The organism is Mycobacterium appelbergii, from assembly GCF_032883035.1.
Lineage (GTDB): Bacteria > Actinomycetota > Actinomycetes > Mycobacteriales > Mycobacteriaceae > Mycobacterium > Mycobacterium appelbergii.
In genome coordinates, this window is the sequence record NZ_JAMQTH010000002.1 from 113,795 (window position 1) to 169,321 (window position 55,527).

Genomic DNA, 55,527 nt, shown 5'->3' on the forward strand with positions numbered 1-55,527 from the left:
TCCGGCGCGCCGTCCAGCCGGTGCACGCACACTACGCACAAGAGTTCGGTCAAGAGCTCTACGACCACCTGGTGGCCGCCAATGACTCCTAAGGATGTATTCCACCGGGTGGCCGACGGTTTGGACGTCGTAGCGCGAGTGATCGCCGGCGCCGGACTCATCGGCATCGTCGTGGTCATCACGCTGCAGGTGCTATTCCGCTACGTCCTCGACGAGTCGCTGGCGTGGACGGAGGAGATCTCGCGATTCCTGTTCATCCTCACCAGTTTCGTCGCGATCACGGTGGCTCATCGACGTCAGCTGCATGCCGGCTATTCCAGCCTGGTCACCAAGCTGCCGGTGGCGGTCCGGCGCACCGTGATCATCGGCGTGGATGTCATCAGCATCGCCTTCTTCGTCGTGGTGGGCCTGTCGAGCCGCAAGCTCATCGAGGTCGGCCTGGACTCGCAGGCCCCGGCCACCGGGGTGCCGATGGCCTGGATCTACCTGGTATTCCCCCTGTTTGCATTGCTGGGCATCGTGTTCAGCCTGGAGCACATCCTTGTGCACCTGCGTGGGGACGCCGACGTCCTGCTGTCGGCGGATGAGGACCGCGCGGTGGCAGAGGAAGCCGCGGGCGCCATCGGAGTCCGATCCGACGGACGGAGCACAACATGATCGGCTGGCTGTTCGGCGGTTTCGCGGTGTTGGTCGCCTGCAATGTGGCAGTCGGCATCGCGCTGTTGATGGCGGTGGTGGTGGCGATGATGGCGACCGGCACCGACCTGCCGCTCGCGGTGATCTCCCAGCGGATGTTCACCGGGATGGATTCATTTGCCCTCATTGCCATCCCGGCGTTTCTGCTCGCCGGCGAGATCATGGCCCGCGGGGCCATGGCCCGGCGAATGATCGAGTTCGCGGCCGCGATGGTCGGTCACTTCCGGGGTGGCCTTGCAGTGGTCGGCATTCTGTCGACCATGTTGTTCTCGGGGGTGTCGGGATCGTCGGTGGCCAACACGGCCGCGGTCGGCAGCGTGCTCGTGCCACAGATGCGTCAACGTGGTTATGACCCCGCATTCGCCGGCGCGGTCGTCGCCAATGCCGGTGTGCTCGGCTCGGTGTTCCCGCCGTCGATTCCCATGGTGCTGTACGGCATTGCCGCCGGTGTCTCCATCACCTCGCTGTTCGTCGCCGGCATCGTGCCAGGAATCCTGATGGTGGTGCTGCTGATCGCCGTGGGTTACTGGCAGTCGATCCGGGCGGGCTACCCGGCGGGCGAACGCGCGTCGGTGCGGGAATTCTTCGTCAGCCTCAGAGGAGCCTTCCTCGCACTGATGACCCCCGTGCTCATGGTCGGCGGAATCGTCTCCGGAATCCTCACCGTCACCGAGGCCGCGGTCGCCACGGTGATCTACGCGCTGATTGTCGAACTCTTCGTCTACCGCGAACTCAGATTCCGCGATATGTCCGCGGTGATGACCAGGGCGGTGGTGTCCACCGGCATCGTGATGCTCATCATCGCGGCTTCGACACTGTTCGGCTGGATCATGACCATCGAGCAGATCCCCCAGACGATCGCCGAGTTCCTGCTCTCACTGACCTCGTCGGTCTGGGTTCAGCTGCTGTTGATCAACGTTCTGCTCCTGATCATCGGAACCTTCCTCGACGTGGCGCCCGGCATCATCATCGCGGTCCCGATCCTGGCCCCGCTCGTGGATGCGCTCGGGATGGACCCGGTTCACTTCGGTGTCATCGTGGTGATCAATCTTCTTGTCGGACTGGTGACTCCACCGGTCGCACCGACGCTGGTGGTGGGTGCCTCGATCGCCGGGGTGAGTTTGGACAAGATCACCACGGCCTCGTGGCGGTTCTTCCTGTCGCTGCTCCTGACGCTCGTCCTCATCACCTACATCCCGGCGCTGTCCACCTGGTTGCCCAGCCTGTTGAGCTGAGCCACCACAACATTCTTGAGAGGCTGAAACGTTGACCGACGCCATCGAGGTCACCTACCGGATCCTGAGTTACCTGCCGCTGGAGCAGGCTGCCGAAGCGATCGCCGGTGAACAGACCACCGGAACCTTTACCAAGGTCGCCGGGGAGACGCCGGAGCTGCACCGACGGCACCGCGCTCAGGTCCTTGGCATCACGCCGTTGGCCGAGGACCTGAGCGCTGCCCTGCCGGGTGCGCGGGGCCGCGAAACCGGGACGCTGCGTGGGGGACTGGTGCGGATCGGTTACCCACTGGTCAACAGTGGTCCATCGCTGACCCGGATGCTGGCGTTCATCTCCGGCAATCTCTACGAGCTGAGCGAGCTGGCCGGAATCAAGCTGCTCGACATCGATTTCCCCGACGAATTCGGCGTTGCGTACCCGCCGGCCCCGCATGGTGTCACCGGGACACGCACGCTGGTGGGCCGCCCATCCGGTGTCCTGCTGGGAACCATCGTCAAACCGAACATCGGCCTGGCCGCTCCCGATTACCACCGGGTGGTCCGTGAATTGGGCCTGGCGGGTTTGGATTTCATCAAGGACGACGAAGTCAACGCCGACTGCCCGCCCACGCCGCTCCGAGACCGGGTCCCGCAGATCATCCGTGCCCTGGACGATGTCGAGAGCGAGACGGGCCGGCGCCCGCTGTATGCGTTCAACATCAGCGATGAAGTGGACCACATGCTCGAATCGGCCGCCTACGTCGAAGAGGCCGGCGGCAAATGCGTCATGGTGAACACGGCACTCGTCGGTATCCCGGCTCTGTGCGCCGTACGTCGACACACCGATCTGGTGATCCACGGCCACCTCGCGGGATTCGCCGCGGCATCACGGCATCCCAACCTGGGGATGGGTTTCGGCGCATTCCAGAAGCTGACCCGATTCGCCGGCGTGGACCATCTGCACGTGGGCGGGTTCCGGTCGAAGTTCTTCGTCGAGGACAAGGAGACCGCCGCGAACATCAACGCGGTGCGCACCCCGCTGCTCGGCGGTCGCGAATGCCTCCCGGTCATCTCGTCGGCCCAATCTGCGGGCACCGCGCCGACGACGTGGCAGCACACCGGCACCGACGATCTGCTCGTGCTCGCAGGCGGCGGGATCCTGGGTCACCCGGGCGGGCCTGCTGCGGGGGCACGCAGCATGCGCCAGGCGTGGGAGGCGGTCGCTGCCGGGGTGCCGCTGCAGGAAGCGGCCGGGCAACATAGCGAGCTCGCTGCCGCGCTGGCACACTTCGGCTGATGGTGCGGGCAGCGTTCGTCGCCGACGATTTCACGGGAGCCACCGATGCGCTGTGGCAGTTTCAGCGCTATGGCCTGCGGTCGCGGCTGTTCACCACGATGCCCGAAACCCTCGATGACGAGTACGACGTCATCGGGATCGCCACCACCGCGCGATCGGTCACCGATTCTTCTCGAATTGCCCTGCCCGCGTTGCGGATACTGGCCGGGCTGGAACCGGAACTGCTTCAGTACAAGGTCTGCTCCACGTTCGACTCGTCCCCCGAGCGGGGCAGCATCGGGGCCGTCATCGACGGTGTGCAACGCGAACTCGGCCTGGACCTGCCTGTTCCCGTGCTGCCCGCGCAGCCGGAATTCGGGCGCTGGACGGCGTTCGCGAACCACTTCGCCGCCTACGCGGGCCAGAACTACCGGCTGGACCGTCACGATCCCATGCGCACACATCCCGCCACACCCGTCGACGAGCCGGATCTGCGGCTGCACCTCGGCCGGCAGTTGCCGAGCGGTTCGACAGTGGGCGTGCTGCACGTTCCCCTGCTGCGCGACGATGCCGCCCTGGCGGCCGGCCTGACCGATTGCCTACACGGCTCCGACCGCGCTTTCGTCGTCGACGCCATGACCGATGCCGACCTGGTCCGGTTCGGTGCGTCGCTGCGCCACCATCGATGCGGGTTCGATCGCCCGGTGTTCGCGGTCGGGTCGGGCGGCCTGTCCTACGGGTACGGCGCGGCGCTGGCGGGCAGCGGCGTACCGCCGGCCCCCGCACACGGGGATGTGCGACCCGCACAGGGGCCGGTGCTGGTGGTGTCGGGCAGCTGCTCGCCGGTCACCGACCGGCAGATCCGGGCTGCGGAGCAGGCTGGCTGGTTCAGCATGCACATCGACAGTGCCGATGTCACCGGGCAGGTCCGCGCGGCGCTGGGCGACGGCAGGCACACGGTCGTCTACACCGCGCGCGGGCAGAGCACCGCTACCGCGCCCACAGACCTGAGCCGACGCCTCGGCACGCTGGCGCTCGGCGCGGTCGAGGACGGCTTGACCCGTCGCCTGGTGGTGGCCGGCGGCGACACGTCCGGCGAGATCATCGGCATGGCCGGGGTCACCGCCATCGAGATCCTCAGCTCGATCGACGTGGCGGGGCTGCTGTGCCGGATGTTCGGCGCCGGGTCGGTGCTCGACGGGGCGGAGGCCGTGCTCAAGGGTGGTCAGGTCGGCGGCGACGACTTCTTCCTGCGGGTGGCCGGACAGTGACCACGCACGTCGATGAGCTCGCCGCCGGATAACCAGATCCGGCGGGCTGGGATACTGACTGTCATGACCACCCAGCCCACCCCGGCCCCCAGGCCGGCGAAGTCACGGCTGCTGCAGGACGGCCGTGACATGTTCTGGTCGATGGCACCGCTGGTGCTGGCCTGCATCGTGCTCGCCGGACTGCTGGGCATGTGCTCGTTCCAGGCCAGCGGGCCGGGAGCGGGACCTGCGCCTGAGTACGACGTCGCGGCCGGTCTGCAAGCTGACGCCGATGCGTTGAAGATCCCGATCCGCCTGCCGCAACTGCCGGAGGGCTGGCAGCCCAACTCCGGCAGCCGCGGCAGCATCGACGGTGGCGCCACCCTGCCTGACGGGCAGCGCGGCCGGGCGGTGACCTCTCGGACCGGATACCTCGCCCCCGACGGCATGTACCTGAGCCTGACCCAGAGCAATGCCGATGAGGCGCGGCTGGTCGCATCGATCAAACCGGATTCCTACCCGGCAGGCACGCAGGACGTCGACGGAGTGACCTGGGTGGTGTACGAGAGTTCTGACCCGGAGCCGGTGTGGACGACCCGGCTGAGCGGTCCGGCCCAGGTCGCGATCACCGGTGCCGGTGGTACGGATGAGTACCGTACGCTGGCCAGTGCGACGCAGAAGCAGTCGCCGTTGCAACCTACTCAGGGCCCAACGTGAAGTCGATCGCGAGATTCTCGGGATAGTTCGCGATCTTCTTCACTCTGGACGCCAAAGGGGATGAATGATGACCGCACCAGAAGCTGATCTCACCGGATGGACCGCCGCGCCGTTCTCGGCGGCAGGCCAGACGTACGACGTGTACCGCCGGGGTGAAGGCCCCGGTGTGGTGCTGATTCCGGAAATGCCGGGCCTGCACCCCGGCGTGCTGGCGCTGGGTAATCATCTCGTGGACAACGGCTTCACCGTCGCCGCCCCGTCACTGTTCGGCACCCCCGGCGCCAAGGCGCTGCGACCCGGTGCTGTGCCGGTGTTGATGAAGGGCTGTGTGACGAAGGAATTCTCGGCGTTTGCGACCAATGCCGACCGGCCGATCGCCCACTATCTGCGGGCGCTGGCCCGTGACCTCAATGCCATCACCCCCGGCAAGGGGGTCGGTGTGATCGGACAGTGCTTCTCGGGTGGCTTCGCTCTGGCGGCCGCGGTGGACGACAGCGTGCTGGCTCCGGTGCTCAGCCAACCGTCGCTGCCACTGCCGTTGACCGCCAAGCAGAAACGCGATCCGGGCATCTCGGAAGGTGAGCTCAAGATCGTCGAGCAGCGCGCCGCCAACGACGGTCTGTGTGCGCTGGGGCTGCGGTTCAGCCAGGACTGGATGTCGCCCGGTGAGCGGTTCTCGACTCTCAAGGCACGGCTGGGGGATGCGTTCGAGGTCATCGAGATCGATTCGAAAAAGGGCAATGAGCACGGCATCGCGCCGGCCGCTCATTCGGTGCTCACCGATCAGGTCCGTGAAGTCGACGGTCACCCCGCCTACGAAGCGCGCAAGCGGGTGATCGAGTTTCTCACCGAGCGACTGAGCGCGGACAAGTAGCCGGCGGAGAACCAATCGTTCATTGTCTCCATCCCAGCTCCTTGGAGATTGTGGTGACAGCGCGTCCGAGATCGGGCAGTAACCGGGTGAGGCTTTCGAGGTCCGCGCGGGCCTTCAGCGCCGTGACGGAGACGGCCGCGAGAACCTCGCCGGTGGCATCCCTGATCGGCATGGCGATGCAGTTGACGTAGTCCTCGAACTCCCCGTCGTCGACCGCGAACCCGTTGTCGCGGGTGGTGCGGAGTTGCGCAACGAATTCCTCGAGGTCGGTGATCGTGGTGTCGGTGTGCCGCTCGAACTCGTGACCGGCCAGCATGCTTCGCACCCGATTCTCGGGTTGGTAGGCCAGGATCGCCTTGCTCACGCCTGCGGTGTGGAAGCACACGGGTTGGCCGATCTGCGAGTACAGACGGATGGATCGTGGCGGCTCGACCTTGTCGGCATAGACAATGCGATCGCGCTCAAGGACGGCCAAATGGACCGTGTGTGTGGAGATTTCGCACAGCTCCTGGAGATGCGGCCGGGTGATCTTGGCCAGGTCGAACTGTTCCAATGCGAGCGCAGCGAGTCCGGCCAGTCGATAACCGACGCCATACCTGCCGTTGTCCCATCGCCGGACCAGCCCGCTGGTCGTCAACGTTTCGAGCAGACGCAGGGCAGTGGACCGGTGAACGCCGAGGTGCTTCGCCACCTCCGTCTGGGTTCGAGGCGTGGTGCTCACGTATTCGAGAATCTCGATTGCCCGCGCGACGGTTTGGGACATGACCTCAGCCTGCCACGCCGACCGCGGGGCTCTTGGCGCCGATCCGGCGATCCGGGGTGTGTCTCCGCCGGACCTCCTGAAATATAAGCACCACAGTCCATTTCGCGTAGTCAACGGCCTCCATCGCCGGTCACCTCCGATCCGTTGTTCGGCCACAACGCCTTGACGCAGCTTTTGTGATCCACCACACTAAACAAGATACGCAATGCTGTTGCACAGTATGCAACAAATCCCGGAGGTGTGATGCCCAATCCCACGCAAGACACCGGCGCATTGGATTTGGAAAGCTCCACCATGCGCCGCGTGGCACGGCGGTTGATGCCCCTGATCATCGTTTGTTACCTGGTCGCCTACATCGACCGCTCGAACGTGTCCATCGCGGCGCTCACCATGAACGAGGACATCGGTCTGACGGCCGCCGCATATGGGCTGGGCGCGGGATTGTTCTTCGTCACCTACATCATTTTCGAGATCCCGAGCAACCTTGCGCTGCACCGCTTCGGCGCTCGTCGGTGGATCGCACGGATCATGATCACCTGGGGCATCGTCGCGGCGTGCATGGCGTTGGTGGTCGGTGAGAAGTCCTTCTATACGGTCAGGCTGTTGCTTGGCGCCGCAGAGGCCGGCTTCACCCCGGGCATCATCTTCTATCTGTCCCAGTGGTTTCCGAAGCGGCACCGCGCCCGCGCAATGGGGCGGTTCTATGTCGGCGCTGCGCTGGCCACGGTGATCGGGGCGCCCTTATCGGGGCTATTGCTGAACCTCGACGGTCTGCTGGGCCTCGCCGGCTGGAAGTGGTTGTTCGTGGTCTCCGGAATCCCCGCTGTCGTGCTCGGATTCATCGTGTTGAGGTTCTTCACCGACTATCCCGCCCAGGCGCATTGGCTCCCGGAACGGAACCGGGAGTGGCTCGTGAGCACGATGACCCGTGAACGCGATGAAGCGGAGGCGGTCCGGAAGTTCTCGATCCGCGGCGCCCTCTTCCACCCTGGCACGTTGCTCCTGGCGTTGTTCTTCTTCCTGTACTCGTTCAACAGCATTGGGCTGACGCTGTGGATGCCGCAGGTGATCAAAGGCACTTTCGGCACACCGAGCAATCTGGTGACCACGCTGCTCACCGCAATCCCGTATGCGTTCGCGGTGATTTTCATGCTCATCGTCGGCAGGCAGGTCGATCGCGGCGGGCGGCGCCACATCTATATGGCAGTACCGATGGCGTTGGCCGGCGTATTGCTGGTCGGCAGCGTCGCAGCGGGACAGTCGCTGCTGGGCTTTCTCCTTCTTGCCGTGTCGACCGGATTCGCATGGTCTGCGGTACCGGCCTTGTGGTCCACCGCTACGGCGTTCACCAGCGGAGTCGCGGCAGCCGCCGCGGTGGCACTGATCAACTCGACCGCCAACATCGCCGGGGTTGCCGTGCCGCCGCTGATCGGCCGGGTCCGTGAGGCGACGGGCTCTTTCGCCGTACCGCTGCTCCTGATCGCCGGCGCGATGCTCGCCGCAGCGGCAGTCGCGCTCGTCTCCAACCGGTACACGCACGAGGGGAGCCTGGCCGCCTCGGTCACAGACAACGAATCCGCACCGAACGAATCCGTCCGGTGACGACGGCCCAACGCCAAGGGATAGACATTCACATGACTGACGTCCAGCGGATGCTCACGGGGGTCTGCCCGGTGTTGGAGGTGCCGTTCGACTCCGAGGGCGCCCTCGACCTCGACGGCTTCAACTCGGTGGTGGAGCACACCCTGGACGCGGGCGCCACAGCAGTGATGTTTCCGGGGTTCGCGAGCGAATTCCTCAAACTGGCCACGGCCGAACGCCACGCTCTGTGCGACGCGTTGCTGCCTCACACCGTCGGGAACGACCGGGTAGCGGCGGTGATCTCGGTGCCCGACCATGCCACCCGATTGGCGGTCAGCGAGGCGACGCGCGCTGCGGAAGCCGGCGCCGATGCCATCAACGTCCTTCCGCCGTTTCAACTCGGCCCATCGCGGGAGGCGGTGCTCGCGCATGTCGAGGCGGTGATCTCAGCCGTCGATCCGGTGCCGGTCGTCGTCCAGTATGCGCCCGCACAGACCGGAACCGCGCTCGATGCAACGACTTTGCGGACTCTCGCTGACCGGCACCCGAACCTGCAGGCGGTCAAGGTCGAATCGGTACCGCCCGGCCGGATGATCAGCGCATTGTCGGCACCGTCGCCCGGGCGGGCGTTGCCATCTCTTGTCGGGTACGCAGGTTTGCACATGATCGACGCGCTGCGGCGCGGAGCGATCGGTGTTCAGCCCGGTTGTTCGTTTACCGAACTCTACGTTGAGATTTGGAACAGCTGGACCGGTGGCGACCATGACGCCGCCGTCGGGCTCCATACCCGGATGCTTCCGTATTTGTCGTCCTGGATGCAGGGTGTCGAGCTCATCGTGGCGGTCGAGAAGGAAATATCGGTGCGCCGTGGTTGGTTCGGGTCCGCGCACTGCCGCGCCCCGGGGCATCGACTCGACGACGAGGAACTCCGCACCATAGACCGGTTCTGTGCCGATTTCGCTCCGCAACTGTTCGGCGGCGCGGATCACTGATCGGCCGGCGCGGCTTCTTCCTTCTGCCCGAACAACACTCGATGCAACAGCTGTTGCCGTCGCTGTTTGCGGGGGCCTTCGGGTTCCTCGGTCTCGAGTTCGACGCCCTTGTACACGGCCAGGTAGACGCTCACCGTGGTCACAATGATGATCATCAGCACCGGGCCGATCACGAGGCCGAAGAAGCCGAACATCGCGATACCGGCGAACACCGCCAACAACATCAACGCGGAGTCCAGCCGGGCGGCCCGGGGCACCAGGATCGGCCGCAGCACGTTGTCGATATTGGTCACGATCAGGAGGTGGAACAGCACTACGAAGATGCCGCCGCCGACGTTGCCGAAGAACATCATTCCGATGCCGAACGGGATGGTGACTATGCCGCCGCCGAGCGGGATCACCGACAGAGCGGTCAGCACGATCGCAAAGATGAAGAACCCGTTGTGAAAACCCGCGATGTAGATCGAGATCGCTCCGGCGACACCCTGGCACAGCGCGATCACGAACTGGCCCTTGACGGTGCCCTTGACCATGGCACCGGTCTTGGCCAGGTACAGGTCGGTGATCTCCTCGCCCAGCGGGTTGAGTCTGCGGATGAGCGTCGCCATCTCATCCTTGTTGATCAGCAGTGAGATGAACACGTACAGGAAGATGATCGACGAGGTGATCGCGCCGACGGCACCGCCCACCGCACCCTGCAGGACTCCCAGCAGCCACTCACCGCCGCGCTGGGACACATTGGCCACGGCATCGCGCAATGACTCCGCGGTCAGATGAACATCCAGGAACGGCAACCGGTCCAACAGTGAATTGACCAGCTGAAGGCCCCGGTCACCGAGCGTGCTGATATCGGTGTCGGCAAGCCAGCCTCTGACCGCATTGACCATCTGCGAGATCTGCACGATGGCCAGGAAAACCACCATTGCCACCGGCGCGATGACCATGAGCAGCGCGACCAACAGGGTCACGGTGGCTGACAAGCCACTCCCGATCCTGGGCAGACACCGTTGGTAGAGCGGCGAAAACAGATATGCACCAACGGCGGCCATCACGATGAGGACGAAGAAGGTGCGCAGGAAATAGGCCCCGAGTAGCAGGGCGATGACGGTGAAGACGGCCAGCGCGCGTTTCTGGGTGAGGGTGAACTGGTTCTCCATCAGACCCCTTCCCTTGCTGCGCTGAACCCTAGCGTTTCTCCTGCACGACGCGGGGATTTGCCGCGCGTGCCTGGCCGGCCCGCTGTGAGGCCACGAAGCGCATCGACAGGCGTTGCATCAGCCCGGGCGCCAGCCGGGCAAACACCCACGAGGCATGCGCGCGCCGGGGTTTGACGAGGATCGCCTTGTTGCGGGTGATCGCCCGCAACGTGTCCGATGCCAGCCGGTCGGCGTCGTAGGCGGCCTTGACTCCTTGGCCTTGCAAAAAGTAGTCGCGACCGACGAATCCGCCGACCGCGCCCTTGTCGAGGATGGGTGTCTCGACCGCCGCCGGGCACACCGCCAGAACACCCACCCCGTGCGCGGCAGCCTCCGAGCGCAACGCGAGTGACATCCCCACCACGGCGTGTTTGGTCATCACATAACTGGTGAGCTGGCCCGCGGCCGCCAGCCCCGCCATCGAGGCGGTGTTGACGATGTGGCCGTGGCCCTGCCGGATCATCAGCGGGTAGGCCGCCGCGACGCCGTGCACGACACCGCGCACGTTGACGTCGATGATGGCGTTCCACTGGTCCAGTGTCAGCAGTTCGGTGTCACCACCCCACACGATGCCCGCGTTGTTGAACATCAGATCCAGCCGCCCGGCCCGCTCGACGACGCTGTCGACCGCTGCTTGGACAGCAGCCGCGTCGGTGACATCCAGGCGGGCCGACCGGGCGCCCAGCGCGTCGGCGGTGCGGGCCGCGGCGTTTCCGTCGATGTCGGTGCAGAGCACCTCGGCGCCCGCGGCCACCAGGGCGCGGCACAGCGCGGCGCCGATGCCGGAGCCCGCACCGGTGACCAAAGCCTGCTTGTCCTGAAAGCTCACGCCTGGGCCAGCTTCATCACATGGCCGAGCACGTCGGGGTAGCGCTTGAGGTGGGCGCCGCCGTTGAGGTCGACGACTTCGCCGGTCATCCACGACGCCTGCGGCGAGCACACGAACACCACCGCGGCGGCGATATCCTCCGGTGTGCCTGCGCGGCCCAGTGCGGTGTTCTCGACGTACTCCTCGACGACGCCCGGGATCATCGCCGCAGGCTCGGTGAGCGGCGTGTGCACGAATCCGGGAGCGATGGCGTTGACCCGGATGCCGCGAGGTCCCAGTTCCAGCGCCGCCACCTGGGTGAGCATCGACAAGCCGGCCTTGGCTGCGCAGTACGCGCTCATGCCGGCGGCCGGTTGCCGCCCGTTGAGCGACGAGATCGACACCAGCACTCCGCCTTCGGTCAACCGTCGGCCTGCGTGCTTGGCGACGATGAAACCGCCGTTGAGACAGACGTCGATGACGTCACGGAACTGGTCGACGGGCATGTCGGTGATGAGGCCGACGTTGCTGAACCCCGCGCAGTTGACCACGACATCGATCGGCCCGGCGACGTCGGAGAACAGGCGCTGCACCGAGTCCTCGTCGGTGACGTCGACGTAACCGCTGGTGTGCGGTGCGCCCAGTTCGGCGGCACGGGCGGCGGCGCCATCGGTGTTGCGGTCGGCCAACACGATGCGGCAGCCATCGGCAGCCAGTGCCCGTGCACTGGCCCAACCGATTCCGGACGCCGCGCCGATCACGATCGCGACGCGTTGCGGGGTCATGCCTCGCTCCGATCCGGGCTGGGGTCGCCCCACTTCCTGGTTATCGCGGGCCACACATCGGCGTAATGCCCGGGATAGTCCTTGTATGCGGATTTCGACCGGAGGAAGCGGCGGATCAGCGGCGCGGCCAGGCCGAAGGGATATCGCTTCCATCCGGCGTTCGCCCTCGTGTCGGCCAGCACCTGAGGCCAGGAGTGACGTTGGAAGTCGAGTAGTTCCTGGGAACGTGTGGTGTCCATCCAGTCGGTGGCGAACCAGGCGGTGTCATCCACGGGATTGCCGGGCCGGCCGATCGGCAGACCGCCCTTGATACCCATCGCGGCAGCGGCTGCCGAGCCGATCGCCGACTGGGTGTGTCGATGGGTCGCGGAGTCCCCGCCGATCAACAGCACCTCACCGGTGGCCGCAACGGTGGTGGCGACAACGAACGCGGCCGCGACATCGCGCACGTCGACGGTCTGCAGGCGCCCGTCGGCGGGCAGCACGCTTTCGAATGAGATCAGGTCGACGTCGATGTCGATGCTGAACTCGGAGCTCATCACGCCGCCCAGGCGCAGGATCAGCCAGTCCAGTTTCGAGGCCTTGACCAGCGCCTCGGCCTCCACCTTGTGGGCACCGTAGATATCGGACGGATTGACCGGGGTGGTTGGGGTCAGCACCTCGCTGATGTGGTGGGGGTTGCGGGCTCCGTAGACGGCGATGCTGGAGGCCTGGACAAATCGCGGCGGCTCCGGTTGATCCTCGGCGGCCCGCAGCAGCGATGCGGTGGCATCGACGTTGACTTTGCGGGCCAGCCCGCGGCGCATGTAGCAGAACGGCGGGATGATGGCCGCCAGGTGGATGATGGCGGCGGGGGAGACAGCGGTGACCAGGGTGTCGACCGCGGCCGGATCGGTCAGATCAGCCCAGCGCACCTCGACCCGCGGCGGTAACTTCGCGGCGGCCTTGTGATTGGCGGGCATGTCGAGATCGGTCGCCACGACGTTTCGGCCCCCGGCGGCCAGTGCCTTCACCACCGCCGACCCGACCAACCCGAATGCTCCCGTGACCAGTACGGCGTCCGACATAGGCCTCCTCGCTAGAACGTGTTGCAACACTAGCGAACGCAGATGTGGCGTGTGTCACCGTCACGGGCGTCTTGGCGCGCGGCCCCCAGGTCGGGTATTCGCCCCGGCATGGTCAGCAATCACCTGGCATCCGGAGTGCAGGGGCTGTGGGGCCGATGGCGAAGCACGCACGGATTGCCTGAGAAGCATTGGCCAATGGCATCGCCGTTTTGGGGCAGTGTGATGAAGATCGCGTTGGCATAGGTTCTGTGATGGTTTGCCGAAGACCATTCATTTGAGCGATTTGTAAGTTTGCCTCGCACCGCTGCATTCTGGGTGTCGGGAACGAATGAAAACGAGCCGATCGTCGGCGTTTGTGATGTACTCGGTTGCAGGCGTCAGCAATTGGGGAGGTGCGTAATGTCAGAAGATTCTGTGTCGGATGTTAACGACAGCGATGTCGATGCAATTGCCGATGAGATTGCTGTAGACACCCGGGTGGTGGTTTATCCGGGCGGCGATCATGAACTTCATGGCGTCGTCGTCGAGGATTTCGCGGATCTCGCCGGCACCGCTGTCGAGATCGCGGGCGAGCGAATCGTCGAAGCCGCCCGCCGCTGGGCAGTGAACATCGACGACGGTGGTCTGGTGTTCGTCGATGACGACAGCATCGCTGTCGAGCCGCTGCCGGCCTGACAATCCGCGTTTCAACTCAGGGTCAGCGGTAGCCGGCTGAGCCTGCGTACCAACATGCTCGGTAGCCAGTGCGGGCTCCCGGCCGGTTTCAGCGTGCGACGCTCGTCCAGTAGTCGCGTGATCACGACGCGGGCTTCGAGACGTGCTAGCGCGGCGCCGAGGCAGAAGTGCGCACCCTTCCCGAAGGCCAAGTGACTCTTGGTATTAACGCGGTCCAGTCGGAACTCGTGTGGACTGTCGAATGCGGCCGGGTCACGGTTGGCCGCACCCCAGAGCAACAGCAGGCGAGTGTCACCATCGAGCGGGACGCCCGCCAGCGTCGTTGCACTCCGCACGTGACGGTAGTGTCCGCGGAACGGTGACTCGTACCGGAGCGTCTCTTCAAGAAACGTCGGGACCAACTCAGGGTTCTGCCGGAGCCGACGCATGAGCTCGGGTCGCTGAGTCAGCAACCACACTGCGCTGCCGAGTAACGACGCGGTGGATTCGGCGCCGGCGCTCACCAGTTGGATCAACATGAACACCGCGGCATCGCGCGACAATCGTTCGGCTGCGCAGTACGCCGCGAAGTCTCCGAGCAGGTTGTCGCCGCAGTTTGCCAAAGCTTCACCGAATCGGTCGGTGAGGTAACCGCCGAGCCTGACGGCCGCGATCCCCGCTGCGGTGAGTTGGTCGGCGTCGACCAATCCGTCAAGCATCTGGGTGCCGGCGTATGCCCAGGAGACGAGTTCGTCGACATCGCCGGGGGGTAATCCCAGCAGCTGCGCGACCACCAGCATCGGCAGACGATCGGCCAGCACCGACATCCAGTCGAACTTTTCGCCTGCGCTCGCCAGCAGCTTGACCGTGGTGGCGGCGATGAAGGGCTCCAGCTCGGCTATCCGCTTGGCCGCCATCCGGGGCAGCACCAATTTGCGATGGGCGGCGTGCGCCGGATCGTCAGCGGTGGCCAGCACGTGGATGGCGCTTCCCAGCTCGCCCATGCTGAACGCCGTGACGGTGCCGTCGGGCTGGGACCACATGGTCGCGGTGAGATTGGACGAGAAGTCCTGCTGGCGCGCGGCGGCTTCGACGACGGCGTCGAATGACGTCACCAGGAAGAACGGCGAGTCAGCGACCCGCGACACCGGTGCAATGGCTCGCAACCGGTCGTAGAGCGGATAAGGGTCCTGCAAGCTGCGCTGCTCGAACATTTCGTGTGCCAGAAGCATTTGCCCAGGTTGACTGGCGGTTTGGGGACCGTCAACGACGTGGGAACAGGTTGATACACCGCTCGCACACATCCGTTCCGGTGGTCGTCTCAGTGAGGGTGGCTGACCAGGAGAGACCTTGAGAATAATTCTGCATTGCGTCTCAACGTGCGATAAATTACCGCTGTGTCTTCGGGACGGGTGGATTGGCTGGTGGGCGGTGACCGACGTGCCCACGCGGCCGAGCGGATCTACGCCGCCGCCGCCGAGATGGTGGCCAGTGATGGGCTCGACGCCCTCGACATCGATGCACTGGCAGCGCGGGTGCACTGTTCGCGGGCGACGGTGTACCGGCACGCCGGCGGCAAGACCGAGATCCGTGATGCGGTGCTGGCGCGGTTGGCCGCGTCCATCGTGGAGGAGGTGCGCCGCCGCGTCGACGGATTGACCGGGGAGCAACGGGTCGTGACTGCGGTTACCGTGGCGTTGCGGCGCATCCGCGCCGACCCGTTGTTCGATCTGCTGCTCGGCTCGCTACGCAATGGGGAGGGTATGGCTGGGCTCGCGCGGTCGCCGGTGCCGACGGCGTTCGCCATCGAACTCAATGGGCTGGCGCCCGACGATCCGCTTGCCGCCGGATGGATTGTGCGGCTGGTGCTGTCGCTGCTGGTCTGGCCCGGCGCCGACGAGGCCGCCGAGCAGGAGATGTTGCGGCGCTTCGTCGTTCCGGCGTTCAGCTAGCCCGGATACACCGAAAGCCGATGTGGCTCATCCCGGTGTCGATCATCTGAGGCCGTCGCGCCGCAGGCCGGTACCGCATGCAGTAACTGTCCGCGCACAGGAATGACCCACCTTTGATGACCTTGCGGGGAATCTTGAACTGCGGCTGATTCGGGTCGAAACTATCTGCGGCGCAGCAAGGCTCGATACGCCGCGTATCGGTGTACCAGTCGCTGGTCCACTCCCACACGTTGCCTGCCATGTCAAACAGACCGTAGCCGTTGGGGGCGAAGCTGCCCACCGGTTTCGTGGTGCCGTAGCCCGTCTCGGGAAGGTACGGGAACTCGCCATGCCAATAGTTGGCCAGCCGCCCGCCGGGTGGCTCCGGCTCGTCACCCCAGGTGTAGGCCGCATGCTCCAGGCCGCCCCGGGCGGCGGTCTCCCATTGCGTCTCGGTCGGCAGCGACAACCCCGCCCAGTCCGCGTAGGCCTGGGCGTCCTCGAAGGCGACGTGCACCACCGGATGGGTTTCGCGGCCCTTGAGAGTGGAGCGTGGTCCGCGCGGATGGTTCCAGCAGGCGCCCGGCGTCCAGGCCCACCAGAGATTGATATGCCGCAGGTCGACCGGCCCCGGGGTACGCCGGAACACCATCGAACCCGGTACCAGGTTCTCCGGCGGCGCACCCGGGTAGTCGTCGCGGCTCACCGGTCGTTCGGCGACGGTGACATAACCGGTGGCCTCGATGAATTCGGCGAACTCCGTGTTGGTCACCTGCGTCGGTTGTATCCAGAATCCGTCGACGCTGACCTCGCGGACGGGCGCCTCTTCGGGGTAGTGGTCGTCGGAGCCCAGTGTGGTTCGTTGCGCGGGAATCCAGCTCAGGTCGTCAGTCGGCAAAGACCGTGCTCCAGTCGTCGCGCATGCTGGTTACCGTCCACCCGTTCGTGGCGGCCAACTCCAGTGCCTTTTCTGCGCCTGCGGTGTAATCGAATTCGCGCTCGGCATCGTCGTGTCGGACCAGCATGCGCAGACCGTCGGTGTACTCCAGCATCTGGATATCTCCGTTGGAGTTGCCTGCGGCGAAGATCGGTCGACGCCCGACCCGGCCCCAGATGCGGACCGGTTTGACGGGGCCGTCGTCGAGGAACTCGGGTCTGTTCGTCGTCCGGAGGTGGCCGTCGGCGAAGTCCAGGCCCACCGAACTGCCGATCACCCGTTCCGGCGGAATGCCGTACATCGCCGTGGTCACCGGCCGCATGAAGTCGCGGCCACCGCCCGAGGCGATGTAGTTGGTGAACCCGTTGGACTCCAGATAGCGCAGAAGTTCCACCATCGGCAGGTATCCGCATGCGGTGTACAAGCGGTCCAGCGTCGGATGTCTGGCATCGGCGAAGAACGCTTTGACGTGCGAGGCGTGTTCGTCGACGGTGAGGCCCTGATATGCCGAAAGGATGCCGCCGGCAAGAACTTTCATCGCCGAGTCGTCACCGTTGTAATGCTTGGTGACGGCATCGCCGAACCACTTCAGGTTCCCGGCTGCCGCCGCCGCGTACGGCTGGGTGGCCGCCAACTCGGGGTCGCCCGCCGCCTGCTCGGCCAGGCGACGCACCAGGAAGTCCAGCTGGATGTACGCCGGTTTCTCACACCACAGGGTGCCGTCGTTGTCGAACACCGCGACGCGATCTTCGGGGGCCACTTCGGCCGTCGCGTGGGCCACGAAGTCGACGATCGCCGACTTCGTGGGGCCCTCGCTCCAGGACGCCAGCTCCGCCATCCTCAACCGCCCCGGCTGGCGAGGAACTTCTCGAGCTCTTCGACCGCGTGGTTGATGGTGAACGACGCCGGTTCCTGACGTGGCGGGAACTCCCGGAACGTCTCCAGGAACTGATTGACGATGGCCGAGCCGTAAAACATGATGTAGAGGCGGTCGATCACCCAGTCCCAGTAGGTGTTCGACGTGACATCTGCGTGTTCGAACGGATCGGTGCGCAGGTTGAACAACTTCGGTGCGCGCAGTTTGGTGAACGGTTCGAACCAGAGTTGGAGCGTGCCTTGGCAGCGCTGTTCCATGAACACGATCTTCCAATTGTCGGCCCGGATGCCGAGTACATCGCCGTCGTCGGAGAAGTAGATCATGCCGCGCCGGGGGCTCTTGTCGACCTCGCCGGTGAGATAGGGCAACAGGTTGTAGCCGTCGATATGCACTTTGAACTGCGTATCCCCGGCCTTGTGGCCTGCCTTCAGCTTCTCGACGATGTCCGGGTCACCTGCAGCGGCCAGGAACGTCGGTAGCCAATCATGGTGTTGGACGATCTCGTTGGAGACTGCGCCGGTTTTGATCTTTCCGGGCCAGCGGATCAGTTCGGGAATGCGGAAGGCGCCTTCCCAGTTGGTGGCCTTCTCGCTGCGGAACGGTGTAGTCGCACCATCCGGCCAGCTGTTGGCGTGCGGGCCGTTGTCGGTGGAGTAGATGACGATGGTGTCCTCGGTGATGCCGAGTTCGTCGACCAGGTCGAGCAACGTGCCCACATTGCGATCGTGGTCGACCATGGTGTCGTGGTAGGGCGACTGCCAGCGCCCGGCCTGTCCCTTGCTCTCGGGTTTGGTGTGCGTGCGGAAGTGCATGTGGGTCATGTTCATCCAGACGAAGAACGGGGTGTCCGACTCATGCTGTCGCCGGATGAAATCCGCGCACGCCGTGGTGGTTTCGTCGTCGATGGTCTCCATCCGCTTTTTCGTCAGCGGTCCGGTGTCCTCGATGCGCTGTTTACCCACCGGTCCGTACCGGTCGTCGACCTCGCCGGAATCCTCCTCGGTGGCCCAGGAGTGGATGACACCGCGGGGCAGCAGTGCCTTCCGTAGCAGCGGTGCTTCCTCCGCTGTGGGGTAGTCCTCGTGCTCGGGCTCCTCCTCGGCGTTGAGGTGGTAGAGGTTGCCGAAGAACTCGTCGAATCCGTGGGCGGTGGGGAGGTACTTGTTCAGATCGCCGAGGTGGTTCTTGCCGAACTGGCCGGTGGCGTAACCCAGCGGCTTCAGTAGCTCGGCGATCGTCGGATCTTCCTTCTGCAGGCCGACATCGACGCCGGGCATGCCCACCTTGCTCATTCCGGTGCGGTAGACGCTCTGGCCGGTGATGAACGATGCCCGCCCGGCCGTGCAACTCTGCTCGCCGTAGGAGTCGGTGAAAAGCATTCCCTCATGGGCGATGCGGTCGATGTTCGGGGTGGAGTAGCCCATCATTCCGCGGCTGTAACAACTCAGGTTCCAGATGCCGATGTCGTCGCCCCAGATGACCAGAATGTTCGGTTGTGAGTTCGGCATTGTTCAGTCCTTCGCTAGGAATTCGTGGAGCTTCTCGACGGCCTGGTCAACACTGAAGCTGGCCGGTGCGTGTCTCGGCCGGAACTCTTCGAAGGTCTCCAGGAACTTCGTCGCCATCGCGGTCGCGTAGAACACGAAGTAATCGTGGCGCAGCAGCCATTCGTAGTACGTGTTCGAGGTGATGTCGGCATATTCGTACGGGTCGGTGCGCAGATTGAACAGCTTGGGAACGCGTAGGGGCGTGAACGGCTCCGCCCAGATGCGCAGGGTGCCCTGGCAGCGCTGTTCGGCGAATACGATCTTCCAGTTCTCGAATCGCATGGCGACCAGGTCGCCGTCGTCGGAGAAGTAGAAGAAGCCGCGGCGTGGGCTTTCGTCGACCTCGCCGGTCAGGTAGGGCAGCAGGTTGTAGCCGTCGATGTGCACCTTGTACTCGGTGTCGCCGATCTTGTGTCCCTTCTTCAGCTTGTCGCTGATGTCGGGATCGCCTGCCGCTGCCAGCAGGGTGGGTAGCCAATCGTGGTGCTGGATGATCTCGTTGGAAACGGTGCCCGCCTTGATCTTTCCGGGCCAGCGGACCAGCTCGGGTACCCGGAATGCACCTTCCCAATTTGTGTCCTTCTCGCTGCGGAACGGGGTGGTGCCTGCGTCGGGCCAGGTGTTGCGGTGCGGCCCGTTGTCGGTGGAGTAGATGACGATGGTGTCCTCGGCGATGCCGAGTTCGTCGAGCACATCGAGCACCGTGCCCACATTGCGGTCGTGGTCGATCATCGCGTCGTGGTACTCGGACTGCCACAGCCCGGCCTGCCCGCGGCTTTCCGGTTTGACATGGGTGTACAGATGCATGTGGGTGAAGTTGCACCACACGAAGAACGGGTTGCCCTCGCCGTGTTGGCGCTTGATGTAGTCGACGGTGGCATCGGCGATGTCATCGTCGATGGTCTCCATCCGCTTGGTGTTGAGTGGCCCGGTGTCCTCGATGGTCTGCTTGCCGACGGGCCCGTACTTCGGGTCATCGGGTTCGCCGGACACGTCGTCGGTCGCCTTGCACTTCATCACGCCGCGCGGCTTGGCGAGGTTGTACAGCCGCGGGTAGCGGTCCTCGTGCGGGTAGTCGTAACTTTCCGGCTCCTCCTCGGCGTTGAGGTGATAGAGGTTGCCGAAGAACTCGTCGAATCCGTGCACGGTGGGGAGGTATTTGTTGAGGTCGCCGAAATGGTTCTTGCCGAACTGGCCGGTGGCATAGCCCAGCGGTTTGAGCAGTTCGGCGATCGTCGGGTCCTCGGCGGCCCACCCGATATCCGCGCCGGGTATGCCGACCTTGCTCATACCGGTCCGGTACACGCTTTGGCCACTGATGAAGGCTGCGCGCCCCGCGGTGCAACTCTGTTCACCGTATGAGTCGGTGAACCGCATGCCTTCATCGGCGATGCGGTCGATGTTCGGCGTGCGGTAGCCCATCAGGCCGTCGCTGTAACAGCTGAGATTGCTGATCCCGATGTCGTCGCCCCAGATCACCAGGATGTTGGGCTTCGCGTTCGCCACAATGGCTCCTTCGGTTATTGACGGATCAGATCAATGCTAGGAGTAGGCCGACGCCAGGAGGCGGAAATGGCGGAGTTTTCGCCAGGGTGTATTTCGTTGCGCATCAAAGAAATACGTTGCTGTAATGTCCGAGCGATGCTGTTCGGCCTGGCTGACGGCGGCTCCGGCGGCTACTTGGGCTATCCTGGCGGAATCGTAGGTTCCTCGAGTTCCCGACCGTCCGGCTACCGTCTGCGATTGCTCTGATAGTTGAACGGCGCATCGCCGATGGTGGAAGTCGCTTCCCAATGTCCGGCCACGGCTCGGCTCGCGTTGTGCGGGCCCTCGGATCGTCGCGGTTATGTCGATGGCGCCTGGTGGCCACCCAACAATGCGCTGGGCACCGGCCTTGCTGACCTGGTGTCGGTCCTCGGATTGTCGATAGGCCCGGTCCGTCGGGTGCTCTACGACCCGAGCGCGTGGGAGTCGGCTCCGTCGCGAATCATTCGCGGCACCACGGTGATTTCCGTCGATCCGTATACGCTCGTCGCGCGCGATACGGTCTACCTGCTGGGTACCCACTCACGGAACTGCCTGCTGTATGTGGTGCCGCCGACGAGCGCCGATGCCGATGTTCGTCAACTGCTTCGTGCGGTGTCCGAAGCGGCGGACCCGATGAGCGTGTCGACGCTGCGGGAGCTGGTTCGGCAATTCCCCGTGGTGCGCCGGGCGCGCTGACACTGCCTCGGTTCAGGTTCGGTCGGGCAGCGTCGCATAGGTGAACTCGAACAGATAATCGCTCAGGGCGATCGATGCAGCGTGGGCGCGATCAGCCTCGGCGTCCGCGATCGCGGCCAGGATGTTGTGGTGCAACTCCGCCGCCTGGCCCAGATCGGCGGTGACGTCGCCGAGGTGGCCGAACCAGAACCGCCGCGACAGTCCCTGCAGCGGTGCCATCGCCACTTCGACGAACTCGTTGTGGGTCGCCTCGACCACGAGCGCGTGTGCGCTGCGCAGGAAGATCGAGAAGTCGCCGATTGACATGTGGCGGCCGATGACGTCGTCGGCGAGGGCGCGTGCGGTGCGACGTTGGGCGTCGGTGGCCCGCGACGCCGCCAGCCGCACGGCGAACGGCTCCAGCGTGCGGCGCAACTCCAGCAGCTTGAGCTGTGCCTCGATCGATGTCGCAGGCACCAGCACACCCCGATTGGGGTGGATCTCGACGAGCCGTTCACGGGCCAGCCGCTGCAACGCTTCTCGAACCGGTGTCCGGCCCAACCCGGTCAGCTCCATCAGCTGCTTCTCCGATATCAGGCTGCCCGGCGCGAGGTCCTGCAGCACGATCATGCGTTCGATTTCGATGAAGGCCTGATCGCTCTTGTTCGCCGGTTCGTTGCCCATGTCCCCCCTCTCAGTGGGCTAGACAGTATCGCGACATCAGATGTACGGTCCACATATGACCAATATATCGGTTGCATGGCGGTTGTGGGCGGGTATCGATCAGCAACGGCTTCCGGTGGTGGCCGACGTGGACGTCGCCGTGGTCGGTGCGGGTGCGGCAGGCGTGGCCGCGGCCACCGTCGCCGCCGAGGCCGGCGCGTCGGTCGTCGTGGTGGAGAAGTACGGGTTCGCCGGTGGCGCCGCGGTCGCAGGCATGTCCGGGACCATTTGCGGCATGTACCTCGCCTCCGATGACCGCAAGCGGCCCGAGCGGATCGTCCACGGGTTCACCGAGCGATTCGCCGGGGAGCTGAACGCCCGCGGTGGCCTGACCGAGCCGCAGCCGTACGGCAAGACCTTCACCGCGGCTCACGATCCGCTGGTCTGGCGGGAGGTGGCCGACCAGCTGCTGACCGCGGCCGGGGTGCGGGTCCTCTTCCACACCCAGGTCATCGAGGTGATCGTCGAAGACGACGCCTATCGCGGTTTGGTGGTCGCGTCCAATGCGGGCGTCGGGCTCATCCGGGCGGCGCGGGTGATCGACGCCTCCGGTGACGGTGCCGTCGTGGCCCGCGGCGGCGGCACCTACCGGTTCGGCGACGACGGACGTATCCAGAACCCGACGATGTTCTTCCGGATCGGCAACGTCGACCGGGACGCCTTCTGGACCGCGTGGGGCGCCGACACCATTTGCCCGCCATGGGTTTCCGAGGCCATCGGCGAGGCGCGTGCCAACGGGCTCGAGCTGCCCAGGAACAAGATCTGGATTTTCGACACCACCCGACCCGACGAGCTGCTCGTCAACGCGACGCGACTGACCGCGCCCGACGGCAGGATGCTCAACGTGATCGACCCGGACGATTTCACGATCGCCGAGATCGAAGGCCGCAGGCAGGTCCGGGCGTACGCGCGATTTCTCGCCGAAACGGTGCCCGGCTGCGCGCAGACCTATGTGGTGGACACCGGTGTCGAGGCCGGGATCCGCCAGACCCGCACCCTCGACTGTATTGCCACACTGCGCGACAGCGACGTCGTGGGCGGGGTGAAGCGTGGCGACAGCATCTGCCGTTCGCCGTGGCCGATCGAACTGCACGACGGTGAAAGGCCCAAGCTGCACTGGCTTCTCGACGACTACTACGACGTGCCTTACGGCACGCTGGTGCCCCAGCGCGGCGAGAACGTCATCGTCGCCGGCCGTTGCCTGAGTGCCGAGCATCAAGCGCTGGCCTCGGCCCGCGTCACCGCCCAGTGTTTCGAGTACGGCCACGCCGCCGCAGTGGCCACGGTGCTCTCACTGGAGCACGGCACCAGCTACCGCGATCTTGCGCCCCACGATATCCAAGCCCGGATGATCGCGAATGGAAGCGCGCTGCAGTGCCAGGAAAGGCAGGAAGCCCAATGACCGACAACTTCGAACGCGCCGCTGTACCAGGAGAACTGCGCAGCAACTTCACGCCGGGCAGCACCCGGTGGGCAGTGCGGCGAGCGCAGTGGAGCGCCATGGGAATCGACTGGAACGACCAGCAGAAACCCAAGATCGCGATCGTCAACACGTCATCGCAGCTGTCGGTGTGTTTCGCCCACCTCGACGACGTGGCCACTCGCGTGGCCGACGCGGTGCGCGAATCCGGCGGCCTACCCTTCGAGATACGCACCACCGCGCCAAGCGATTTCGTAACCAGCGCGGGCCGAAAGGCCCGTTACCTGATGCCCACCCGTGACCTGATCGTCAACGACGTCGAAGCCGCGGTCGAAGGAGCGGTGCTGGACGGCATTGTGTTCCTGTCCTCGTGCGACAAGACCACCCCGGCCCATCTCATGGCCGCCGCGCGGCTGGACCTGCCCGCGATCGTGGTGATCGGCGGCTACCAGCGCGGCGGGACGTGGAGTGGCTGTTCGGTCGACATCGACACGGTCTACGAATCGGTGGGCGCGCTGGGCGCGGGCACCATGACCGTCGACGAACTGGGTGAGTTGGCGGACCGCGCGATCCAGGGCCCGGGCGTGTGCGCGGGCCTGGCCACCGCCAACACCATGCACTGCCTCGCCGAGGCTCTCGGCATGACAGTGGCGGGTTCGGCACCGACGCGGGCGAATTCGGAGCGGATGCTGGCCAACGCGACCGCGGCCGGGCAGCGCATCGTGCGGATGGTCGAGCAGAACCTGACCGCGCGCCAGATCATCACGGAGAAGTCGATCGAGAATGCGGTCGAGGTCGCACTGGCGCTCGGCGGTTCGGTCAACTGCATCCGGCACCTGGCGGCGATCAGTGCGGAGGCCGACCTCGACCTCGACATCGTCGCGCTGTTCGAGAAACATGGCGGCGACGCGGTGCAACTCGCCGCGATCCGGCCCAACGGCACGCACCAGGTGTGGGACCTCGACGGGATCGGCGGAGTTCAGACCGTCATGCGCACGTTGCTGCCCCGGCTGCACGGCGACGCCCTCACCGTCGACGGCAACACTGTGGCCCAACGCGCCGACAGCGCGCGGCAGGCCGACGGTCAGATCCTGCACACCCTCGAGGATCCGATCAACGATGAACCCGGTCTGATCATCCTGCGCGGGTCCCTGGCTCCGGACGGCTCGATCGTCAAGGTGGCCGGCGTCGGCAAGACGACACGACGCCAGTTCAGCGGGCCTGCAAAGGTGTTCGTCGGCGAAGACGACGCGATCCTGGCGCTGGGCGACGGCCGGATCGCGCGTGGCGATGTCATCGTGCTGCGCGGAATGGGACCACGTGGCGGCCCGGGCACGGTGTTCGCCGCCAGCTTCGTCGCCGCGCTGAACGGGGCCGGACTCGGCGGGTATGTCGCGGTGGTCACCGACGGTGAGCTGTCCGGCCTCAACCACGGGCTGGTGGTGGGGCAGGTCATGCCCGAGGCGGCTGACGGCGGCCCGCTGGCGGGACTGCAGGACGGCGACACCGTGGCGATCGACCTGGACGCCCGGCGCATCGACGCCAGCCCCGTGCGCGACGGTGATCCGGTGCGCGCCGCCGGTGAACACCCCGAGCACGGTTGGCTCGGCCAGTACGCCGCGCTGGTCGGCCCCATCCAGCGCGGTGCGGTACTGCGCAGGCAGCACAACTGAATTCCCGGCAAAGGAGCCTCATGTCCATAACCTCCAATCGGCCGCCAAACCAGGCCCGTAAAGCGGGCATCGCCGCGCTGGTGGGAACCACGCTCGAGTGGTACGACTTCCTCATCTACGGCACCGCGGCCGCGCTGGTGCTCAACTCGCAGTTCTTCCCCAGCGTGGATCCGACAATCGGCACGCTGGCGGCATTCGCCTCGTACGCGGTCGGGTTCCTGGCGCGGCCGCTCGGTGGGATCGTGTTGGGCAACATGGGCGATCGAGTCGGTCGCAAAAGGATGCTCATCTTCACGATCGTGCTGATGGGTACGGCGACGACCCTGATCGGTGTGCTACCGAACTACGACACGATCGGCGTGCTGGCACCCGTGCTGTTGATCGTGCTGCGGCTGTTGCAGGGCTTCGGTGCCGGCGGCGAATATGCCGGCGCGGTGGTGCTGTCGGTCGAACACGGTGACCAACAACGACGCGGGTTGGCCGGTGCTTGGGCGCCAACGGGATTCGCGATCGCCACGCTGCTGTCCACCGGTGTGTTCCAGCTTGCCACGATGCTTCCCGACGACGCGTTCCACAGCTGGGGCTGGCGGGTGCCCTTCCTGCTCGGTGCGGTCCTGCTGATTGTCGGGTACTTCATCCGCCGCAACATCGACGAGACCCAGGCTTACGAGAAGGCGGTGCAGGCCGAGGCACAGGGAGCTGTCGAGGAAACCAAGATTCCAGTCCTGGAAGCCATTCGGCGTAACCCACGCAATTTCCTCGTCGTGGTGGGTTCACGGCTCGCGGAGAACGGGTTCGCCTATCTCTTCCCCGTCTTCGCCGTCGGGTTCGCGGTGAACAACGTCGGTGTGCCGAGCAGCACCACCCTGCTCGCGGTGGTGATCGCGTCGGCCGTGCAGATCGGTGCCATCCCCGTGTGGGCCCATGTCAGCGACAGGATCGGACGGCGCCCCGTCTACGCCGCGGGTGCGCTGGTATCGGTGCTGTGGCTGGTGCCGTTCTTCCTCATGCTCGAATCCCTCAGTCCGCCGCTGCTCATCGTGGGCTTCGTCGTCGGCCTCGGCATCCTCTATCCGGCCATGCTTGCGCCCCAGGCGGCCTACTACGCCGAGCTGTTCGATACCCGGACGCGCTTGTCGGGATTCGCCTTCGCCCGGGAGATCGGGTCGGTGCTGGCCGGCGGTTTCCTTCCGCTGATCGCGACCGCCTTGATCGCGGCGTTCGGGCACTGGTGGATCATCGTCGTCTACCTCGCCGTGCTCACCGCGATCACCTTGGTGGCGCTGGCTTACGGCCCGGAAACCAACCGCAAGAACATCGAGGACATCACGACGGACGGCGACGCCGAGCCCGCCCGCAGCGACGCCGCGACCAACTGAGCCTGCGCCTACTCGAAGATGTCGGTGGGAATCATGGCCGATACCAGAACGTTTGGTGCGTCCACGATCTGGCTGATCCGCAGGTCCACGGCGACGCTGCACAACGCATACGCCTGCTGGCGGGTGAAGCCGCGGTCCGCGGTGAGGTGATCGACCATCAACCGGAGTGCGTTGCGGGTGGCCAGGTTGAGACTCTCGGGGTGGATGCGGCCGTCAGAGTCGGTCGAGATGCCGGTCACCGCGAAGTGCGGTCGACTCGCCACTTCTACCGGCCCGGGGGTGAGCCGTTCGAAGCGCAGGTGCTGCCGATCCTGTGCGGTGGCAGCGCCCTTGCGCAGATCGAAACGTACGACCACCCGGGTTGTGGTTTCCACTGCCGCGCCGCATGACTCACCGTCGCCTTGCGCGAAGTGGCCGTCGCCCACCGAGAACAACGCACCGTCCACCCACACCGGTAGGTAGACGCGGCTGCCTGCGGTGAGGTGTTTGATGTCGACGTTGCCGCCGGCCTGGGTGGGGGAGATGGTGCGCCGTGCCTCATCGCCGAGAACGTCCGGCGGAACGGCCGAGGTCGGATTGCTCAGTTCGACCAGTCCGCCCTCGTCTGCGGCGCACTGCTCGGCGGCCTTGGTGCGTTCGAACAGGTTTCGCGACGGTGCGACACCCATGACACCCATGAAGGGCGCACCGGGTAACCGGACACCGGGCAGGTCCACCGAGCTGGCGAAGCCGTCGGCGATCTCCCATCGCACGATGTGCGGCTCGGTGAACTCCTCGCGCAGGAACCCGAACCCAGGAATGTTCAAGGTGGCGCCGAAGTTTCCGGTCTCCACCGACAACACGTCCACGACGAGTTGGTCGCCGGGTTCGGCACCGTCGATGTGTACCGGGCCGGTGAGCGGATGGATGCGGGCCAGGTCCGCGCGCAGCACGTCCGCCGCGGTCGAGGCGTGGGTGAACTGGCCGTCGTAGCCGTCGCGGGCGTCGATGGCGACCACATCTCCCGGGGCGCAGTGCAGTACGGCGGGAATGTCCGGGTGCCAACGGTTGTGGCCGGCCCGGGGATCCTCGACGAGGGGGCGGCTCAGATCCAGCGCGATCTCGTGTGTGGCGTTCATGATGCGCTTCCTTTCGCGGTGGGGAACCCGCCGACGGCTTGTTCGAAGGCATGCGCCACCCGCAGCACCGTGGCGTCGTCGAAGTGGCGGCCGACGATCATCATGCCAGTCGGCAGGCCGTTCACCAGGCCGGCCGGGACGCTGCAGGCAGGATGGCCGGATACGTCGAAACTGGCCGTATTGGCCATCATTTCCAGTGCTCGTGCCAGATATTCGTCCCGCGGGGCATCTGCCTCGGGGATCGGGGTGGCCAGAATCGGCGTGGTGGGCATGACGATGACGTCGTAGCGCGACAGCGCTTCGTCGTACGCGGCCCGCAAGCGTGGGACCAGGTTGCGGGCCTTCGCGTAGTGCGCACCGTGGTGATGATCGATGGCGTGCCGCCCGGCCAGCAGGACAAGTTTGACGGTGTCCGGGAAGAGTGTGCCGTCGGCCCGCCAGCGGCCGCCGTAGTGTTCGATCAGGGCCGGGTCGTAGAAGCCCTGCCAGTTCATGCCGTACGCGTTACCGTCGACCATCTGGGCCGTTCCGCCCTCCACGGCGATCACATCCCAGATCTTGCGGCCGTGCAGATGCCACGGAATCGATACCTCGTCGCACTCCATGCCCTGTGCGCGAAGCACATCCACCGCGTCCCGCACCGCGTCGTCCACTCCCGGCACCGCCTCGGGGTGTCCGAACCCTTCGCGCAGCACGCCGATCCGCACCCCGGCGACGGGGCGTTCGAGCTCGGCGAGGTAATCGGCTCCGGTGACCCCGGCCGGCTGTCGGGGGTCGAGGCCGTCGGTTCCGGCGATCACCCCGAGGACGAGTGCCGCGTCGGCGACCGTCCGTGTCATCGGGCCGAGGTGATCGAGGGTCTGCTCGATGGGGAACGCGCCGGTGTAGGGGACCAGTCCGTGGGTGGGTTTGTGTCCGACGATGCCGGTGAACGCCGCAGGCAACCGTACCGAGCCACCCTGATCACCGCCGGTCGCCAGGTCGACCACCCCGGCCGCGACCAATGCCGCACTGCCGCTGGAGGAGCCACCGGTGGTCCGGGTCGGGTCCCAGGGGTTGCGCACCGGCCCGGTCGCCGAGGTGTGCGAGGCGCCGGAGAAGCAGAGGTTTTCGCACACGGCCTTGCCCGCAATGGTCGCCCCGGCCGCCAGCATCCGGGCGATGACGGTGGCGTCGCGGTCAGGGATGAAACCTTCGACAGTCGCCGAGCCGTTCATCATCGGCACGCCCGCCACGGCGGTGTTGTCCTTGACCGCGACCGTGCGCCCGGCCAGCGGCCCTTCTGTGGACTCCGTGATGTCGCAGGTGACATACCAGGCTCCGAGCGGATTGTGCTCAGGCTTGGCCCAGCTGCGCGTCGTGGCCGGTGGTTGCTGCTGCTCGTGCAGTTCGTCGACCAGCTCCCAGGCGCTCAGTACCTCCTTGACGTGCGGAGCGAACTCGGCGAGGTCGGCCTCGGACAACCCGAGACCGTATGTGGCGCAGGTGTGGGCAAGGTCGGCTGCGGTAGGTGGATCGATGGGCATGCGTTCTCCTGTTCGGCGTGGAGGGCGTGGGCGGACGGGGTTCGTTCAGCTGGCGTCGAGCGCCTCGCGGGCCTTGCCGGCCAGCTCGGTGTTCACGTTGTTCTGGTAGGAGGTGTCATCCGAGGGATAGGCGGCGATGTTCTTGGTGAACAACGAGATCTTCATGTTGTTGTCCCACGCCTGTTCGGTCACGGTGACGTCCTCGGCGTAACCCTTGGCCTCGATCTCGCGTTGCACAGCCGCCTTCACGACGTCACGGGAGAGGTCGGGGAAATACTCGGCCGCGATGTCGACGGTTGCCTCCGGTTCCGCATAGATGTACCTCGATGCCTTGGCGATCGCGGTCACGACGCCTTGGGCGGCAACCGGATTCTGAGCCAGGTAACGCTCGGTCGAGGTCAGGCTCGAGAACGCGAAGGGATTCCAGCTCGGGTTCGCCGCGAATGAGTAGACGACTTCCAGGTTTTGATCGACGACGGCCTGGCTGACGGTGGGTTCGAAGGACAGTGCGAGATCAGCCTGCCCGCTGGCGACGGCGGCCAGTTCACTCCCAAGGGCCACGTTCACGAGACTGACGTTCTGCAGTCCGTCCTGCTCGATGAGGTACTTCATGAATGCCCAGCTGGTGTCCGGCTCGGGGCTCACCACGACCTTCTTGCCCTCGAATATGGACGAGTCGTCCAGGTCGGTGCCCGCACCCTCACGGCCGATGACGAAGACGGACGGGGCGTTCTGGATGGCAGCCACCACCACGCCTGGTCCACCGTTCTCGTGGGATTTGGGGACGAAAACCGGGTCCTGGATGGATAAGTCGGCCGAGCCGCCCAGCACAGCCGCCCAGGACTGGGTTCCGCCACCGCCGGTGGCGATATCGACGGTGATGTTCTGCTCCTCGAAGTAGCCGTTCTCCTTGGCGACGTACAGAGGCAGGTACAGCAGGGATTGAAACGCCTGACTGATCCGGACTGTTGTGGTGCCGTCGGCGTTCGTGGGTGTCTCGCCGCCACACGCGGTGACAAGCAGTACGGCCGCTGCGGCGATCAGGGCGGCGCCTTGCCGGCGGAGTTGTTTTCCGTTCATGGACAGGACCTTTCAGCGATTCTCAGTGGCCGAGGGTGCGCTCGAGCGCGGTGACGAGGAGGTTGAAGACGAGCACCATGACCATGACGATCGCGATGCCGGCGATGACGAGGGTGATGGTGAAATTCGAACTACCGAGCAGGATCATGTGTCCCACACCGGCCTCGGAGCTGATGTACTCGCCGACGATTGCGCCGACCAGGGCGAAGCCGATGTTGAGCTTGAGCCCGGAAACCACCCAGGTCATCGCCGAGGGGATGACCAGCTTGCTGAAGATCTGCGACCGGGAAGCTCCGAAGGACTTCATCAGGTTGATCAGGTCGGGATCGGTGCGGCGGGCACCGCTGTAGGACGTGGTCAGTGAGACGACCACGCAGGAGAAGGCGACGATGACCACCTTCGAGGTCATTCCCGTGCCGAACCAGATGATGGTCAGGGGTGCGACCGCCAGCACCGGGATCGACCCGATTGCCGCGATGAAGGGCGCGGTGAGATCGGCGACGAACTGTGAGTACCACAGCAGCAGTCCCAGCGCCGAGCCGCCGACCGCGCCGACCAGGAATCCGAGCACGACTTCCAGGCTGGTGACGCCGATGTCGGTCCACAGTTGACCGGACATCGCGCGCTTGTGCAGCACGCTCCACACCGCGGTGGGCCGGCCGAACAGGAACGAGCTGATCGCTCCGGTTCTGGCGCCGAATTCCCAAGCGGCCAGGGCGAGTACGACGATTGATCCTTGCAGGGCATAGAGGGTGATCCGCCTCCGGCCGGGTGAGGGCACTGACGGGCTGCGGCGGCGGGGCGGTGTTTGCTCGGCGGATCGCCGGGGCAGGACGGTCGTCATCGGTTTTCCTTCGGGAGTGTGTCCGGGCAGTGGGGTACGGGTGTCATGCCGCACCCGGCGTCTGGCCGATGCCGCGCCAGATCCGCTCGTAGAACTCGTTGAAACGAGGTGCGAGCCGTCGTTCGTTGATGTCGGTGCTGGTGGTTCCGAGGTCGATGGCGAGTTCAGCGACCACCTCGCCCGGGTGCGCCTTGAGCACATAGACGCGGTCGGACATGGTGACGGCTTCCTCGATGTCGTGAGTCACGGCGACCACGGTCTTGCCGGATGCCCTGGCGGTTTCCAGCAGTTCGCCTTCCAACGCGATCTTGAGCGGATAGTCCAGGGCCTTGTAGGCCTCGTCCATCAGGATGATGTCGGGGTCTGTCACCATCGTGCGCATCAGTGCCGCACGTTGTTTCATCCCACCGGACAGATCCGAGGGGTACTTGTCCTCGTAGCCTTCGAGCTTGTAGGTCGAGAAGAGCGACCGGGCGCGGGTGCGTGCCTCTTTCTTACCGACTCCACGTACCTCCAGGCCGAGGACCACATTTTCCAGCACCGTCCGCCAGGGAAACAGCAGATCCTTCTGCAACACGTAGCCGATGTGTCGGGAGGTGGATCCCGTGACGTCCTCGCCGTTGACCCGAACCGATCCCGCGGTGGGCGCGACGAGTCCGGTGATGATGTTGAACAGGGTGGACTTGCCGCAGCCACTGGGCCCCACGATCGTGACGAACTCGCCGCGACCGGCATGCAGGCTCAGCCCCCTCAAAACCTGGAGCGGACCGGCCGCGGTCAGATACTCCTTGTCGATCCCGGCGACCTCGAGCCGGTGCGGTGTCGTCCGGTCCGCTGTGCGGAGCGCCTCAGCAAACGAATCATTATCCGACATATCACTCATATATCGTCTTACCCATCTCGTGTGCGGCCGAGGTTTCGACCGTGCTACATCCGTGTGAACTGATCGCCGGCGAGGGCTGGAACGCCCGTACCCGAACTGTGTCCACAAAGCGAAGCACACGAATTGCCTCTAGACAACCGATTGCGCAAAATTGGTCTATTTATGAACAACCGGTTGTGCGCAGGTATCGCACTCCCGTGGTCGGCACCCGGAGGTCCCTGTTTTCGCATCGCGAGCAGACGCGGTGTTTCCGCTCGAGGGAATCGTTGTCGTCAGCTTCACGCATTTTCTGCAAGGACCGGCCGCAACTGCGCTGCGGGCCGGGCGCCAGGCCGCCGAGATGGTCGAGCAGCATGGTGGCGGCCGCCTCGCCGAGACGTTGGAGGGGAAGACGCACCGTGGTGGGGGCGGGGTACACGGTGCTGGCCACCCGGTCGGGGTCGGCGTTCCGGGGATGAACGTGATTCTACTGTGGCCCAAAGCAATCAAATGCTCAGTGGCAACCCGGCCACCCTGCCATTGATAACTACGGTTGTCCCAACCGCTGGCATCCGAACCGGTCGCGGTGCATCCTTGAATGTGGAGGGTGATGACATGTACGACAAAGATCTGTCCAACAAGTGGCTGGTCGAAATCGAGTTCTCCGAGGACGACATCCACACCCACGCCTCAGCGCGAGCGCAGTTGCGCGACGACACCATCGGCACCACCGGCGATGCCTATCGCAACCCCAAAGACCCCGGCCTACCGATGATCGGCGAGGAGATCGCGGCGGCGCGTGCGCTCATCTCGCTGGGCACCGAACTGTTGCATGCAGCGTCGGCGCGCATCGAGCAGGCGACGCACCACCCGGTGCACCTGTACCGCTAGAGCTACGCGGGCACAGGTTGTTTGGCCTGTGACCGCATCTGCTCGAACAGCTCGACGTAGTACGGCATGCAGTCGTCCATGGCCTGGACGGTGGTGTAGAGCGGCCGGTAGCCCAGATCGCGCTTGGCCTTGGCGATCGAGAAGTAGTTGTGGAGGTAAAGACGTTCCACGGCAAGTGGTTCCAGTAGCGGAGCGGGAATGCCGAAGCGGAAGTGGAGGCGCTGCCACGCGGTCATCGCGGAGTGCACCAGGCGCCCGGGCACCCGCACCCGCGGCAGCTTGCGCCCGCACGCGGCGATCACGGGACGCGCGAACTCGAACATGTTGATCGGTTCGCCGTCGTTGATGAAATAGGCCTGCCCGGGCGCGGTGCCGCCGGGCACAAGGTGTTGCGCGGCCAGGATGAAACCGTGAATGAGGTTGTGCACGTAGGAGTTGTCCAGCAGCGTGCTCTTGCGGCCGACGAGCACCTTGACGTGGCCGGCGAGGACACTTTCGAACACCTTGCGGAACATGGTCTGATCACCACGGCCCCAGATGCCGCTGGGCCGGATGGAACAGGTGAGCATGTCGCCCACCCCGTTCTGGCCGAGCACGAACTTCTCGGCGACCACCTTCGTCTCGGTGTACAGATCGTTGAACCGGTCGGTGTAGGGCATCGTCTCGTCGCCGCCGACGATGTGCTGCCCGCCCATCACCACGCTGTTCGATGCGGTATAGACGAACCGCTTCACTCCCGCGTCCCGGGCGGCGTGGACGAGGTTCTCGGTGCCGCCGACGTTCACCGCGAAGCTGCGCTTCCGGTACTCGTCGGTGACCGAGGCGCCGCCCATCAGATCGATGATGGCGGCGGTGTGGAAGATCGTGTCGATGCCGGCGACTGCGGTGGCGACGGTGTCCTTGTCGCAGATGTCGCCGACGACAACCTCAAGCCCCGCATGATCGGGCAGCGGGGAAGGCGCACGGTCGAACGAACGGACCGCATATCCGCGGTCGAGCAGCTCGGTCACCAGATTGGCCCCGACGAAGCCGGAGCCTCCGGTGACCAGAACCCGGCCCAATTCGATCTTCAACGATGCGTCACCCATCCGGCGAGCATAAATGAAACACGTTCCAATTTCGAGTCCCGGGGTGGATCATCACCCACCGTGTACAGCCGATCGACCGAACTACTGGTCTTCGTCAGCATCAGTTGCCAACGTCTCTTCGATGCGTTGACGTGCGCCGGCAAGATGTTCTTCACAGCGCTGTGCGAGCTTCTCGCCACGCTCCCACAACACCAGGGATGCGTCGAGATCCAGACCCCCCTGCTCCAGCTGCGCGACGACCTCGATCAGCTCGTCGCGGGCCTCTTCGTATCCAAGCTCACCAATGGGTTTCATGCGGAGTCTCCCTCGATACCTTCGCTCAGTGCGGTGACCACGCCGTCGGACACCCGAACCCGCAGCCGGGCCCCACGCGGTGCGTCGGCGACCGACCGCAACACCGTCGGTGCGGCGGCATCGGGTACGGCCTGGACCACCGCGTAGCCGCGGGCCAGCGTTGCGGCAGGCCCCAGTGTGGTCAGCCGTGCCGACAAGTGGCCGATGCGGTCACTTTCGGCGGTGACCAGCCGGGTGATGTCGCGTCGCGCGGTGGCACGGGCCCGGTGGATCTCTTCGGCCCGCGCGCTCAGGACCGTCAGCGGCTGAGCCAGCACCGGGCGGCTACGCAGTTGACTCAGCGTGTGCGCCTCGCGGTTGACCCAGTTGCGCAGGGCGCGGGCGCTGCGTCGTTGCAGGTCGTTGACCAGTGCCTGTTCGGCGGCGGCGTCGGGAACGATGCGTTTGGCCGCGTCGGTCGGGGTGGCGGCCCGCAGATCGGCGACCAGATCGCACACCGGATTGTCCGGTTCGTGTCCGATCGCGCTGACCACGGGCGTACGACAGGCCGCGATGGCCCGGCACAGCGTCTCATCGGAGAACGGCAGCAGGTCCTCGACGCTGCCACCGCCGCGCGCGACGACGATGACGTCGACCGCGGGATCAAGATCCAGCGCCGCTAGAGCCTCTACGATCTGCGGCACCGCATTGGGGCCTTGCACGATGGTGTTGCGGATCGCGAACCGCACCGCAGGCCAGCGGGCGGTGGCGACACTGGTCACGTCGCGTTCGGCGGCCGAGGCGCGTCCGGTGATCAGCCCGATCGTGCCGGGCAGAAACGGAATGGGCCGTTTGAGCCGCGGGTCGAACAACCCCTCGGCGTCCAGCAGCCGGCGCATCCGGTCGATGCGGGCAAGCAGTTCGCCGATACCGACGGCGCGAATCTCGGTGACCCGCAACGAGAATGTGCCACGCCCGGTGTAGAAGTTCGGTTTGCCGCAGACGACCACCTGGGTGCCCTCGGTGAGTTTCACCGGGGCATTGCGCACCAGGTCGCGCGGGCAGGTGATGGTCAACGACATGTCGGCGGCAGGATCGCGCAACACCATGAACACGGTCTTGGCGTCGGGCCGGATCTTGAGCTCGGTCAACTGACCCTCGACCCAGACGATGCCGAGCCGGTCGATCCACTTGGCCACGCGGGTGGCGACGGCGCGGACCGGCCACGGATTCTCCGGCGACTGACCCGGTTCGGTCACTTCGCGGTCGCGCGGGTGATCCTGTTGGCGAGCAACGTCACGAACGGGGCGCGGGCCCGGCCGGCCTCCTCATAGGCCAGCAGGGCCTCCAGGTCGCCGACCCGCAGCGAGTTCAACCGGGCGCGCAGCTGGGCCAACGTGAGCGAGTCGTAGTCCAGTTCCTCGACGACGCCCGGCGCGGTGACCACCGTCGCCCGGCCGTTCGTGGACGCGGGGCTCGACTCGGGCTCACCCGAGCTGTACAGCGCGAACCTGCCCTCGGTGCGTCGCTCGCCGTCGCCGCTCGGCGAGGCACCCGCGGCGGGGTCGGTGTCGAGGTCTTCGTCGAAGGTGGCCCACTCGGGTTGCTCCTCCTTCGGAGGGAACAGCTGTTCCAACGTCTCGTCACCCTTGATGGCGAGCTCGGCGAGGTTCTGCTGGACGTGCATGACGATGTTCGCGGCCTGGCTGACCATCGTCATCGGATAAGTGAGGATGGTCTGGGGCAGCCTGCGGGTCTCCTCGATCGCGGTTACCGCCGCGCCCACGAGCAGCCTCACCCCATACGGTGCAGTTCCCATGGGCAACAGACTACGGCTGGCTCGGTTTGGCGGTGGCCCCGTACCCTGGTGACATGCCATCGACGATCAACATGGGTATCCCGGGTGCTTCGAGCTCGGTGAGCTCCGGTGGCTGGTCACAACCGGCCGGCAAGCGGGTCTTACTGGCCGAACCCCGCGGCTACTGCGCAGGTGTGGACCGCGCCGTGGAAACGGTGGAACGCGCTCTGGAGAAGCACGGCGCCCCGGTCTACGTCCGGCACGAAATCGTGCACAACGTCCATGTCGTGGAGACCCTGGCCAAGGCCGGGGCGATCTTCGTCGACGAGACCGACGAGGTGCCCGAAGGCTCGATCGTGGTGTTCTCCGCACACGGCGTCGCGCCGACCGTCCACGAGACCGCCGCCGAACGCGACCTCCGGGTCATCGACGCGACCTGCCCGCTGGTCACCAAGGTGCACAACGAGGCCAAGCGGTTCGCCCGCGACGATTACGACATCCTGCTCATCGGTCACGAGGGCCACGAGGAGGTCGTCGGCACAGCCGGCGAGGCGCCCGACCATGTGCAGCTCGTCGACGGGCCCGAGTCGGTCGATCAGGTCACCGTCCGCGACGAGGACAAGGTGATCTGGCTCTCGCAGACCACGCTCAGTGTCGACGAGACCATGGAGACGGTGCAGCGGCTGCGGGAGAAGTTCCCCAAGCTGCAGGACCCGCCGAGCGACGACATCTGCTACGCCACCCAGAACCGTCAGGTGGCCGTCAAGGCGATGGCGCCCGAATGTGAACTGGTGATCGTGGTGGGCTCGCGCAATTCGTCGAACTCGGTGCGGCTGGTCGAGGTGGCACTGGGCGCCGGTTCGGCGGCCTCGCACCTCGTCGACTATGCCGAGGACATCGACCCGGCCTGGCTCGAGGGTGTCACCACCATCGGCGTCACTTCCGGGGCGTCCGTGCCCGAGGTGTTGGTGCGTGGCGTGCTGGAACGGTTGGCCGAGTACGGCTATGACACCGTGCAGCCGGTGACCACCGCCAACGAGACGCTCGTCTTCGCACTGCCCCGCGAGATCCGCCCGCCGCGCCGCTGAGCGGTCTAAGCGTCGTACTCCCAGGACCGGGACTGCCGGTCCGGTGGCGTTGACCGGCGCCGGCTCCGGTATTCCGCACGGTTGTCGTCGTCCTCGGCGCCGCGGTAGCGCACCCGGGACACCGGATGATGCGTCGACCGACCCGCCCCGTGACCATTGGTCGGCCGGGCATCGAAGGGCTCCTCGAACGGTTGGTAGTCGTCGAAACGTCGACGCCGCTGCGCCCGGTCCGGGGAGGCCGCGCCGCGCCGGTCTGCCGGTGGTTGTTTACGAGGCTCGCGCGGTTGGGTGCGGACCCGGCGGCGCGGTTCGGCCGGCGGCACCAACGGCGGCTCGGACGCGCGCGGCGGCCGCGGGCGGCGGGGACGTTCCGGCGCGCCCATCGCGTCGGGATCTCTCTTGCTCCTCACGTCCGCGGGATCTCTCTTGCTCCTCACGTCCGCGGGATCCCTCTTGCTCCTCACATCCGCGGGATCGAACTCGGTGTCCCGCAGGCGGCCCGTCCGGGAGCGTGACGCTGCGGACCGCTTCGTCGGCTTGCGTTCGGCGCGGGCGCCCTGGGCCGTCGCCGGCTTGCGGCGCGAAGGACGCTCGGAGGAACGCCGGCGTGGTGAGGGCTCGGCAGCCGGATCCTGCTCGGCAGATCGCCGCGTTGCGGGTTTGCGGAACAGCAGCCCGGAAATTTTCGCTGTGACGGCCGCCACAATCGGCGGTTGGGTCGATTTCTGCGTGTCCTTGCGGTCCTTCTCGACGCTCGCCGCACCACGGGTCGTCAGGCTGAAGTACCAGCGCCCCAACCCGATCAGCAAAACGGCGGCAGAGGTGAACAGCATCAACGGGAACCGTTCGATCAACGGATAACCACAGTTGATCGCAAGGTCTTTCACGCCGCCCAGCTGCCCACCGTGGAACAGGAAGTATGAGCCGGGCACCGCGAAGAACAGGATCAGCGGGGGCTGGATGACCGCGGTGAACACCCCGGACTGGCGCACCACGAGCACCGCGGCGAGCGCGCCCAGCACATAGCAGACGGCGAACACCGAACTGAGTTCCCGACTGCCCGATCCGGCGTCGAAGGCGAATCCGATCGCAGTAGCCGTGACGGCCAGCAGCACAGCACCCCACCACGGCACACCTGGAAACTTGGGGTGCACAGAGCGGTGGTCAGCCGGCACCGCCGGCTGTGCGCGCAGTCCTGACACAGCTAGACCGTACCGGCTCCCGGTGCTCTTGCGCTGCCAGCACGCGCCCGCGGACTCGTCACTCTCTCCTAGACTGTGGTCCCTGTGAGCCTCAACCTCGGAATCGTCGGTTTGCCCAACGTCGGTAAGTCGACCTTGTTCAACGCCCTGACACGAAACAACGTGCTGGCGGCGAACTACCCCTTCGCCACCATCGAACCCAACGAGGGCGTGGTGCCGTTACCGGATCCGCGGCTCGACGAACTCGCCAAGGTGTTCGGTTCGGAGAAGATCGTGCCCGCGCCGGTGACGTTCGTCGACATCGCCGGAATCGTCAAAGGAGCGTCCGAGGGCGCAGGCCTGGGCAACAAGTTCCTGGCCAACATCCGCGAATGCGACGCGATTTGCCAGGTTGTGCGGGTGTTCACCGACGACGACGTCGTGCATGTCGACGGCCGGGTGGACCCGCGCTCGGATATCGAGGTGATCGAGACCGAGCTGATCCTGGCGGATATGCAGACGCTGGAGAAGGCGGTGCCGCGGCTGGAGAAAGAGGCGCGCACCAACAAAGAACGCAAGCCGGTGCACGAGGCCGCACTCGCGGCGCAGGAACTGCTCAACGGCGGCACCACGCTGTTCGCCGGAGCCGCCGGCGCCAAGATCGACGTGGCGGTGTTGCGCGAGCTGAACCTGCTGACCATCAAACCGTTCCTGTACGCGTTCAACGCCGACGAGGCCGTGCTCACCGACGAGGCGCGCAAGGCAGCGCTGCGCGAACTGGTGGCGCCGGCCGACGCGGTGTTCCTCGATGCCAAGATCGAGGCCGAGTTGCAGGAGCTCGACGAGGAGTCGGCCGCCGAGCTGCTGGAGTCGATCGGCCAGACCGAGCGCGGCCTGGATGCCCTGGCCCGGGCCGGATTCCACACGCTGCGGCTGCAGACCTACCTGACCGCGGGGCCGAAGGAGGCCCGCGCCTGGACGATTCACCAAGGCGACACCGCCCCGAAAGCGGCGGGCGTGATCCACACCGACTTCGAGAAGGGCTTCATCAAGGCCGAGGTGGTGTCCTTCGACGATCTGGTGGCCGCCGGGTCCATGGCGGCCGCGAAAGCTGCGGGCAAGGTCCGGATGGAAGGCAAGGACTACGTGATGGCCGACGGCGATGTCGTCGAGTTCCGGTTCAACGTCTAGTCAGCAGAAGAAGTGATGGAATCGGAAGACCGATGAAAAGTGGCGATCTGCTTGTGGTCTATCGCGACTACTTGGCCTGCTTGAACGAACGGCGATGGGACGAACTCGGACGATTTGTCGCCGACGAGGTCCTTTACAACGGTAAACGGCTAGGTCTCAGCGGCTATCGGGCGATGCTGGAGGCTGATACCGAGGCGATACCCGACCTCGAGTTCATCCCGGAGATTCTGCTCGCCGACGGTCATGTGGTGTCCTGCAGGCTCTTCTTTGAGTGCACTCCACAGCAAGCGTTTCTGGGTTTCAAGCCGACAGGCGGGCGAGTTTCGTTTCCGGAGCACGTCTTCTACAGGTTCGACAATCGGCAGATCGTCGAGGTCTGGTCGGTGATCGACAAGGCGGCCATTGGCGAGCAGTTGTCCAAGGAGTCGTAGCGCCGACGGCGACGTGGTGGAGTTCCGCTTCAACGTCTAGCCACGTTCCTCCTCGTGACCGATTACCTCGTCGACGACTCGGTCTGGGCGAGGTTGGCTACTGGAGACGAGGAAATCACCGCGCGACTGCGGCGCATCGACAACCGACGTTCATCTCCGCGGGGCCGCGGCATCGGCGTCTTCGACGAGTAGCTCGCCGAGAGTGAACAAGTTGGCGAGATTTTGGACGGACCTCGGCATCTTCCTCACGCTCGATGTCAGCTCGATGTTAATGTGCGTGACGTGGCGGCAATGCCTGCCACATTCTGCGCTTCCAGGCGAAGGATCGCCTGAATCATTGCGGAGAGGCCTGAACTGATCAGGACATGTCCGAATGGGGTGCTGCGCCTTCTGGCGCGCCAATTCCATTGTGCCGGTAGAGCGATATCGGCAGACGAAAGGACATGACAGTGGCTACGAAGGACGACAAGAACCTCCAGCAGGTCCTCGACAAGATCGCGAAAATGGCTGAGCCTGCGCGAGGTGTCATGCAGCGCATGCACGATGTGATCGTCGCTGCTGCGCCCGAACTCAAGCCGCGTATCTGGTATGGCATGCCGGGTTACGCCAAGTCAGCGAGCAGTCCGGTCGTCGTGTTCTTCCGGAACGATGACCTGATGAGCCTTGGGGTGAGCGAGAAGGCCACGCTCAAGCCCGCCGGAGGCAAGGACGGGCTGTTGATCCCTGCGGCCTGGTACTTCGAGGACCTGGACGATGTCACCGAGCAGCGTGTTGCCGAGATCGTTCGTGCCGCGATCGAGTAACCGATGCTCCTCGCGCTGCGGGCGCGTAGGAAACTGTGATCATGGTCGCTGTCGCACAGATCAACATCATTGTCGCGGACCTCGAACAGAGCCGCGCCTTCTACGAACTCTTGGGGCTCACGTTCCGCAGTCGGAATCGGCGGGGTGAGGGCCCGGCTGAGGCGTGGGTATCGACGAACGTCGGCATCACCGTGGTGTTGCACTCGACGGAGTTCGCTTCGTGGTGGGACGAGACTGCGCCGCAGCCGTCCGCCGGCGGAATGCAAGTCGATCTCGAGGTCGAATCTGTGGAGCGGCTCGACGAGGTCGTTGCGGAGCTCGACGCCCTTGGCGTGACGAAGGTGAAGCCGCCCACAGACATGCCCTGGGGGCAGCGATTCGCGATCGTGCGTGACCCCGACGGATACCGGGTCGGGCTCAAGGCCCCGCTCGGCAGGTAGGAGACCGTCTCGGGGACGTCTTGTCGGAGGTCGTCGCTAGCATGCCTCGCGCGAGGAGCTGCACACCCGGCGGCAGCCCCCGCGCCTGGTGAGGGAGCTACATGAGCTTTGTTTCGACGCGCGTCATCACGGCCGACGTTGGTCGGCTGGTCGAGTTCTACGAAATGGTGACCGGAGTCGCCGCGGTCTGGGGCAACGAGTTGTTCGCGGAGATCCCGACCCCGGTCGGCACGTTGGCGATCGGCAGTGAGAAGACGGTGCCGCTGTTCGGAGCCGGCTCCGCCGAGCCGGCTGCCAACAGGAGCGCAATCCTGGAATTCCTCGTCGAGGACGTGGACGCCGAGTACGCGCGACTGCGCGAGCGTGTCGGGGAAGTCGTGACGGAGCCGACGACGATGCCGTGGGGTAACCGTGCGCTCCTGTTCCGGGATCCGGATGGAAACCTTGTCAACCTGTTCACCCCGGTCACCGACGAAGCTCGCGCCAAGTTCGGGGACCGGGAACGGCAACCGGAACGGGGTTAGTGAGAGCGATCTGCTTGTCTATCGCGAACAGGTCGTGAACAGCTGAGGAGGAAATCGTATGCGGGGCCTGGTGGACCACCTGCCCGTCACCCAGGACGGCGTCACGGTCCGGCAACTTCGCCATGCCGACGCGGCAGCATTCGCCGCAGGAACCAAAGACCCGCAGGTGCGCCGGTACGGGCATCTGCCGCTGTCTGATTACACCCCGGAGATCGTGCTCAATCAGATCGACGGGATCATTGCCGAGGGTATGGCGGCGGGAACACTCGCCGTGCTCGCCATTGCCGACGCCGCGTCCGAAATGTTCCTGGGCAGCATCGTGCTCTTCGACATCCGTGGCGATCGCGCCGAGGTCGGCTTCTGGTTGACCCCTGACGCACGTGGCAGAGGCGCCGCCAGGAGTGCCCTCGTCGCGATCGCACGCTTGGCCGCCGACGCAGGCATCCCGCATCTGGACGCACGCACCGTCGTCGACAACGCCGGGTCCCGGCGGGTACTCGAAGGCGCCGGGTTCAGGCAGGTCGGCGGGGCGAGCACCGATACCGCTCCGTCGGGGGAGACCGTCGTGTCAGTGAAGTTCGAGTGCGACCCCATCCAGGTCAGCTCCTGTTCACACAACCCATCTCCGACAGAATGATGCGTAAACGCTGCAATGCGTAGTGCAGCCGTGACTTCACGGTGCCTTCGGCGACGCCGAGATCGGCGGCGATCTGTCCGGTGGTCCAGCCGAGGTAGAACGACCGGCTCAGTACGGCCCGGTGCGATTCGGACAGTTGGGTCATGGCCTCGGCGATCAGCATGCGGTCCAAAGCGGCGTTCACCTCATCAGGGCCCATCCGATCCGACACCTCCGATGTGTCGGCATAACCAACTTCATGACGAAACCGGGCTGACCGGCTGCCATCGATGACGATATTGCGCGCAACTGTGAAAAGCCATGAGCGAAGGGGTAGTTCACCCTCGTTGCACTGAAGGTGACGCCATGCGCGCAGCAGCGTCTCCTGCACGACATCCTCGGCCCGGGTGCGGTTGCCGGTCAGTCGAAAAGCAAAGCGGCGCAACGGTGCGACGTGGTCGGCGTAAAGCTCCAGCATTTGTTCGGTCGGCTTTTCGACTGTCAGCATCCGACACCTCCGTGACCGGTTGGGTTGTTATGCCCAGCCTTGCCGGTGGCGGCGGCGAATTCGTCACTGCTGGCCCCAATCCGTGATACCGGCCAGCAGGTATTCCTGTGGGATTGCTTGCCTCAACCTGCGATTACACCGATCTCGTCGCCGAGTCGGTAGCCTTCACTCATCGGGAGCTGATCACCGCTCCAGAACGAGCCTGGGTCAAACCAGTTGTAGCGTTTGTCCGTCGTCAGCAGGCCCATTTCCTCGTAGGTGATGGCGACGGTCTCCGCGCAGTATGCGGTCTCCAGGCCGACGTCACGCGTGCGGGCTTTCTTCCGCTCCGCCGATTCGCGAACCTTGCTGTGCAGGAACGGGATTCCGCGAGTGAAGTCGGCGGCGCCAGGGATGCGTCCACGTAACCAACGGCCGGTCAGCCGTGCCGTGGTGGGAAACGCGGTGCCGTTCATCCGCGCGATCACCTCGAGCAGCGCGTCTTCCTGCGTGCGGGTCGCGGGCGGGGTGAGCTGACGCAGCCAGCAACGCTGCCCATAGTTGTCCATCCACCGCTCGACGGCCTGACGGGCATCGTTGAGTTGTACGCCGCGATGGTTGGTGCCCGTCCACATGTCCAGCAGCTTGTCGCCGAGTTCGGCATGCCAGATCAACGGCGGCAGGTCGTCGATCGCGACCGTCATCCCCACATGGTTGACCGGACTGTTGGTCAGCGTCTGGATGGCGCGGTCGGGCCCCGAGCCGCCGCGGAACAGCCAGATGTCGCCGGTCCGGGTTTCCTCCAGGGCCCTCGACAGGGACACCGTGTTCGCAGCCACCTCTGCACTTTAGGCACACTCAGTGCATGCGCAGTATCTGGAAGTGGGTCGGGTTGGCCGGTGTCGCCGGTGTCGTGGCAGGTGGGGTGATGGTGGCGCGCGACCAGCGTCGTCGCAACGCGTACACGCCCGAGGACATCCGGGCCAAACTCCATCAGCGGCTGGCCGAGGCGGGGGACCTGCCCGACCCCTGAGCGACGGCATAGAGCCGATGCGTGCCGCTGAAGCCTTTCAGCTCAGCGTCGCGGCCTCCGTCGAACGCGATGTCGTCCTCGTCGGCGCGGCCACATACGGCATCGCGTACCGGCTGGCTGACCAGGATCTGGCCGCCGTCGGCCTGTCCTGCCACCCGTGCGGCCATCGCGACGTTGCGACCGAACAGGTCGTCGCCACGCAGCACCGAGCGGCCCGTGTGGATACCGATGCGGACCCGGATACCGTCGGGTTGCCTGCGCAGCGCACGCTGCAGGTCCATGCCGCAGCGGACCGCCTGCGACGGCTGCGCGAAGGCAACCATGTACCCATCGCCCTGACTTTTGACGACGTGACCGGAGTGCGTCGCGACGCACTTGTGGACCAGCCGGTCATGGCGGCCGAGCAGCCTGACCCACGCCCGGTCGCCCATGCGTTCATTGAGGGCGGTGGATCCCTCGATGTCGGAGAACAGAATCGCGACCTTGCCGTTCGGCGCGAGCCGGGCCAGATCGGGACGCTCCACTTCCGCCCAGTCCGCAAGATCCTCGATCGAGGAGCGCACCGCCGCCCCCAGGCCCTCCGAGCGCAGGATGTTGGCGGTTTGCCACACCGTCTTGACCGCCTCGCGGCCGCCGGACCACAGGAGGTTGCGGGTGTCGGTACGACGCCGCAACGCCTCGACTTCACGCTGACTGGCGCGCAGCCGACGGACGAGCACAACCAACGCAACGGCTTCGGCCATCGCCACGACGCCGAGGGCATAGGCCACGATCTCCGCTGCACTCACCGCACCGGTTACCAGCCTTCGGTGAGTACGCGGTCCAGCGTGTCCGCGTAGAAGTCGGCGGCTTCGATGTCAATGCACAAGGGCGGCTTGGTCTTCAGAATGTTCTGGTGATCGCCGGTGGGCTGGATGATCACTCCGAGCTCGAGCATCCGGTCGCAGATCAGCGCGGTCTCCTCGGTGGCGGGCTCCAACGTCTCCGGGTCACGCACCAGCTCCACTCCCAGATAGAGGCCTACGCCGTGCACGGTCCCGATGAGCGGATGCTTGGCCTCCAAGGCCTGCAAGCGTGACTTCAAATGTGATCCGACGCGGACCGCGTTCTCCTGCAACCGCTCATCGCGAAGCGTGTCGAGCACGGTGATGCCGATGGCGCAGGACAGTGGACTGCCGCCGGTCGAGGAGAAGAAGTAGCCCTGGCTGCGGAATGCCTCGGCGATCGCCCGGCTGGTGACCACAGCGCCCAGGGGATAGCCATTGCCGGTGGACTTCGCCATCGACACGATGTCGGGCACCACGCCCTGCTGCTGGAAACCCCAGAACCATTCGCCCAGCCGGCCGTAACCGACCTGCACCTCGTCGGCGACGGCATAGCCTCCGCCGCCCCGCACGGCGGCGTACACCTGTGCCAGATAACCGTCGGGCAGGGCCATGCCACCGGCGTTGCCGTACACCGTCTCGCAGATGAACGCCGCCGGTGCCCGGCCGTCGGCCGCCAGTTGCTCGATCTGGGTCACTGCTTCGGCGGCGTACCGGCCCACCTCTGCTCCGCGGTACTTTCCGCGGAACGAGTTCGGCGACTCCACCGTGTGTACCCAATCCGGCCGGGTGGCAAGCGCATTGGGATTGTCGGCGGTCGACGTCGACACCGCGTCGGTGCCGTAGGTCCACCCGTGATAGGCCTCGCGCATCGAGACGACATCGCGGCGTCCGGCTGCCGCCGTCGCCAACCGCAGTGCCAGATCACTGGCTTCCGAGCCGGAATTCACCAGAAACACGGTGTCCAGCGGCGCGGGGAGCAGGTCGGCGAGGCGTTCACTGAATTCGACGACCGACGCATAGTTGAACCGCGAGTTGGTGTTCAGCCTGCGCAGCTGTCGGGCCGCGGTGTCGGCCACGCGTGGATGGGCATGCCCCAGCATGGTCACGTTGTTGACCATGTCGAGATAGGTTCGTCCGCTGGTCGCCATCAGGTAGTGCCGCCAGCCGCGCTCGATCTGCGGCGGCGTGCGGTAGTAGTGCTCCTGCACAGGTGCGAACGTCCGGTCGCGGCGGGCGATCAGATCGGTGTCGGTGGGTTCGGCGACCAACTCCGGCAACCCGAGCAGCGGGCGGGGATCACGGCACAGGGCCAACCATCCCGGAGCGATGGTGGGCGCGACCAGCGTGGGTGCGACCGGTGCACCGACCGGCCGGACCGCCATGTCGATCCGTCGGCCCGGCTCGGCGACACCCAACGCCGTGCCGGCCGAGACCGACAGCCCGGTCAACGTCAGCTCGTAGTCGCGACCGCAGAATGTCACCGCGTCGGCCGAACGCTCGATGATCTTGCCGTCCCACGGGGCGGCCAGCTCAACGGATTCCGCCGTCCACAGGCTGATGCCGGTCGGCACCACGGCCGGCTCGACCTGGCTCAGTGCCGGTGTGCGGGACAGCATGGGCACGCCGAACCGGGTGAGCACCAAACGTGCCCCGTCGGCGATCGCGGCGCGGGCGAGTTCGTCCTCAATGCCGGGACGGATCCAGCCGCCAGGCTCGAAGGCGGAATCGACGGCATCAGAGGTCGCCGAAAAGTCAAGCGTCACCACAGATTGCGGATCGATCCCGGCGACCATCGGCGTGGAGACCACGGGGGCGGGCGGTGCGGCCAGACACAGGTCCGCCTTGATCAGTGCAGTCATCACCTCGATCGGCACCGAAGTGGCCTGTTCGAACATCCGCCGTTCGCCCGCGGACTGCTCGGTCACATAACCGTTGTGCGGATCGATCGAGGCCTGCTGCGCCCCGCTGACGATCAACACCGCGGTCCGCAGGACCAGCAACGGCCACAACGCTTCTGCCTCAGCCGCGCTGAGTGGACGGATGTCGTGGAAGGCGCGGACGCCGGGCAGAACAGAGGTCGGATCCGAGCCGGGATGTTGCAGCACCGACGACAGCGTGACGGCCAACTCGGAGACGGCCCAACTGTCCGTCAGATCGCCGAAATCGATGATGCCGTCAGGATGGACGACGCCACCGGGGCCATGAGACACCATCACGTTGGCGTCGGTGAGGTCGGTGTGTACGGCCTGGCGGGGCAGGACGTCGGCGAGGGGTGCGATGCGGGTCCAGGCGTCGCGGGCGGCGGCGGCCAACAACTCTCGGTGGGATGGATCCGCGACGTGGGACACCAGCGTCGACACCACCTCGGCGCCGTACCGAAGATCCCACTGCAGGACGCGGTCCAGGCCAGGATGGGTGAACGTGGCCAACGCCCGGCTGATCCGTCCGGCCAGCGCTCCCAGCTCGGCGATCGTGGACGGTGACAGGTACCCGGACTCCAGTAGGGCGCCGCCGGGAAGGTAACGGAGCAGCCGCACATACGCGGTGCCGACAGCGCCGTCGATCAATCCCGTTACTGCGGCTCGGATTTCGCCGCGCTCGTTGGGCAGCGGCACCGCCACGCGTAACCCGGGCTCGGCCGTGGCGATCAGCTCAGCGGCCAGATCCTGTGCCGCGAGCTCGGTTTCGTTGAACGCCGGGTTGGCGATCTTGAGCACACCGAGGATCTCGTCGTCGCGCCGGACCAGGAAGTTCTTGTCCTGTTGGCTGCCCAGGGATTGCACCTGTGCCTGTACGCCGAACCTGGTGGCCAGGATCTCCTGCGCCCGCGCCTCGTCGACCCGGGGGGCGGGCAGTTCAGGCTCTTCCAGAAAATTGAAGCCGACGGTGCGGCGGGTGGTGCTCACCGTTTGATGAAATCGACGACGACCTCGGAGAAGGCGTCGTTGTCATCACCGGCGGCGGTATGGCCCGCGTCGGCCAACTCGACGAACTCCGCGGCAGGCACCTTCTCCAAGAAATCCTGGACGCCCGCGGCACTGACCACGTCGGAGAGCTTGCCCCGGATCAGCAGGATCGGGATGGTCAGGTTGATCGCCGCCTGCTCGAGCTTCTCGATCCGGATGAAGGGATCGTCTTCGGGCTTGGTCAGGAACGCCGGGTCCCAGTGCCAGTACCAGCGGCCGTCGCGCAGCCGCAGATTCTTTTTCAGGCCTTCGGGACTGCGCGGCTTGGTTCGATACGGCAGATAGGCCGCGACCGCGTCGGCGGCCTCCTCCAACGAATCGAAGCCGTCCACATTGGAGAACATGAAATCGCGGATGCGGGCGCTGCCGTTCTTCTCGAACCGGGGCACCACGTCCACCAGCACCAGCTTCGTCACCAACTCGGGCCCCGCCTCGTGGGCCGCGAGGATCCCGGTCAAACCGCCCATGCTGGCTCCGACCAGCACCACCGGACGGTCGATCTGATACAGCACCTGCAGCACATCGGCGCACAGCGCGTCGACCGAATAGTTGGCACTGGGGGAGCGGGCGCTGTCACCGTGACCGCGCGCGTCCAGCGCGACCACATGCAATCCCTGGTCGGCGAGGATCTGCCCGGTGTTCTTCCAGGAAAACCGGTTCTGCCCACCGCCATGCAGCAGTAGCACGGTCGGCCGGTCCCGATCGGATCCCGTGGCGGCCGCCGACCCCTTGTTCCACTCGTCGCCGATCAGCTCGAGGTCGTCGACACCCCGGAATACAACGGTCTCTGATTCGCCTTGCTCGGATTTCCTGGTAGTCACGAACATTCCTCTCGGCGCGGCCCCTGGCCTCACGTTACCCAGGAAGATTTCAGCCCGGTCTGCGGCCCGATGTTACGTGGGCCGGGCGCTTCGACCTGGCGCGATGAGTTTTCGTTGCCGCGACGGTCTGACGGACAGAGCGTCTGACACATCCACTGCAGAAGGAGCCGCGCCATGCCTCAGATCACCCCGTCCCTGTGGTTCGATCACAACCTCGCGCAAGCCGCCGAGTTCTATGTTTCAGTGTTCCCGAACTCGTCGATCGAGCAGGTGAACGACGTCTGGGGCACCTTCGTTCTGGACGGCAACCGATTCATCGGCATCAATGGAGGCCCGCAGTTCCCGTTCACCGAGGCGGTGTCGTTCACGGTCGACTGCAAGGACCAGGACGAGGTGGATTACTACTGGAACCGGCTGGTCGACGGCGGCGAGGAGTCGCAGTGCGGCTGGCTCAAGGACCGGTACGGCCTCAGCTGGCAGATCGTGCCGGAGCGACTGTACGAGCTGCTCCAGGACCCGGATCCGGCTCGTGCGAAGGCAGCGAACGACGCCATGATGGGAATGCGAAAGATCGTGGTCGCCGATCTGGAGGCAGCCGCCGAGCACGCGTGAGCGGCCGCCGGCATACCGCCCATTACGGTGTGATCGGCGGCACGTACGTTGGATCGCACGCGTACATGCCCCGCACGCGATGACCGGTCCGCCGTGCCACCGAGGAGCTGATCTATGGCAGACGACACCGCCACACCGGACGCTGAAGGCACGGTCGAGCCCACCGGGCGACTGCGGCGCGCGGCGATCGTCGGTGTCGTGGTGGTGGTGGCGCTGGCCGGGCTGGCCGGCTGGCTGGGGTTTCGGGCCTACGAGTCGCATCGCGCCCAGCAACTGCGCGACACGTTCCTTGAGGTCGGGCGACAGGGTGCGTTGAACCTCACCAACGTGGATTGGGAACACGCCGACGACGATGTGCAGCGGGTGCTCGACTCGGCCACCGGGACGTTCTACGACGATTTTCAGAAGCGGGCAGAGTCGTTCACCGAAGTTGTCAAACAAGCCAAGTCGAAGTCGGTGGGCACCATTGACGAGGTAGGGCTGGAGTCCGCCTCGGACAACGAGGCGAACGTTCTCGTCGCGGTCACGATCAACACCTCGAATGCGGGTGCACCCGAACAGGCCCCGCAACATTGGCGGATGCAGCTGACCGTGCAGAAGATCGGCGACGAGGTGAAAGTGTCGAAAGTGGACTTCTCGGAATGACCGACGACAACATGACCCACGACAACGACGACGACGTGCAGGAAACTCCCGACCAGCCGGACGACCAGGTTGTCGACGAGGCTGTGGACGACAGCGAGGAGTCCGACGAGGCCCCGGAAGCGACGGATCAGGCTCCCGAACCCCGCAAACGCGAGATCGACTGGCCCCGCGTCGTGGTGTTCGGTGTGCTGCCGGCGTTGGCGTTGCTGTTGGCGGCAGTCGCGGGATTCCTGAAATGGCAGGACAATTCGGTCCGGCACGCCGAAACGGCGGCGTCTCAGGCCAAGCAGGCCGCCCACGACACCATCGTGGCGATGCTGTCCTATCAGCCTGATCAGGTCGACCAGCAGCTCGGTGCGGCCAGGGAACTGCTCGCCGACGGCTTCCAGCAGCAGTACACCGAGCTGACCACCGATGTGGTGATCCCCGCGGCGAAGCAACAGCAGGTCACCGCGGAGGCGACGGTGCCTGCTGTGGCCTCGGTTTCGGCCACCCCGGATCATGTCGTGGTGCTGGCGTTCGTCAACCAGTCGGTGACCGTCGGCCAGAACCCACCCAGCGCGACCGACTCGAGTGTCCGGGTGACCCTCGACAAGATCGACGGCAGGTGGCTGATCTCGGAGTTTCAACCAATATGAGTGAGCCGCGCTGGATCGACGTGACGGCGCCGACCGTCCAATTGCGGGCATTGGTATGGGGTGCAGACGATGCACCGATCGCATTGTGTCTGCACGGATTCCCGGACACGGCCTACGGCTGGCGCAAGGTCGCCCCGCTGCTGGCAGACGCGGGCTGGCGGGTGGTGGCGCCATTCCTGCGCGGGTACGTGCCCTCGTCGATCCCCTCCGACGGCAGCTATCACGTGGGCGCGTTGATGGACGACGCGCTGCGCGTGCTGCAGTCCGCGGGGCCGACCGGACGTGATGTGCTCATCGGGCACGACTGGGGCGCGATCGCCGCATCCGGGTTGGCCGCCATGCCCGAGGCCCCATTCGACCGCAGCGTGATCATGTCGGTGCCGCCCGCCGCGTCGTTCCGGCCGCTGGGCCGGGTGGCCGACGGGGCCAGGCTGGCACGGCAGCTACCGCGTCAGCTCAAGCGCAGCTGGTACATGATGTACTTCCAATTGCCCTGGCTGCCCGAACGATCCGCGTCCTGGGTGGTGCCACGGCTGTGGCGGCAATGGTCACCGGGATACGACGCGGCCGAGGACGTACGGCACGTTGACGCGGCCATCGGAGCCCCGGCGCGTTGGCGGTCCGCGATCGGCTACTACCGGGCGATGCTGCGTGGGACCAAACCCCCGGACCGGTACCGCGAACTGCACGAGCACTGGCTGTCGCCGCCGCGACTGTCGACGCTGTACCTGCACGGAACTGACGACGGCTGCGCCGCACCGGATTACGCCCATTGGGTGGAGAGAATACTGCCCGACGGCAGCGCGGTGGACATCGTCGAGGACGCAGGCCACTTCATGCAACTGGACCAACCAGAGGCGGTGGCGCGCCGCATACTCGACTTCATCGGTAACGCGAAAGGAAGCTGACAGTGCGCAGGTTGGCGGCGATCGACGCCCAGACCTGGTGGTCTTCGACCAAGATTCCCAACGACCAGTTCCTGCTGTACGGGTTCGCCGGCGTGCCGGCAGATCTCGACGCCGCGCTGAACGAGGTCCGGGAACGGGCCCGCCACTGTGCCGAACTGACACTACGGGTGCGCGACGACTGCCGGCTGACCTATCCCGCGTGGGTGTCCGGCGATGTCGAAGACGACCAGTTCACGGTGCATGCCCTCGGATCACCGGACTGGAACGGATGTTTGACCGTCGTCGGCGGACTTGCCTGCGACCAGCTCGACGCCACCAGGGCCACCTGGCGGCTGCACGCGTTCCCCGGGGTGCGGGGTATGCCCGGTGCCGACGGCCCGGCGACCGTGGTGGTGCTGCAGGCCAGCCACGCGCTGGGTGACGGCGTGCGGGCCTCGGCGTTGGCCGGGTGGCTGTTCGGCAGGCAGGCGCCGGTTTCACCCGTGCGTTCGCGGTCGTTCGTCAGCGCTGCGCTGCCGTGGCGGACGGTGCGCGCGGCACGTGCGCACCGGCTACTTGTGAGTGATACCGAATGCGGTCGCGTTGCCGCACAGGCCGAGTCACGTCCACTCCTCCGGAGCAACAGTCGACCGGCGGGCGCGCGCCGGCTGCGGACGATTACCCGGCACCGGGCCGAATTGCCGGGGCCGACGGTGACCATCGGCGTGCTGGCAGCCGTTTCCACCGCGCTGAGTGAGCATCTGCGGACATTCGGCGACGATCCGTCAGCGTTGGGTGCCGAGGTGCCGATGGCGAAACCCGGTGCCCGGCGAGCGCTCAATCATTTCGGCAACGTGGGCATCGGCCTGTATCCGGATTTGAGCTGGGACGCGCGGATCGCCCGCATCGTCGAGGATTTCGCCGAGCGCCGCCAACGCGCCGCCCATCCCGCCATGCTGGCGTCCGGCCGGGCGTTCGAGGCAACGCCTGCACCGCTGTTGCGGTGGGGGGTGGCGCAATTCGACCCGACCGTGCGACCAGCGACGGTGAGCGGCAACACCGTGCTGTCCAGCGTCAATCGCGGTGCGGCAGATCTGCACTTCGGCGGCGCACCGGTGGCGGTGACGGCCGGTTATCCGGCGCTGTCACCGATGATGGGCCTGACCCATGGCGTCCACGGCATCGGCGACACCGTCGCGATCAGCCTGCATGCGGCAGAGTCCGCCGTCGGCGACATCGACGCCTACCTGGAGCGGTTGGACCGTGCGCTCCGCTAACCGCGGCGCAGTGCAGCGATGCCCGTGTCGAGTGCGGCCTCCAGATAACTGAGGTCTCCGGTGGCCAGCATGACGCCGACGCCACCCTGGACACCCGCCAGCAGAGCCGCGGCCACCCGGTCGGCATCGAGGTCGGCGGCGACCTTCCCCTGGCCCTGCATATGCCGCACACCCGTGGTGATCTCGTCGTGCCACTGCCGCAGCAGTGCCTTGGTGACCGCCTGTGCGCCCGGGGTGGTGCGGCCGATCTCCGACATCAACATGCTCAGCGGGCAACTCTGCCCCTGCCGCCGGTAGCGCTCGACGACCGCGTCACGCCATCGCTGCCAGGCCGCCCACGACGTCAGCTCACCCAGATACGGCTGCTGGTCTTCGAGCACCAGCTGAGCTTCACGTTCGGCCACGGCAAGCAGCAGTTGGTCCTTGCCGTCGGGGAAGTAGTGGAACAACTGGCTTTTGGAGGTCTGGGTGCGGGCCCGAATATCGTCGAGCGTGGTTTCGGCCACCCCGCGGCTGCGAATCTCGGCCGCGGCGCCCTCGATGATGCGCCGTCGGGTCGCCTCGCCTTTGATCGTGAACTTCTGCACCTGCAGGTCCGGACCCATGGACCCAAACGATACGCGGCACGCCGTCCGCACCGTCTTGAGCACGGGGTCTACCGATGGGGGCTGGGCAGCGGCTTAACACATAGCCTAGATTCTGTTACATGGCTTCTGACGTCGCGATCCTGATTCTTCGTGTGGTTCTTGGCCTCACCATGGCCGCACACGGCTACAACAAGTTCTTCGGCGGGGGGCGGATCCCCGGCACCGCAGGGTGGTTCGAGAGCATCGGCATGAAACCGGGTGCGTTCCACGCCCGGGTCGCCGCAGGCACCGAGATGGCGGCGGGTATCGGGCTGGCCCTGGGGCTGCTCACCCCCGTGCCCGCTGCCGGGTTCGTCGCGCTGATGCTGGTGGCGGCTTGGACCGTGCACCGGTTCAACGGCTTCTTCATCGTCAAGGAGGGCTGGGAGTACAACCTCATCCTCGCCACGGCCGCGGTGGCGATCGCGGGCACCGGCGCCGGCCGCTACAGCCTGGACCATCTGCTGTTCGCCGGCACCGGCTTCTACGATCTGCTGCACGGCTGGTGCGGGATGGTGATCGCGGTGTTGCTCGGATTGGCCGGCGCTATCGGCCAGCTGGTCATCTTCTACCGCCCACCGGCGAAGACGGGCTGATTTTTCTCCGCCGAGCAGACAGTTCGGTACCCGGAAACCGCCCTCGCCGGGGACCTAACTGTCTGTTCGCGTGAGGCCGGACTAGAACACGTTCTAATCTGACGGTATGGGCTTTCTCAAACAGGAAACTCCGCAGATCGATTTCCAGGAGTGGAGCAAGGGCACCCGCGCCGAGAAGATCCAGCCGATGGCCCGGCACTGGGCTGAGGTCGGGTTCGGCACCCCGGTCGCACTGCACCTGTTCTACGTCGTCAAGATCGGTCTGTACATCCTTGGCGCCTGGCTGATCGTGCTGAGCACCGCGGGCATCGACGGATTCACCGACGTCGGCCAGTGGTGGACCGAGCCGATCGTCTTCGAGAAGGTCGTGCTCTACACGATGCTGTTCGAGGTCGTCGGCCTCGGCTGCGGCTTCGGCCCGCTGAACAACCGGTTCTTCCCGCCCATGGGATCGATCCTGTACTGGTTGCGGCCGAAGACGATTCGGCTCCCGCCGTGGCCGAACCGGATCCCGTTGACCAAGGGTGACAGCCGCACGGTGTTCGACGTCGTGGTGTACGCGGCCCTGCTGGTGGTGTTGTCGGTGGCACTGTTCTCCGACGGTGGCGGGCCGATCCCAGAACTGGGTACCGAGGTCGGCGTGCTGCCGATGTGGCAGATCTGGGCCGTCCTGGTGTTGTTGGCGCTGGCCGGCCTGCGCGACAAGGTGATCTTCCTGGCCGCCCGCGGGGAGGTCTACGCCTCGTTCACCGTCGCGTTCCTGTTCGCCGGTCACGGCGTCGACATGATCATCGCCGCCAAGCTCGTCTGCATGGCGATCTGGATCGGCGCAGCCACCTCCAAGCTCAACAAGCACTTCCCGTTCGTCATCTCGACGATGATGAGCAACAACCCGGTGTTCCGGTCGCGGTTGATCAAACAGAAATTCTTCGAACACTTTCCGGACGACCTGCGTCCCGGCCGCCGGTCCCGCTGGCTCGCGCACTTCAGTACCGCGATCGAGATGTTGGTGCCGGTCGCCCTGCTCTTCTCACACGGTGGCTGGCCGACGGCCGTCGCCGCGTTTGTGATGATCTGCTTCCACTTCGGAATCCTGTCCTCGATCCCGATGGGCGTGCCACTGGAGTGGAACGTGTTCATGATGTTCTGCGTGGTGACGCTGTTCGTCGGCCATGCGGGCGTCGGGCTCTCCGACATGACCAGCCCGCTGCCGGTACTGCTGTTCCTGGTGCTCGCAGGCACTGTCGCGTTGGGAAACCTGTTCCCTCGCAAGGTCTCCTTCCTGCCCGGCATGCGTTACTACGCGGGCAATTGGGACACCTCGCTGTGGTGCATGAAACCGTCGGCTGCCGAGAAGATCGAAAAGGACATCGTCGCGATCGCCAGCATGCCCGCCGCCCAGATGGAGCGGTACTACGGCAGCCCGGAAACCGCGCAGATGTACCTGTACATGGGATATGCGTTCCGCGGCTTCAACTCCCATGGTCGGGCACTGTTCACCCTGGCGCACCGGGCGATGGCCGGTCACGACGAGCACGACTACACGGTGACCGACGGGGAGCGGATCGTGTCCACCGCCATCGGCTGGAACTTCGGTGACGGTCACATGAGCAACGAGCAGTTGGTCGAGGCTCTCCAGTCGCGTTGTCGTTTCGAACCGGGCGAGGTGCGCATCGTGATGCTCGACGCGCAGCCGATCCACCGGCAGACCCAGCAATACCGGCTCGTCGATGCCGCCACCGGCGAGTTCGAGCGCGGCTACGTGAAGGTCGCCGACATGGTCACCCGCCAGCCAT

At 65.7% G+C, this 55,527-nt stretch carries 59 protein-coding genes (2 of these 59 only partly in view); 32 read left to right on the plus strand and 27 right to left on the minus strand.

Annotation, left to right across the window (positions count from 1 at the left end; genetic code table 11):
• From M1247_RS04820 to M1247_RS04850, 7 genes are all read left to right on the plus strand, one after another.
• Positions 1-92, plus strand: partial view of a TRAP transporter substrate-binding protein gene (locus tag M1247_RS04820; RefSeq protein WP_317155144.1) — the 3' portion only. The gene continues 901 nt to the left of window position 1, outside the view; the window shows 92 of its 993 coding nt (coding positions 902-993); its start codon lies off the left edge, out of view; its stop codon occupies positions 90-92.
• Entirely contained in the window at positions 82-657 is a 576-nt protein-coding gene (locus tag M1247_RS04825; protein ID WP_317155145.1) for a TRAP transporter small permease, read from the plus strand. The genes M1247_RS04820 and M1247_RS04825 overlap by 11 nt, the downstream gene beginning before the upstream one ends.
• Positions 654-1,931, plus strand: a complete 1,278-nt coding sequence (locus M1247_RS04830; protein ID WP_317155146.1) for a TRAP transporter large permease — start codon at positions 654-656, stop codon at positions 1,929-1,931. The genes M1247_RS04825 and M1247_RS04830 overlap by 4 nt, the downstream gene beginning before the upstream one ends.
• A gap of 31 nt (positions 1,932-1,962) precedes the next feature.
• Positions 1,963-3,207, plus strand: a complete 1,245-nt coding sequence (locus M1247_RS04835; RefSeq protein ID WP_317155147.1) for a RuBisCO large subunit C-terminal-like domain-containing protein — start codon at positions 1,963-1,965, stop codon at positions 3,205-3,207.
• Positions 3,207-4,457, plus strand: a complete 1,251-nt coding sequence (locus M1247_RS04840) for a four-carbon acid sugar kinase family protein (protein WP_317155148.1) — start codon at positions 3,207-3,209, stop codon at positions 4,455-4,457. The genes M1247_RS04835 and M1247_RS04840 overlap by 1 nt, the downstream gene beginning before the upstream one ends.
• Positions 4,458-4,520: 63 nt before the next feature.
• Positions 4,521-5,153 carry a DUF4245 domain-containing protein gene (locus M1247_RS04845; RefSeq protein WP_317155149.1) on the plus strand — a complete coding sequence of 211 codons (633 nt, stop codon included), beginning with the start codon at positions 4,521-4,523 and terminating at the stop codon, positions 5,151-5,153.
• Positions 5,154-5,220: 67 nt separating this feature from the next.
• A complete protein-coding gene (locus M1247_RS04850) occupies positions 5,221-6,027 on the plus strand; it encodes a dienelactone hydrolase family protein (RefSeq protein WP_317155150.1) in 807 nt (268 codons plus the stop codon).
• Positions 6,028-6,046: 19 nt separating this feature from the next.
• Here the strand turns inward: M1247_RS04850 and M1247_RS04855 are convergent, their stop codons facing one another.
• Positions 6,047-6,790: an IclR family transcriptional regulator gene (locus M1247_RS04855; RefSeq protein WP_317155151.1), complete on the minus strand. Its 744-nt coding sequence runs from the start codon at positions 6,788-6,790 to the stop codon at positions 6,047-6,049.
• Positions 6,791-7,033: 243 nt separating this feature from the next.
• On the opposite strand from M1247_RS04855, the gene M1247_RS04860 reads away from it, so the two are divergent.
• Together M1247_RS04860 and M1247_RS04865 are read left to right on the plus strand one after the other, a co-directional pair.
• On the plus strand, positions 7,034-8,392 hold the full coding sequence (locus M1247_RS04860) for an MFS transporter (protein WP_317155152.1): 1,359 nt from the start codon (positions 7,034-7,036) through the stop codon (positions 8,390-8,392).
• 32 nt (positions 8,393-8,424) lie between these two features.
• Positions 8,425-9,363 carry a dihydrodipicolinate synthase family protein gene (locus M1247_RS04865; RefSeq protein ID WP_317155153.1) on the plus strand — a complete coding sequence of 313 codons (939 nt, stop codon included), beginning with the start codon at positions 8,425-8,427 and terminating at the stop codon, positions 9,361-9,363.
• Here the strand turns inward: M1247_RS04865 and M1247_RS04870 are convergent.
• Genes M1247_RS04870 through M1247_RS04885 form a run of 4 tightly spaced genes read right to left on the minus strand, consistent with a single transcriptional unit; the run spans position 9,357 to position 13,219 of the window.
• Positions 9,357-10,520 (minus strand): AI-2E family transporter, encoded by a 1,164-nt coding sequence (locus M1247_RS04870; RefSeq protein WP_317155154.1) that lies wholly within the window; start codon positions 10,518-10,520, stop codon positions 9,357-9,359. The two genes, M1247_RS04865 and M1247_RS04870, sit on opposite strands and share 7 nt — an antisense overlap.
• A 28-nt stretch (positions 10,521-10,548) precedes the next feature.
• On the minus strand, positions 10,549-11,388 hold the full coding sequence (locus M1247_RS04875) for an SDR family NAD(P)-dependent oxidoreductase (RefSeq protein WP_317155155.1): 840 nt from the start codon (positions 11,386-11,388) through the stop codon (positions 10,549-10,551).
• Complete coding sequence (locus M1247_RS04880) at positions 11,385-12,152, minus strand: SDR family NAD(P)-dependent oxidoreductase (RefSeq protein WP_317155156.1); 768 nt, start codon at positions 12,150-12,152, stop codon at positions 11,385-11,387. The genes M1247_RS04875 and M1247_RS04880 overlap by 4 nt, the downstream gene beginning before the upstream one ends.
• Positions 12,149-13,219, minus strand: coding sequence for a cholesterol dehydrogenase/isomerase (locus M1247_RS04885; RefSeq protein ID WP_317155157.1), 1,071 nt, complete (start codon positions 13,217-13,219; stop codon positions 12,149-12,151). The genes M1247_RS04880 and M1247_RS04885 overlap by 4 nt, the downstream gene beginning before the upstream one ends.
• A gap of 315 nt (positions 13,220-13,534) precedes the next feature.
• On the opposite strand from M1247_RS04885, the gene M1247_RS04890 reads away from it, so the two are divergent.
• Positions 13,535-13,894: a hypothetical protein gene (locus M1247_RS04890; RefSeq protein ID WP_317155158.1), complete on the plus strand. Its 360-nt coding sequence runs from the start codon at positions 13,535-13,537 to the stop codon at positions 13,892-13,894.
• 11 nt (positions 13,895-13,905) lie between these two features.
• Here the strand turns inward: M1247_RS04890 and M1247_RS04895 are convergent, their stop codons facing one another.
• Complete coding sequence (locus tag M1247_RS04895) at positions 13,906-15,105, minus strand: cytochrome P450 (RefSeq protein ID WP_317155159.1); 1,200 nt, start codon at positions 15,103-15,105, stop codon at positions 13,906-13,908.
• Between the two features lie 165 nt (positions 15,106-15,270).
• Here M1247_RS04895 and M1247_RS04900 point away from each other — a divergent pair, with 165 nt between their 5' ends.
• Positions 15,271-15,825: a TetR/AcrR family transcriptional regulator gene (locus M1247_RS04900; RefSeq protein ID WP_317155160.1), complete on the plus strand. Its 555-nt coding sequence runs from the start codon at positions 15,271-15,273 to the stop codon at positions 15,823-15,825.
• On the opposite strand, the gene M1247_RS04905 is transcribed toward M1247_RS04900, so the two are convergent.
• From M1247_RS04905 to M1247_RS04920, 4 genes are read right to left on the minus strand one after another with little or no spacing between them, the layout of a single operon-like run.
• Positions 15,818-16,702: a formylglycine-generating enzyme family protein gene (locus M1247_RS04905; protein ID WP_317155161.1), complete on the minus strand. Its 885-nt coding sequence runs from the start codon at positions 16,700-16,702 to the stop codon at positions 15,818-15,820. The two genes, M1247_RS04900 and M1247_RS04905, sit on opposite strands and share 8 nt — an antisense overlap.
• A complete protein-coding gene (locus tag M1247_RS04910; protein WP_317155162.1) occupies positions 16,692-17,579 on the minus strand; it encodes an HAD family hydrolase in 888 nt (295 codons plus the stop codon). The genes M1247_RS04905 and M1247_RS04910 overlap by 11 nt, the downstream gene beginning before the upstream one ends.
• Before the next feature lie 2 nt (positions 17,580-17,581).
• Positions 17,582-19,126, minus strand: a complete 1,545-nt coding sequence (locus M1247_RS04915) for an arylsulfatase (RefSeq protein ID WP_317155163.1) — start codon at positions 19,124-19,126, stop codon at positions 17,582-17,584.
• Positions 19,127-19,129: 3 nt separating this feature from the next.
• Entirely contained in the window at positions 19,130-20,671 is a 1,542-nt protein-coding gene (locus M1247_RS04920; protein WP_317155164.1) for an arylsulfatase, read from the minus strand.
• A 267-nt stretch (positions 20,672-20,938) separates the two neighbouring features.
• On the opposite strand from M1247_RS04920, the gene M1247_RS04925 reads away from it, so the two are divergent.
• Positions 20,939-21,388, plus strand: coding sequence for a DUF5994 family protein (locus M1247_RS04925; protein WP_317155165.1), 450 nt, complete (start codon positions 20,939-20,941; stop codon positions 21,386-21,388).
• 12 nt (positions 21,389-21,400) lie between these two features.
• On the opposite strand, the gene M1247_RS04930 is transcribed toward M1247_RS04925, so the two are convergent.
• Positions 21,401-22,051 (minus strand): GntR family transcriptional regulator, encoded by a 651-nt coding sequence (locus M1247_RS04930; RefSeq protein ID WP_317155166.1) that lies wholly within the window; start codon positions 22,049-22,051, stop codon positions 21,401-21,403.
• Between the two features lie 55 nt (positions 22,052-22,106).
• Here M1247_RS04930 and M1247_RS04935 point away from each other — a divergent pair, with 55 nt between their 5' ends.
• The 3 genes from M1247_RS04935 to M1247_RS04945 are packed head-to-tail and all read left to right on the plus strand — an operon-like array spanning position 22,107 to position 26,562.
• A complete protein-coding gene (locus tag M1247_RS04935) occupies positions 22,107-23,492 on the plus strand; it encodes an FAD-dependent oxidoreductase (RefSeq protein WP_317155167.1) in 1,386 nt (461 codons plus the stop codon).
• Positions 23,489-25,183, plus strand: coding sequence for a dihydroxy-acid dehydratase (gene ilvD / locus M1247_RS04940; protein ID WP_317155168.1), 1,695 nt, complete (start codon positions 23,489-23,491; stop codon positions 25,181-25,183). The genes M1247_RS04935 and ilvD overlap by 4 nt, the downstream gene beginning before the upstream one ends.
• Positions 25,184-25,203: 20 nt before the next feature.
• Positions 25,204-26,562: an MFS transporter gene (locus tag M1247_RS04945; protein ID WP_317155169.1), complete on the plus strand. Its 1,359-nt coding sequence runs from the start codon at positions 25,204-25,206 to the stop codon at positions 26,560-26,562.
• An 8-nt stretch (positions 26,563-26,570) separates the two neighbouring features.
• Here M1247_RS04945 and M1247_RS04950 read toward each other — a convergent pair whose 3' ends face one another.
• Genes M1247_RS04950 through M1247_RS04970 form a run of 5 tightly spaced genes read right to left on the minus strand, consistent with a single transcriptional unit; the run spans position 26,571 to position 32,004 of the window.
• The gene (locus tag M1247_RS04950) at positions 26,571-27,680 is read right to left on the minus strand and encodes an acetamidase/formamidase family protein (protein ID WP_317155170.1); all 1,110 of its coding nucleotides are present in this window, start codon (positions 27,678-27,680) and stop codon (positions 26,571-26,573) included.
• On the minus strand, positions 27,677-29,206 hold the full coding sequence (locus tag M1247_RS04955; RefSeq protein ID WP_317155171.1) for an amidase: 1,530 nt from the start codon (positions 29,204-29,206) through the stop codon (positions 27,677-27,679). The genes M1247_RS04950 and M1247_RS04955 overlap by 4 nt, the downstream gene beginning before the upstream one ends.
• Positions 29,207-29,251: 45 nt before the next feature.
• Positions 29,252-30,286, minus strand: coding sequence for an ABC transporter substrate-binding protein (locus M1247_RS04960; protein ID WP_317155172.1), 1,035 nt, complete (start codon positions 30,284-30,286; stop codon positions 29,252-29,254).
• A 22-nt stretch (positions 30,287-30,308) separates the two neighbouring features.
• Positions 30,309-31,130, minus strand: coding sequence for an ABC transporter permease (locus M1247_RS04965; RefSeq protein ID WP_317155173.1), 822 nt, complete (start codon positions 31,128-31,130; stop codon positions 30,309-30,311).
• Between the two features lie 43 nt (positions 31,131-31,173).
• A complete protein-coding gene (locus tag M1247_RS04970) occupies positions 31,174-32,004 on the minus strand; it encodes an ABC transporter ATP-binding protein (RefSeq protein ID WP_317155174.1) in 831 nt (276 codons plus the stop codon).
• Positions 32,005-32,607: 603 nt separating this feature from the next.
• Here M1247_RS04970 and M1247_RS04975 point away from each other — a divergent pair.
• The gene (locus tag M1247_RS04975; protein ID WP_317155175.1) at positions 32,608-32,883 is read left to right on the plus strand and encodes a DUF1876 domain-containing protein; all 276 of its coding nucleotides are present in this window, start codon (positions 32,608-32,610) and stop codon (positions 32,881-32,883) included.
• 2 nt (positions 32,884-32,885) lie between these two features.
• Here M1247_RS04975 and M1247_RS04980 read toward each other — a convergent pair whose 3' ends face one another.
• From M1247_RS04980 to M1247_RS04995, 4 genes are all read right to left on the minus strand, one after another.
• A complete protein-coding gene (locus M1247_RS04980) occupies positions 32,886-33,971 on the minus strand; it encodes a 3-beta-hydroxysteroid dehydrogenase (RefSeq protein ID WP_317155176.1) in 1,086 nt (361 codons plus the stop codon).
• Positions 33,972-34,052: 81 nt separating this feature from the next.
• Positions 34,053-34,265, minus strand: coding sequence for an exodeoxyribonuclease VII small subunit (locus M1247_RS04985; protein WP_317155177.1), 213 nt, complete (start codon positions 34,263-34,265; stop codon positions 34,053-34,055).
• Complete coding sequence (gene xseA, locus M1247_RS04990) at positions 34,262-35,503, minus strand: exodeoxyribonuclease VII large subunit (protein WP_317155178.1); 1,242 nt, start codon at positions 35,501-35,503, stop codon at positions 34,262-34,264. The genes M1247_RS04985 and xseA overlap by 4 nt, the downstream gene beginning before the upstream one ends.
• Positions 35,500-36,063 carry a lipid droplet-associated protein gene (locus M1247_RS04995; RefSeq protein WP_317155179.1) on the minus strand — a complete coding sequence of 188 codons (564 nt, stop codon included), beginning with the start codon at positions 36,061-36,063 and terminating at the stop codon, positions 35,500-35,502. Before M1247_RS04995 ends, xseA begins: the two co-directional genes overlap by 4 nt.
• A 53-nt stretch (positions 36,064-36,116) precedes the next feature.
• Between M1247_RS04995 and M1247_RS05000 the strand changes: the two genes are divergently transcribed.
• Positions 36,117-37,130 (plus strand): 4-hydroxy-3-methylbut-2-enyl diphosphate reductase, encoded by a 1,014-nt coding sequence (locus tag M1247_RS05000; protein ID WP_317155180.1) that lies wholly within the window; start codon positions 36,117-36,119, stop codon positions 37,128-37,130.
• 5 nt (positions 37,131-37,135) lie between these two features.
• On the opposite strand, the gene M1247_RS05005 is transcribed toward M1247_RS05000, so the two are convergent.
• Complete coding sequence (locus M1247_RS05005) at positions 37,136-38,332, minus strand: DUF6542 domain-containing protein (protein WP_317155181.1); 1,197 nt, start codon at positions 38,330-38,332, stop codon at positions 37,136-37,138.
• Between the two features lie 84 nt (positions 38,333-38,416).
• On the opposite strand from M1247_RS05005, the gene ychF reads away from it, so the two are divergent.
• The 7 genes from ychF (at position 38,417) to M1247_RS05040 (ending at position 42,337) form a co-directional block, all read left to right on the plus strand.
• Positions 38,417-39,502, plus strand: coding sequence for a redox-regulated ATPase YchF (ychF, locus tag M1247_RS05010; RefSeq protein WP_317155182.1), 1,086 nt, complete (start codon positions 38,417-38,419; stop codon positions 39,500-39,502).
• A 32-nt stretch (positions 39,503-39,534) separates the two neighbouring features.
• Positions 39,535-39,933 carry an ester cyclase gene (locus M1247_RS05015; RefSeq protein WP_317155183.1) on the plus strand — a complete coding sequence of 133 codons (399 nt, stop codon included), beginning with the start codon at positions 39,535-39,537 and terminating at the stop codon, positions 39,931-39,933.
• 54 nt (positions 39,934-39,987) lie between these two features.
• Positions 39,988-40,125, plus strand: a complete 138-nt coding sequence (locus tag M1247_RS05020) for a hypothetical protein (protein WP_317155184.1) — start codon at positions 39,988-39,990, stop codon at positions 40,123-40,125.
• A 251-nt stretch (positions 40,126-40,376) separates the two neighbouring features.
• Complete coding sequence (locus M1247_RS05025) at positions 40,377-40,736, plus strand: DUF1801 domain-containing protein (RefSeq protein WP_317155185.1); 360 nt, start codon at positions 40,377-40,379, stop codon at positions 40,734-40,736.
• Between the two features lie 41 nt (positions 40,737-40,777).
• Complete coding sequence (locus M1247_RS05030) at positions 40,778-41,176, plus strand: VOC family protein (RefSeq protein ID WP_317155186.1); 399 nt, start codon at positions 40,778-40,780, stop codon at positions 41,174-41,176.
• Positions 41,177-41,277: 101 nt separating this feature from the next.
• Positions 41,278-41,700: a VOC family protein gene (locus M1247_RS05035; protein ID WP_317155187.1), complete on the plus strand. Its 423-nt coding sequence runs from the start codon at positions 41,278-41,280 to the stop codon at positions 41,698-41,700.
• Between the two features lie 58 nt (positions 41,701-41,758).
• Positions 41,759-42,337: a GNAT family N-acetyltransferase gene (locus M1247_RS05040; protein ID WP_317155188.1), complete on the plus strand. Its 579-nt coding sequence runs from the start codon at positions 41,759-41,761 to the stop codon at positions 42,335-42,337.
• On the opposite strand, the gene M1247_RS05045 is transcribed toward M1247_RS05040, so the two are convergent.
• Positions 42,300-42,824, minus strand: coding sequence for a sigma-70 family RNA polymerase sigma factor (locus M1247_RS05045; protein WP_317155189.1), 525 nt, complete (start codon positions 42,822-42,824; stop codon positions 42,300-42,302). The two genes, M1247_RS05040 and M1247_RS05045, sit on opposite strands and share 38 nt — an antisense overlap.
• Positions 42,825-42,946: 122 nt before the next feature.
• Positions 42,947-43,627: a guanylate cyclase gene (locus M1247_RS05050; protein ID WP_410506822.1), complete on the minus strand. Its 681-nt coding sequence runs from the start codon at positions 43,625-43,627 to the stop codon at positions 42,947-42,949.
• Positions 43,628-43,668: 41 nt separating this feature from the next.
• Here M1247_RS05050 and M1247_RS05055 point away from each other — a divergent pair, with 41 nt between their 5' ends.
• Positions 43,669-43,836, plus strand: a complete 168-nt coding sequence (locus tag M1247_RS05055; protein WP_317155191.1) for a hypothetical protein — start codon at positions 43,669-43,671, stop codon at positions 43,834-43,836.
• Here M1247_RS05055 and M1247_RS05060 read toward each other — a convergent pair.
• Genes M1247_RS05060 through M1247_RS05070 form a run of 3 tightly spaced genes read right to left on the minus strand, consistent with a single transcriptional unit; the run spans position 43,797 to position 48,450 of the window.
• Entirely contained in the window at positions 43,797-44,579 is a 783-nt protein-coding gene (locus tag M1247_RS05060) for an adenylate/guanylate cyclase domain-containing protein (RefSeq protein WP_317155600.1), read from the minus strand. The two genes, M1247_RS05055 and M1247_RS05060, sit on opposite strands and share 40 nt — an antisense overlap.
• A 53-nt stretch (positions 44,580-44,632) precedes the next feature.
• Positions 44,633-47,569, minus strand: coding sequence for an aminotransferase (locus M1247_RS05065; protein ID WP_317155192.1), 2,937 nt, complete (start codon positions 47,567-47,569; stop codon positions 44,633-44,635).
• On the minus strand, positions 47,566-48,450 hold the full coding sequence (locus tag M1247_RS05070) for an alpha/beta fold hydrolase (RefSeq protein ID WP_317155193.1): 885 nt from the start codon (positions 48,448-48,450) through the stop codon (positions 47,566-47,568). Before M1247_RS05070 ends, M1247_RS05065 begins: the two co-directional genes overlap by 4 nt.
• A 174-nt stretch (positions 48,451-48,624) precedes the next feature.
• On the opposite strand from M1247_RS05070, the gene M1247_RS05075 reads away from it, so the two are divergent.
• The 5 genes from M1247_RS05075 (at position 48,625) to M1247_RS05095 (ending at position 52,509) form a co-directional block, all read left to right on the plus strand.
• Positions 48,625-49,062 carry a VOC family protein gene (locus M1247_RS05075; RefSeq protein WP_317155194.1) on the plus strand — a complete coding sequence of 146 codons (438 nt, stop codon included), beginning with the start codon at positions 48,625-48,627 and terminating at the stop codon, positions 49,060-49,062.
• Positions 49,063-49,176: 114 nt separating this feature from the next.
• Positions 49,177-49,707, plus strand: coding sequence for an Rv1363c family protein (locus M1247_RS05080; RefSeq protein WP_317155195.1), 531 nt, complete (start codon positions 49,177-49,179; stop codon positions 49,705-49,707).
• Entirely contained in the window at positions 49,704-50,345 is a 642-nt protein-coding gene (locus M1247_RS05085) for a hypothetical protein (protein WP_317155196.1), read from the plus strand. The genes M1247_RS05080 and M1247_RS05085 overlap by 4 nt, the downstream gene beginning before the upstream one ends.
• Positions 50,342-51,253, plus strand: coding sequence for an alpha/beta fold hydrolase (locus M1247_RS05090; protein ID WP_317155197.1), 912 nt, complete (start codon positions 50,342-50,344; stop codon positions 51,251-51,253). Before M1247_RS05085 ends, M1247_RS05090 begins: the two co-directional genes overlap by 4 nt.
• Entirely contained in the window at positions 51,250-52,509 is a 1,260-nt protein-coding gene (locus M1247_RS05095) for a WS/DGAT domain-containing protein (RefSeq protein WP_317155601.1), read from the plus strand. The genes M1247_RS05090 and M1247_RS05095 overlap by 4 nt, the downstream gene beginning before the upstream one ends.
• Here M1247_RS05095 and M1247_RS05100 read toward each other — a convergent pair.
• A complete protein-coding gene (locus M1247_RS05100; RefSeq protein ID WP_317155198.1) occupies positions 52,506-53,114 on the minus strand; it encodes a TetR/AcrR family transcriptional regulator in 609 nt (202 codons plus the stop codon). The genes M1247_RS05095 and M1247_RS05100 overlap by 4 nt on opposite strands.
• A gap of 101 nt (positions 53,115-53,215) precedes the next feature.
• On the opposite strand from M1247_RS05100, the gene M1247_RS05105 reads away from it, so the two are divergent.
• On the plus strand, positions 53,216-53,731 hold the full coding sequence (locus tag M1247_RS05105) for a DoxX family protein (protein ID WP_317155199.1): 516 nt from the start codon (positions 53,216-53,218) through the stop codon (positions 53,729-53,731).
• Positions 53,732-53,837: 106 nt separating this feature from the next.
• A protein-coding gene (locus tag M1247_RS05110) for a DUF3556 domain-containing protein (RefSeq protein WP_317155200.1) crosses the window boundary here: on the plus strand, positions 53,838-55,527 show its 5' portion. 41 nt of this gene lie beyond the right edge of the window; the window shows 1,690 of its 1,731 coding nt (coding positions 1-1,690); its start codon is at positions 53,838-53,840; its stop codon lies beyond the right edge, outside the window.

Excerpts from the sequence above, each read along its gene's own strand:
- M1247_RS04945 (WP_317155169.1), top strand. The coding sequence starts at position 25,204 with ATGTCCATAACCTCCAATCGGCCGCCAAACCAGGCCCGTAAAGCGGGC.
- M1247_RS04930 (WP_317155166.1), bottom strand. The coding sequence starts at position 22,051 with ATGGGCAACGAACCGGCGAACAAGAGCGATCAGGCCTTCATCGAAATC.
- M1247_RS04910 (WP_317155162.1), bottom strand. The coding sequence starts at position 17,579 with ATGGCGGAGCTGGCGTCCTGGAGCGAGGGCCCCACGAAGTCGGCGATC.
- M1247_RS05055 (WP_317155191.1), top strand. The coding sequence starts at position 43,669 with ATGCGCAGTATCTGGAAGTGGGTCGGGTTGGCCGGTGTCGCCGGTGTC.
- M1247_RS05085 (WP_317155196.1), top strand. The coding sequence starts at position 49,704 with ATGACCGACGACAACATGACCCACGACAACGACGACGACGTGCAGGAA.
- M1247_RS04935 (WP_317155167.1), top strand. The coding sequence starts at position 22,107 with ATGACCAATATATCGGTTGCATGGCGGTTGTGGGCGGGTATCGATCAG.
- M1247_RS05105 (WP_317155199.1), top strand. The coding sequence starts at position 53,216 with ATGGCTTCTGACGTCGCGATCCTGATTCTTCGTGTGGTTCTTGGCCTC.
- M1247_RS04830 (WP_317155146.1), top strand. The coding sequence starts at position 654 with ATGATCGGCTGGCTGTTCGGCGGTTTCGCGGTGTTGGTCGCCTGCAAT.
- M1247_RS05075 (WP_317155194.1), top strand. The coding sequence starts at position 48,625 with ATGCCTCAGATCACCCCGTCCCTGTGGTTCGATCACAACCTCGCGCAA.
- M1247_RS04855 (WP_317155151.1), bottom strand. The coding sequence starts at position 6,790 with ATGTCCCAAACCGTCGCGCGGGCAATCGAGATTCTCGAATACGTGAGC.
- M1247_RS04970 (WP_317155174.1), bottom strand. The coding sequence starts at position 32,004 with ATGTCGGATAATGATTCGTTTGCTGAGGCGCTCCGCACAGCGGACCGG.
- M1247_RS05035 (WP_317155187.1), top strand. The coding sequence starts at position 41,278 with ATGAGCTTTGTTTCGACGCGCGTCATCACGGCCGACGTTGGTCGGCTG.
- ilvD (WP_317155168.1), top strand. The coding sequence starts at position 23,489 with ATGACCGACAACTTCGAACGCGCCGCTGTACCAGGAGAACTGCGCAGC.
- M1247_RS05100 (WP_317155198.1), bottom strand. The coding sequence starts at position 53,114 with ATGGGTCCGGACCTGCAGGTGCAGAAGTTCACGATCAAAGGCGAGGCG.
- M1247_RS04960 (WP_317155172.1), bottom strand. The coding sequence starts at position 30,286 with ATGAACGGAAAACAACTCCGCCGGCAAGGCGCCGCCCTGATCGCCGCA.
- M1247_RS04870 (WP_317155154.1), bottom strand. The coding sequence starts at position 10,520 with ATGGAGAACCAGTTCACCCTCACCCAGAAACGCGCGCTGGCCGTCTTC.
- M1247_RS04925 (WP_317155165.1), top strand. The coding sequence starts at position 20,939 with ATGGTGGAAGTCGCTTCCCAATGTCCGGCCACGGCTCGGCTCGCGTTG.
- M1247_RS04965 (WP_317155173.1), bottom strand. The coding sequence starts at position 31,130 with ATGACGACCGTCCTGCCCCGGCGATCCGCCGAGCAAACACCGCCCCGC.
- M1247_RS05045 (WP_317155189.1), bottom strand. The coding sequence starts at position 42,824 with ATGCTGACAGTCGAAAAGCCGACCGAACAAATGCTGGAGCTTTACGCC.
- M1247_RS04880 (WP_317155156.1), bottom strand. The coding sequence starts at position 12,152 with ATGACCCCGCAACGCGTCGCGATCGTGATCGGCGCGGCGTCCGGAATC.
- M1247_RS05090 (WP_317155197.1), top strand. The coding sequence starts at position 50,342 with ATGAGTGAGCCGCGCTGGATCGACGTGACGGCGCCGACCGTCCAATTG.
- M1247_RS04850 (WP_317155150.1), top strand. The coding sequence starts at position 5,221 with ATGACCGCACCAGAAGCTGATCTCACCGGATGGACCGCCGCGCCGTTC.
- M1247_RS05080 (WP_317155195.1), top strand. The coding sequence starts at position 49,177 with ATGGCAGACGACACCGCCACACCGGACGCTGAAGGCACGGTCGAGCCC.
- M1247_RS04885 (WP_317155157.1), bottom strand. The coding sequence starts at position 13,219 with ATGTCGGACGCCGTACTGGTCACGGGAGCATTCGGGTTGGTCGGGTCG.
- M1247_RS04840 (WP_317155148.1), top strand. The coding sequence starts at position 3,207 with ATGGTGCGGGCAGCGTTCGTCGCCGACGATTTCACGGGAGCCACCGAT.
- M1247_RS04860 (WP_317155152.1), top strand. The coding sequence starts at position 7,034 with ATGCCCAATCCCACGCAAGACACCGGCGCATTGGATTTGGAAAGCTCC.
- M1247_RS04865 (WP_317155153.1), top strand. The coding sequence starts at position 8,425 with ATGACTGACGTCCAGCGGATGCTCACGGGGGTCTGCCCGGTGTTGGAG.
- M1247_RS05040 (WP_317155188.1), top strand. The coding sequence starts at position 41,759 with ATGCGGGGCCTGGTGGACCACCTGCCCGTCACCCAGGACGGCGTCACG.
- M1247_RS04955 (WP_317155171.1), bottom strand. The coding sequence starts at position 29,206 with ATGCCCATCGATCCACCTACCGCAGCCGACCTTGCCCACACCTGCGCC.
- M1247_RS05015 (WP_317155183.1), top strand. The coding sequence starts at position 39,535 with ATGAAAAGTGGCGATCTGCTTGTGGTCTATCGCGACTACTTGGCCTGC.
- M1247_RS04980 (WP_317155176.1), bottom strand. The coding sequence starts at position 33,971 with ATGGGTGACGCATCGTTGAAGATCGAATTGGGCCGGGTTCTGGTCACC.
- M1247_RS04995 (WP_317155179.1), bottom strand. The coding sequence starts at position 36,063 with ATGGGAACTGCACCGTATGGGGTGAGGCTGCTCGTGGGCGCGGCGGTA.
- M1247_RS04915 (WP_317155163.1), bottom strand. The coding sequence starts at position 19,126 with ATGCCGAACTCACAACCGAACATTCTGGTCATCTGGGGCGACGACATC.
- M1247_RS05060 (WP_317155600.1), bottom strand. The coding sequence starts at position 44,579 with ATGGCCGAAGCCGTTGCGTTGGTTGTGCTCGTCCGTCGGCTGCGCGCC.
- M1247_RS04985 (WP_317155177.1), bottom strand. The coding sequence starts at position 34,265 with ATGAAACCCATTGGTGAGCTTGGATACGAAGAGGCCCGCGACGAGCTG.
- M1247_RS04895 (WP_317155159.1), bottom strand. The coding sequence starts at position 15,105 with ATGCTTCTGGCACACGAAATGTTCGAGCAGCGCAGCTTGCAGGACCCT.
- M1247_RS05030 (WP_317155186.1), top strand. The coding sequence starts at position 40,778 with ATGGTCGCTGTCGCACAGATCAACATCATTGTCGCGGACCTCGAACAG.
- M1247_RS05025 (WP_317155185.1), top strand. The coding sequence starts at position 40,377 with ATGACAGTGGCTACGAAGGACGACAAGAACCTCCAGCAGGTCCTCGAC.
- M1247_RS04845 (WP_317155149.1), top strand. The coding sequence starts at position 4,521 with ATGACCACCCAGCCCACCCCGGCCCCCAGGCCGGCGAAGTCACGGCTG.
- M1247_RS04825 (WP_317155145.1), top strand. The coding sequence starts at position 82 with ATGACTCCTAAGGATGTATTCCACCGGGTGGCCGACGGTTTGGACGTC.
- M1247_RS05000 (WP_317155180.1), top strand. The coding sequence starts at position 36,117 with ATGCCATCGACGATCAACATGGGTATCCCGGGTGCTTCGAGCTCGGTG.
- M1247_RS04950 (WP_317155170.1), bottom strand. The coding sequence starts at position 27,680 with ATGAACGCCACACACGAGATCGCGCTGGATCTGAGCCGCCCCCTCGTC.
- M1247_RS04975 (WP_317155175.1), top strand. The coding sequence starts at position 32,608 with ATGTACGACAAAGATCTGTCCAACAAGTGGCTGGTCGAAATCGAGTTC.